Origin of the sequence: Nocardioides sp. Root1257 (genome assembly GCF_001425175.1) — a bacterium.
In the GTDB taxonomy this organism is placed as follows: Bacteria; Actinomycetota; Actinomycetes; order Propionibacteriales; family Nocardioidaceae; genus Nocardioides.
This window is the reverse complement of record NZ_LMDV01000002.1, coordinates 1-56,729: the sequence shown is the minus strand read 5'-3', so window position 1 is coordinate 56,729 and position 56,729 is coordinate 1. Positions and strand designations below refer to the sequence as shown.

The 56,729-nt window shown below is 71.9% G+C and carries 51 protein-coding genes, 2 tRNA genes, 1 rRNA gene and 1 pseudogene (1 of these 55 running past the window's edge); 32 read left to right on the top strand and 23 right to left on the bottom strand.

Annotated elements, in window-relative coordinates; all coding sequences use genetic code 11:
• The 5 genes in view from ASC77_RS06250 to ASC77_RS27120 are tightly spaced (at most 50 nt apart) and all read right to left on the bottom strand, a layout consistent with a single transcriptional unit that may run on beyond the window.
• A protein-coding gene (locus ASC77_RS06250; RefSeq protein ID WP_235547510.1) for a septum formation family protein crosses the window boundary here: on the bottom strand, positions 1-448 show its 5' portion. The gene continues 395 nt to the left of window position 1, outside the view; the window shows 448 of its 843 coding nt (coding positions 1-448); its start codon is at positions 446-448; its stop codon lies off the left edge, out of view.
• On the bottom strand, positions 445-1,218 hold the full coding sequence (locus tag ASC77_RS06245; protein WP_235547508.1) for a septum formation family protein: 774 nt from the start codon (positions 1,216-1,218) through the stop codon (positions 445-447). The genes ASC77_RS06250 and ASC77_RS06245 overlap by 4 nt, the downstream gene beginning before the upstream one ends.
• Before the next feature lie 50 nt (positions 1,219-1,268).
• Positions 1,269-1,751 carry a flavodoxin family protein gene (locus ASC77_RS06240; protein ID WP_056150140.1) on the bottom strand — a complete coding sequence of 161 codons (483 nt, stop codon included), beginning with the start codon at positions 1,749-1,751 and terminating at the stop codon, positions 1,269-1,271.
• Between the two features lie 24 nt (positions 1,752-1,775).
• Positions 1,776-2,657, bottom strand: a complete 882-nt coding sequence (locus ASC77_RS27125) for an RNA polymerase sigma-70 factor (protein ID WP_056150136.1) — start codon at positions 2,655-2,657, stop codon at positions 1,776-1,778.
• Entirely contained in the window at positions 2,654-3,259 is a 606-nt protein-coding gene (locus tag ASC77_RS27120) for a carboxymuconolactone decarboxylase family protein (protein WP_056150434.1), read from the bottom strand. Before ASC77_RS27120 ends, ASC77_RS27125 begins: the two co-directional genes overlap by 4 nt.
• A gap of 2,259 nt (positions 3,260-5,518) precedes the next feature.
• On the opposite strand from ASC77_RS27120, the gene leuA reads away from it, so the two are divergent.
• Positions 5,519-7,252 carry a 2-isopropylmalate synthase gene (leuA, locus tag ASC77_RS06215; protein ID WP_056150126.1) on the top strand — a complete coding sequence of 578 codons (1,734 nt, stop codon included), beginning with the start codon at positions 5,519-5,521 and terminating at the stop codon, positions 7,250-7,252.
• A gap of 9 nt (positions 7,253-7,261) precedes the next feature.
• Here the strand turns inward: leuA and ASC77_RS06210 are convergent, their stop codons facing one another.
• From ASC77_RS06210 to ASC77_RS06195, 4 genes are all read right to left on the bottom strand, one after another.
• The gene (locus tag ASC77_RS06210) at positions 7,262-8,029 is read right to left on the bottom strand and encodes a hypothetical protein (protein WP_056150123.1); all 768 of its coding nucleotides are present in this window, start codon (positions 8,027-8,029) and stop codon (positions 7,262-7,264) included.
• Positions 8,026-10,332, bottom strand: a complete 2,307-nt coding sequence (locus ASC77_RS06205; RefSeq protein ID WP_156390953.1) for a MinD/ParA family protein — start codon at positions 10,330-10,332, stop codon at positions 8,026-8,028. Before ASC77_RS06205 ends, ASC77_RS06210 begins: the two co-directional genes overlap by 4 nt.
• Before the next feature lie 90 nt (positions 10,333-10,422).
• A complete protein-coding gene (locus ASC77_RS06200) occupies positions 10,423-10,632 on the bottom strand; it encodes a hypothetical protein (protein WP_157560343.1) in 210 nt (69 codons plus the stop codon).
• 79 nt (positions 10,633-10,711) lie between these two features.
• Complete coding sequence (locus ASC77_RS06195; protein ID WP_056150113.1) at positions 10,712-10,909, bottom strand: hypothetical protein; 198 nt, start codon at positions 10,907-10,909, stop codon at positions 10,712-10,714.
• A gap of 251 nt (positions 10,910-11,160) precedes the next feature.
• Between ASC77_RS06195 and ASC77_RS06190 the strand changes: the two genes are divergently transcribed.
• Both ASC77_RS06190 and ASC77_RS06185 read left to right on the top strand, forming a co-directional pair.
• Positions 11,161-12,681 carry an AfsR/SARP family transcriptional regulator gene (locus tag ASC77_RS06190; protein WP_056150109.1) on the top strand — a complete coding sequence of 507 codons (1,521 nt, stop codon included), beginning with the start codon at positions 11,161-11,163 and terminating at the stop codon, positions 12,679-12,681.
• Between the two features lie 10 nt (positions 12,682-12,691).
• A complete protein-coding gene (locus ASC77_RS06185; protein WP_056150106.1) occupies positions 12,692-14,227 on the top strand; it encodes an Ig-like domain-containing protein in 1,536 nt (511 codons plus the stop codon).
• Between the two features lie 18 nt (positions 14,228-14,245).
• Here the strand turns inward: ASC77_RS06185 and ASC77_RS06180 are convergent, their stop codons facing one another.
• Entirely contained in the window at positions 14,246-16,642 is a 2,397-nt protein-coding gene (locus ASC77_RS06180) for an ATP-binding protein (protein ID WP_056150103.1), read from the bottom strand.
• Between the two features lie 66 nt (positions 16,643-16,708).
• On the opposite strand from ASC77_RS06180, the gene ASC77_RS06175 reads away from it, so the two are divergent.
• Both ASC77_RS06175 and recO read left to right on the top strand, forming a co-directional pair.
• On the top strand, positions 16,709-17,566 hold the full coding sequence (locus ASC77_RS06175; RefSeq protein ID WP_056150100.1) for an alpha/beta fold hydrolase: 858 nt from the start codon (positions 16,709-16,711) through the stop codon (positions 17,564-17,566).
• Between the two features lie 23 nt (positions 17,567-17,589).
• Positions 17,590-18,330 (top strand): DNA repair protein RecO, encoded by a 741-nt coding sequence (recO, locus tag ASC77_RS06170; RefSeq protein WP_056150095.1) that lies wholly within the window; start codon positions 17,590-17,592, stop codon positions 18,328-18,330.
• Here recO and ASC77_RS06165 read toward each other — a convergent pair.
• On the bottom strand, positions 18,302-19,261 hold the full coding sequence (locus tag ASC77_RS06165; protein WP_162249799.1) for a lysylphosphatidylglycerol synthase domain-containing protein: 960 nt from the start codon (positions 19,259-19,261) through the stop codon (positions 18,302-18,304). The two genes, recO and ASC77_RS06165, sit on opposite strands and share 29 nt — an antisense overlap.
• Before the next feature lie 40 nt (positions 19,262-19,301).
• Here ASC77_RS06165 and ASC77_RS06160 point away from each other — a divergent pair, with 40 nt between their 5' ends.
• Both ASC77_RS06160 and ASC77_RS06155 read left to right on the top strand, forming a co-directional pair.
• Positions 19,302-20,414 carry a glycosyltransferase family 4 protein gene (locus tag ASC77_RS06160; RefSeq protein WP_056150430.1) on the top strand — a complete coding sequence of 371 codons (1,113 nt, stop codon included), beginning with the start codon at positions 19,302-19,304 and terminating at the stop codon, positions 20,412-20,414.
• Entirely contained in the window at positions 20,411-21,157 is a 747-nt protein-coding gene (locus tag ASC77_RS06155; RefSeq protein WP_056150092.1) for a class I SAM-dependent methyltransferase, read from the top strand. Before ASC77_RS06160 ends, ASC77_RS06155 begins: the two co-directional genes overlap by 4 nt.
• On the opposite strand, the gene ASC77_RS06150 is transcribed toward ASC77_RS06155, so the two are convergent.
• Both ASC77_RS06150 and ASC77_RS06145 read right to left on the bottom strand, forming a co-directional pair.
• On the bottom strand, positions 21,154-22,041 hold the full coding sequence (locus ASC77_RS06150) for a glycosyltransferase family 2 protein (RefSeq protein WP_056150089.1): 888 nt from the start codon (positions 22,039-22,041) through the stop codon (positions 21,154-21,156). The two genes, ASC77_RS06155 and ASC77_RS06150, sit on opposite strands and share 4 nt — an antisense overlap.
• A 37-nt stretch (positions 22,042-22,078) precedes the next feature.
• Positions 22,079-23,563, bottom strand: a complete 1,485-nt coding sequence (locus tag ASC77_RS06145) for an ArnT family glycosyltransferase (RefSeq protein WP_056150084.1) — start codon at positions 23,561-23,563, stop codon at positions 22,079-22,081.
• Between the two features lie 119 nt (positions 23,564-23,682).
• Here ASC77_RS06145 and ASC77_RS06140 point away from each other — a divergent pair, with 119 nt between their 5' ends.
• Genes ASC77_RS06140 through ASC77_RS06125 form a run of 4 tightly spaced genes read left to right on the top strand, consistent with a single transcriptional unit; the run spans position 23,683 to position 29,344 of the window.
• Positions 23,683-25,305, top strand: a complete 1,623-nt coding sequence (locus ASC77_RS06140; RefSeq protein WP_162249798.1) for a sensor histidine kinase — start codon at positions 23,683-23,685, stop codon at positions 25,303-25,305.
• Positions 25,302-26,972, top strand: coding sequence for an ATP-binding protein (locus ASC77_RS06135; RefSeq protein WP_056150078.1), 1,671 nt, complete (start codon positions 25,302-25,304; stop codon positions 26,970-26,972). Before ASC77_RS06140 ends, ASC77_RS06135 begins: the two co-directional genes overlap by 4 nt.
• Positions 26,973-26,987: 15 nt before the next feature.
• Positions 26,988-27,776: an isoprenyl transferase gene (locus tag ASC77_RS06130; protein WP_414813161.1), complete on the top strand. Its 789-nt coding sequence runs from the start codon at positions 26,988-26,990 to the stop codon at positions 27,774-27,776.
• Positions 27,773-29,344 (top strand): sensor histidine kinase, encoded by a 1,572-nt coding sequence (locus ASC77_RS06125; RefSeq protein ID WP_056150072.1) that lies wholly within the window; start codon positions 27,773-27,775, stop codon positions 29,342-29,344. Before ASC77_RS06130 ends, ASC77_RS06125 begins: the two co-directional genes overlap by 4 nt.
• A gap of 85 nt (positions 29,345-29,429) precedes the next feature.
• Here the strand turns inward: ASC77_RS06125 and ASC77_RS26920 are convergent, their stop codons facing one another.
• Positions 29,430-29,963 carry a hypothetical protein gene (locus tag ASC77_RS26920; protein WP_056150070.1) on the bottom strand — a complete coding sequence of 178 codons (534 nt, stop codon included), beginning with the start codon at positions 29,961-29,963 and terminating at the stop codon, positions 29,430-29,432.
• 103 nt (positions 29,964-30,066) lie between these two features.
• Here ASC77_RS26920 and ASC77_RS26915 point away from each other — a divergent pair, with 103 nt between their 5' ends.
• Together ASC77_RS26915 and ASC77_RS06110 are read left to right on the top strand one after the other, a co-directional pair.
• A complete protein-coding gene (locus ASC77_RS26915; RefSeq protein ID WP_056150067.1) occupies positions 30,067-30,657 on the top strand; it encodes an RNA polymerase sigma factor in 591 nt (196 codons plus the stop codon).
• 29 nt (positions 30,658-30,686) lie between these two features.
• Positions 30,687-31,298, top strand: a complete 612-nt coding sequence (locus ASC77_RS06110; RefSeq protein ID WP_056150065.1) for a hypothetical protein — start codon at positions 30,687-30,689, stop codon at positions 31,296-31,298.
• A gap of 14 nt (positions 31,299-31,312) precedes the next feature.
• Here the strand turns inward: ASC77_RS06110 and ASC77_RS06105 are convergent, their stop codons facing one another.
• Genes ASC77_RS06105 through ASC77_RS06090 form a run of 4 tightly spaced genes read right to left on the bottom strand, consistent with a single transcriptional unit; the run spans position 31,313 to position 34,406 of the window.
• On the bottom strand, positions 31,313-31,726 hold the full coding sequence (locus ASC77_RS06105; protein WP_056150062.1) for a Fur family transcriptional regulator: 414 nt from the start codon (positions 31,724-31,726) through the stop codon (positions 31,313-31,315).
• Positions 31,713-32,717 (bottom strand): metal ABC transporter permease, encoded by a 1,005-nt coding sequence (locus tag ASC77_RS06100; protein WP_082574515.1) that lies wholly within the window; start codon positions 32,715-32,717, stop codon positions 31,713-31,715. The genes ASC77_RS06105 and ASC77_RS06100 overlap by 14 nt, the downstream gene beginning before the upstream one ends.
• Entirely contained in the window at positions 32,710-33,504 is a 795-nt protein-coding gene (locus ASC77_RS06095) for a metal ABC transporter ATP-binding protein (RefSeq protein WP_082574514.1), read from the bottom strand. Before ASC77_RS06095 ends, ASC77_RS06100 begins: the two co-directional genes overlap by 8 nt.
• Complete coding sequence (locus ASC77_RS06090; protein ID WP_056150054.1) at positions 33,501-34,406, bottom strand: metal ABC transporter substrate-binding protein; 906 nt, start codon at positions 34,404-34,406, stop codon at positions 33,501-33,503. Before ASC77_RS06090 ends, ASC77_RS06095 begins: the two co-directional genes overlap by 4 nt.
• Before the next feature lie 151 nt (positions 34,407-34,557).
• On the opposite strand from ASC77_RS06090, the gene ASC77_RS06085 reads away from it, so the two are divergent.
• From ASC77_RS06085 to ASC77_RS06050, 8 genes are all read left to right on the top strand, one after another.
• Positions 34,558-34,779, top strand: coding sequence for a DUF2188 domain-containing protein (locus ASC77_RS06085; RefSeq protein WP_162249797.1), 222 nt, complete (start codon positions 34,558-34,560; stop codon positions 34,777-34,779).
• Complete coding sequence (locus ASC77_RS06080) at positions 34,776-35,408, top strand: helix-turn-helix transcriptional regulator (RefSeq protein WP_056150049.1); 633 nt, start codon at positions 34,776-34,778, stop codon at positions 35,406-35,408. Before ASC77_RS06085 ends, ASC77_RS06080 begins: the two co-directional genes overlap by 4 nt.
• A complete protein-coding gene (locus ASC77_RS06075) occupies positions 35,396-35,716 on the top strand; it encodes an antibiotic biosynthesis monooxygenase family protein (RefSeq protein ID WP_056150046.1) in 321 nt (106 codons plus the stop codon). Before ASC77_RS06080 ends, ASC77_RS06075 begins: the two co-directional genes overlap by 13 nt.
• A gap of 58 nt (positions 35,717-35,774) precedes the next feature.
• Positions 35,775-37,175 carry a glycine--tRNA ligase gene (locus ASC77_RS06070; RefSeq protein WP_056150044.1) on the top strand — a complete coding sequence of 467 codons (1,401 nt, stop codon included), beginning with the start codon at positions 35,775-35,777 and terminating at the stop codon, positions 37,173-37,175.
• Positions 37,176-37,201: 26 nt separating this feature from the next.
• Entirely contained in the window at positions 37,202-37,897 is a 696-nt protein-coding gene (locus ASC77_RS06065; protein ID WP_156390950.1) for a hypothetical protein, read from the top strand.
• 196 nt (positions 37,898-38,093) lie between these two features.
• Positions 38,094-39,233, top strand: coding sequence for a tRNA dihydrouridine synthase DusB (dusB, locus tag ASC77_RS06060; protein ID WP_056150042.1), 1,140 nt, complete (start codon positions 38,094-38,096; stop codon positions 39,231-39,233).
• Between the two features lie 156 nt (positions 39,234-39,389).
• A complete protein-coding gene (locus tag ASC77_RS06055; protein WP_056150040.1) occupies positions 39,390-40,253 on the top strand; it encodes a hypothetical protein in 864 nt (287 codons plus the stop codon).
• Between the two features lie 32 nt (positions 40,254-40,285).
• Positions 40,286-41,521 (top strand): deoxyguanosinetriphosphate triphosphohydrolase, encoded by a 1,236-nt coding sequence (locus ASC77_RS06050; protein WP_056150039.1) that lies wholly within the window; start codon positions 40,286-40,288, stop codon positions 41,519-41,521.
• Here the strand turns inward: ASC77_RS06050 and ASC77_RS06045 are convergent.
• Positions 41,508-42,377 (bottom strand): S41 family peptidase, encoded by an 870-nt coding sequence (locus ASC77_RS06045; protein WP_268788403.1) that lies wholly within the window; start codon positions 42,375-42,377, stop codon positions 41,508-41,510. The genes ASC77_RS06050 and ASC77_RS06045 overlap by 14 nt on opposite strands.
• Positions 42,378-42,406: 29 nt before the next feature.
• Here ASC77_RS06045 and ASC77_RS06040 point away from each other — a divergent pair, with 29 nt between their 5' ends.
• The 8 genes and pseudogenes from ASC77_RS06040 (at position 42,407) to ASC77_RS06005 (ending at position 48,400) form a co-directional block, all read left to right on the top strand.
• Positions 42,407-42,895, top strand: coding sequence for a winged helix-turn-helix domain-containing protein (locus ASC77_RS06040; protein ID WP_082574512.1), 489 nt, complete (start codon positions 42,407-42,409; stop codon positions 42,893-42,895).
• A 22-nt stretch (positions 42,896-42,917) separates the two neighbouring features.
• Positions 42,918-43,832 (top strand): 2-hydroxyacid dehydrogenase, encoded by a 915-nt coding sequence (locus tag ASC77_RS06035; protein WP_056150033.1) that lies wholly within the window; start codon positions 42,918-42,920, stop codon positions 43,830-43,832.
• A 21-nt stretch (positions 43,833-43,853) separates the two neighbouring features.
• On the top strand, positions 43,854-45,722 hold the full coding sequence (gene dnaG, locus ASC77_RS06030; RefSeq protein WP_056150030.1) for a DNA primase: 1,869 nt from the start codon (positions 43,854-43,856) through the stop codon (positions 45,720-45,722).
• 10 nt (positions 45,723-45,732) lie between these two features.
• Entirely contained in the window at positions 45,733-46,236 is a 504-nt protein-coding gene (locus ASC77_RS06025; RefSeq protein WP_056150027.1) for a hypothetical protein, read from the top strand.
• Positions 46,237-46,402: 166 nt separating this feature from the next.
• Positions 46,403-46,478, top strand: a tRNA-Asn gene (locus ASC77_RS06020).
• Positions 46,479-46,568: 90 nt separating this feature from the next.
• Positions 46,569-46,940, top strand: a complete 372-nt coding sequence (locus tag ASC77_RS06015) for a hypothetical protein (protein WP_056150024.1) — start codon at positions 46,569-46,571, stop codon at positions 46,938-46,940.
• Between the two features lie 44 nt (positions 46,941-46,984).
• A tRNA-Ile gene (locus ASC77_RS06010) sits at positions 46,985-47,058 on the top strand.
• Positions 47,059-47,171: 113 nt separating this feature from the next.
• A pseudogene (locus ASC77_RS06005) lies at positions 47,172-48,400 on the top strand (IS481 family transposase).
• Between the two features lie 226 nt (positions 48,401-48,626).
• Here the strand turns inward: ASC77_RS06005 and ASC77_RS06000 are convergent.
• The gene (locus ASC77_RS06000; RefSeq protein ID WP_056150020.1) at positions 48,627-49,598 is read right to left on the bottom strand and encodes an aldo/keto reductase; all 972 of its coding nucleotides are present in this window, start codon (positions 49,596-49,598) and stop codon (positions 48,627-48,629) included.
• A 49-nt stretch (positions 49,599-49,647) separates the two neighbouring features.
• Between ASC77_RS06000 and ASC77_RS05995 the strand changes: the two genes are divergently transcribed.
• Positions 49,648-49,866, top strand: a complete 219-nt coding sequence (locus ASC77_RS05995; RefSeq protein ID WP_056150017.1) for a DUF3099 domain-containing protein — start codon at positions 49,648-49,650, stop codon at positions 49,864-49,866.
• Between the two features lie 3 nt (positions 49,867-49,869).
• On the opposite strand, the gene ASC77_RS05990 is transcribed toward ASC77_RS05995, so the two are convergent.
• Genes ASC77_RS05990 through ASC77_RS05980 form a run of 3 tightly spaced genes read right to left on the bottom strand, consistent with a single transcriptional unit; the run spans position 49,870 to position 54,750 of the window.
• Entirely contained in the window at positions 49,870-50,079 is a 210-nt protein-coding gene (locus tag ASC77_RS05990) for a hypothetical protein (protein WP_056150014.1), read from the bottom strand.
• Positions 50,080-50,127: 48 nt separating this feature from the next.
• On the bottom strand, positions 50,128-53,337 hold the full coding sequence (locus ASC77_RS05985; protein WP_056150011.1) for a response regulator: 3,210 nt from the start codon (positions 53,335-53,337) through the stop codon (positions 50,128-50,130).
• 36 nt (positions 53,338-53,373) lie between these two features.
• Entirely contained in the window at positions 53,374-54,750 is a 1,377-nt protein-coding gene (locus ASC77_RS05980) for a serine/threonine-protein kinase (protein ID WP_156390949.1), read from the bottom strand.
• A gap of 107 nt (positions 54,751-54,857) precedes the next feature.
• On the opposite strand from ASC77_RS05980, the gene tyrS reads away from it, so the two are divergent.
• Together tyrS and ASC77_RS05970 are read left to right on the top strand one after the other, a co-directional pair.
• Positions 54,858-56,129 (top strand): tyrosine--tRNA ligase, encoded by a 1,272-nt coding sequence (tyrS, locus tag ASC77_RS05975; RefSeq protein ID WP_235547504.1) that lies wholly within the window; start codon positions 54,858-54,860, stop codon positions 56,127-56,129.
• A 508-nt stretch (positions 56,130-56,637) separates the two neighbouring features.
• Positions 56,638-56,729, top strand: a 16S ribosomal RNA gene (locus tag ASC77_RS05970); the annotation flags it as partial.

Here is a 56,729-nt window from a genome sequence, read left to right as displayed (position 1 = left end):
ACTCGTCGACGGTCGGGGTGAACCACACCGGGCGCAGCATGCTCAGCCGCCGGTCCTCCGTGGTGCCGCCGACGAACGCCGCGAACCGCTCGGGGCACGTCGCGGCGACCTGGGTGCGCACCCGCGCGGAGTCGACGGCCAGCAGGTGTCCGTCGACGACCGTGTCGAGCTGCCCGACGGCGTACGTCATCGAGGTGTGCGGCCGCTCGCAGGAGACCGGGGCAGCGTCGACGGTCGGCGCGACGGCCTCGGTGTAGTCGAGCCGGTAGCAGGCCCGGTCCCGTGGCGGCTGCGGTCGCGTGGCCGCGGCTGACGGGGAGGACGACGCGGTCGCCGAGGTCGGTGCAGACGTCGACGGCTCGCTGGGGGAGTCGTCGCCGCTGCATCCGGCGAGCACGGCCCCGCTCATGATCACGGCGCTCGCGAGGGCGACGGCGAGGGGCTTCACTGGTCGGTCTTGGCCCAGCAGACCGAGCGCCGGTTGCCGGCGTCCCACTCGGCCTGGTGGAACCAGGTGTAGCCGAAGTCGTAGTCGACGGGGTAGTTGAGCCAGGCGCCGACCGACTTCGAGCAGAAGTCGCGGGTCGTGACCTCGGCGAGCCGGTCGCCGGGGTAGTCGTCCTTCGCGTCGCCGAGCGAGATCGTGGTGACCGCTCGCCAGTTGTGCGTGTCGGTGCACGGGACCTTCACCGAGCCGGAGACGGTGTCGCCGTCGGCGCAGACCATCCAGTCGTCCTTCGGGCGGCCCAGGAGCAGGCCCTTGGAGCTGGTCGGCAGGTCGACGTAGTCCTTGCTCTGCTCGCCGCCGCCGACCACGTCGCAGCGGTACCAGCGGGCGTCGGCGTCCCACGCGGCCTCGGTGGGGCGGAACCACGCCCAGCTGACGACCGTGCGCATCACGAGGCTGTCGTCGGCGCCGAGGAAGTCCTTGAACTGCTTCGAGCAGGTCCGGTAGGCCCACGCGCCGAGGTCCGGGTCGTCGTAGTCCGCGTCGTCGAACTCCTTGGGGAGGTCACCCACGGCGTAGGTCTCGGCGGTGTGCTTCTCGGCGCACTCGACGACGTCGCTCGAGTTGGCCGGCTTCTCGACGTCGTCGGGCGTGAGGACCCGGCAGGCGCCGAGCGCCGGCGCCTGCTTGTCGGCGGCGGGCGCGGCGGTGCCGTCGCCGCAGGCCGAGAGCGAGAGCGCCGCCACGAGCGCGAGCACGACGAGGCGCACGCGGTCTCCTCTCGGGGGGATGGGTGCCGGACCGCGCGATCGTATCCCGCTCAGCTCAGCAGGGCCGCGAGAGTCCCACCGAGGTCGTACGCCGCCTCCTGCTGCTCCGCTCCGACGTCGCCGAGCACCTCGAGCACCTCGGCCGCCTGCGTCCACGGCAACGCCCCGACGATCGAGAGCACCGAGCGGACCGCGCCGGTCGTGTCGTAGCGGCCGTGGACCCACAGTCCGTACGGCTTCTTGCCGCCGCTCGCGCCCGACGCCGACCCGTCCTCGGAGAGCGAGCCGCCTGCCTCCAGGAAGATCGTGTCGAAGAAGTGCTTGAGCGCGCCGCTCATGTAGCCGAAGTTCGCGGTCGTCCCCAGCAGGTAGCCGTCGGCCGCCAGCACGTCGTCGGCGCTCGCCTCCAGCGCTCGCCGTACGACCACCTCCACGCCCTCGATCGCGTCGTCGTGCGCGCCCGCCAGCACCGCGTCGGTCAACGACTGTGCCGTCGGTGTGGGGGAGTGGTGGACGACCAGCAGGCGAGCCATGGGCCCACCCTGCCACCCCGGCCGTCAGCGGCTGAACGTCGCCTCGACGTCGATCCCACCGAGCTTGGCCGGGTTGCGGACCGCGAAGATCCGGGTGATCCGGCCGCCCTCGACGGCGAAGCTGATCGCGGTGTCGAAGCCGTCGTCGACGCCGACCACCCTGACGCCCGGCGACCCGTTGAGCAGGACCGGCACGAAGGTCGCGCCCGCCCCGAACTTCGGGAAGGTGCGCAGCAGGTTGGCAACCTTCTTCGCGCCGACGACCGGGGCCGTGATGGCCTGGGCGATCCCGCCGCCGTCGGCCACCAGCACCACGTCGGGGGCGAGCGCGTCCAGCAGGCCCTGCAGGTCGCCGCCGGTCACCGCAGCGAGGAACCGCTCGACGACCTCCTGCTGCTCGTGAGGGCTGACGTCCATCCGCGGCCGACGCGCCGCGACGTGCTCGCGGGCCCGGTGCCCGATCTGACGAACGGCGGCCGGCGACTTGTCCACCGCCTCCGCGATCTCGGCGTACGCCAGGTCGAAGACCTCGCGCAGCACGAAGACCGCCCTCTCGGTCGGCGTGAGCGTCTCGAGCACGGTGAGCATCGCGAACGACACGCTCTCGGCGAGCTCGACGTCGTCCGCGACATCCGGTGCCGTGAGCACCGGCTCGGGCAGCCATTCACCTACGTACTGCTCGCGACGTCGCGCGTTCGCCCGCTGCCGGTCGAGCGCCTTGCGAGCGACCATCCGCACCAGGAACGCCCGGGGAGCCCGGACCTCGCTCCGGGCCGCCTCGTCCAGGGCGTCCCAGCGGATCCACGTCTCCTGCACGACGTCCTCGGCGTCGGCAGCCGACCCGAGCATCTCGTAGGCGACGGTGAAGAGCAGTCCGCGGTGGGCGACGAACGGGTCCTCGGTCACGCTCCCGACCCTACGGCCGCGCGCGGCCCCTCGCGTTCGGCCATCGGCCGGAGGCCGCACGCGGCCGCGAACCCGTCGGACTCGATGCCGAGCGCGACGTTCGCGCGGGTCGTGAAGTTGGCGAACGCGATCACGGCGGTCAGCTCGATCACGGCCGCGTCGCCGAGCGCCTCGCGCAGCGACGCGACCATCTCGTCGGTCACCGTCGGCTCGACCTCCGTCATTGCCTCGGCGTACGCGAGCACCTCGCGCTCCACCGGCGAGAACACCTCGGACTCGCGCCAGCGCGGGATCTCCCGTGCCTTCACCATGTCGAGGTCGTTGTTGTGGGCCTCGAAGTAGTTGAAGTCCAGGCACCACGTGCAGCCGACGCGCGAGGCGACCGCCATGTGCGCGAACGACTTGAGCTGCTCGTCGCACTCGTCCCACTTCTTGACCTTGCCGCCGACCGCGGCCATGTCCATGAGCACCTTCTGGTGGTGCCAGTAGACGCCGATCGAGCTCGGCACCTGGCCACCCAGCGATTTCTTGGCGAAGCGCTTGATCAGCATGCCCTTGACGCCGGTGATCTCTGCCGGCGGGATGCGGGTCGTTCCGGTCATGTCGTCCTCCTCGTGGTGTCGGTACGGCATGAAGACGCCGCCCGGCCCGCACGTGTGACATCCCCGTCTGGTTAGGCGTCAGGAGCGCCGCGGTGCGTCGTGGTTGCTGCTGGTGACGCGACTACCGGGATACGTGGTCACCGTGGTCAGTGGTTGCGGGGGCGATTTCCAGCGGCCGGTCGGCCTGGCGGGCCGCTCGGGTCGACCGTCGTGGCCCGGGCCGCAGAAGAAACACGGTCCGGGCATGGGAATGGCCCCGCCGACGGTGCCGGCGGGGTGGGGGTCAGCGGGTTCGTCGTCGGTGTTCGTCGGTGACGTCGGTGAGGTCGACGGGGTGGACCCGGCCCTTGGGGCTGGTCCANCGTGGTCACCGTGGTCGGTGGTTGCGGGGGCGATTTCCAGTAGCTGGTCGGGCTGCGGGTTCGCTCGGGTCGACCGTGGTGGCCCGGGCCGTCGAAGAAACACGGTCCGGACATGGCAATGGCCCCGCCGGCGGTGCCGGCGGGGTGGGGGTCAGCGGGTTCGTCGTCGGTGTTCGTCGGTGACGTCGGTGAGGTCGACGGGGTGGACCCGGCCCTTGGGGCTGGTCCAGATGAAGCTGGTGCGGCTGGTGCGGCGGTAGGTCCAGGTGCTGAAGGTCTTGACCCGGTGGTGGAACCGGCACAACGGCGCGAGATTCCACGACGTTGTCTTCCCGCCCTGGCTGTAGGCGGTGATGTGGTCGAGGTCGCAGCCCCGGGCATCCTTGCTGCAGTGCGGGAACACACACGTCGGGGTCAGCAGGATCGCCTGCTCCCGCTGCCGGGCAGTCGGTGCGTACCGGTCGACGGTGATCTCCTCGGAGAGGTCCAGGACGGGCCGGATCGACACCTTCGTGCCCCGGGTGGTGCACCACTCGACCAGTTGGTCGATGGTGGCGTACGGGACGTGGCCGCCCTCCACGGTGACGATGCCGTGGGCCTCGTCGGGCTGGTGGTGGGCGTAGATGACGACCTCACGCGGCGCAGCGGCATCGCCGCCGAGCTGTCCGGCAGCCATGGCGCGTCGGGTGTCGAGGTCGAGCTCGGGGTGGTCAACGAGGAGGGCGTGGGCGCCGGCCTTGATCTGTGCCTCGAGGGCGAGGGCGTCGGTGTACTCCAGCAGCCCGGTGATGGGCACGAGGCCCCGGTTGAGGCGGCCGTCGGTCAACGCGATGTCGAGGTGTGCCTGGGCGGAGCAGTCGAGGCGTTCGCCTTCGGCGTGCTCGGGGTCGGCCACGGCGGCGGCGGTCTCGACCTNCGTCGGTCAACGCGATGTCGAGGTGTGCCTGGGCGGAGCAGTCGAGGCGTTCGCCTTCGGCGTGCTCGGGGTCGGCCACGGCGGCGGCGGTCTCGACCTCCGACTCGACCTTCGCCCACGAGCAGGTCGCCAGGACGGGTGCCAGCTGCCGGTCCACGTGGGCGGCGGCGGTGGGGTTGAGGCGGTGGGTGCGGTCGGTGACCCGGCGGACCTTCCACACCGGGATCTCACCCGACATGGTCTTGGCCCAGATCTTCGGGAGGCGGTACTTGGCCTCGAGGGCGGCGCCGAGGAAGTTGCGGCCCTGGTAGGCGGACATCCCGCAGGCGGCGGTGAACTCCGCGACCGCGAACTCGCTCATCCCGGGCGCGCCTTCGCCGGCCAGGGTGATGGGCTGGTCGCCGAACATGACCAGGTCACCGAGCTCGTCGACCACCGCGTCCTCGACCGGCGCCGGGTGGGCCTCGGCCCAGAGTGCGGCGAGCTCGAACTTCCGGGCTGCGGCCAGTCGCTCGGCGAGGTCGGCTTCAGACGCGCTCGTCAGTAGATCCCGCAGCCGCGGGTCCTGGGTGGGGGTGCGTCGAGCCATGCTCGATCCTACCATGATTCGAACAGGTGTTCTAGTCATTCATGAGGTTGGTTCGAACTATTTCGAGCAGACCCGGAGGCCGGGCGGCGGACCGCAACCCACCGCCGACGTCACCCGCTGTAACTAGCCTGTCGGCGGCCGACCCGAGCGGACCCGCGGGCCGCGCACATCGCCCTGCTCGGCTTTCCGGGGTTTCGAGACAGGCGCCAGCGCGCCTTCCTCAACCAGCGAGACGCGTCGCCGTGCGGCGAGGCCGTGGGCTAGGGTGAGAGTTGTCATGATGATGCGCCAGCTTCTCCTTCGCTGCCGCAGCGAGGTCTGAGCCACAGCCGGACCCCCTCGCTGCGGAGTGAGAGCGTGCGCCGGCCCCGCAACTCAGAAGCGAGGACCCCATGACTTCCCAGGACATTCGGCAGAACCAGAAGCCCAGCGGCATGCCCTACGAGCGGTACCGCCCGTTCCCCCCGATCGACCTGCCCGACCGCACCTGGCCGTCGAAGGTCATCACCGAGGCGCCGCGGTGGCTCTCCACCGACCTGCGCGACGGCAACCAGGCGCTCATCGACCCGATGAGCCCGGCGCGCAAGATGTCGATGTTCGAGCTCCTCGTGAAGATGGGCTACAAGGAGATCGAGGTCGGCTTCCCCAGTGCGAGCGAGACCGACTTCGCGTTCGTCCGCCAGCTCATCGAGGGCGAGCACATCCCCGACGACGTCACGATCTCCGTCCTCACCCAGGCGCGCGAGGACCTGATCGAGCGCAGCGTCCAGTCACTGGTCGGCGTACCCCGGGCCAACATCCACCTCTACAACGCCGTGGCACCGCTGTTCCGCCGTGTCGTCTTCCGGGCCAGCAAGGACGAGATCAAGGACATCGCGACCCGCGGCACCGAGCTCGTGATGAAGAACGTCGAGAACTACCTCGACACCACGGTGATCGGCTACGAGTACAGCCCCGAGATCTTCACCAGCACCGAGCTGCCGTTCTCGCTCGAGGTCTGCGAGGCCGTCAGCGACGTGTGGCAGCCCGAGGACGGCCGCGAGATCATCCTCAACCTGCCGGCGACCGTCGAGTCCGCGACGCCCAACGTGTACGCCGACCAGATCGAGTGGTTCGGCCGCCAGCTCACCCGGCGCGAGAACACCGTCATCTCGCTGCACCCCCACAACGACCGGGGTACGGCGGTGGCCGCGACCGAGCTCGCGATGATGGCCGGCGCCGACCGCGTCGAGGGCTGCCTGTTCGGTCACGGCGAGCGCACCGGCAACGTCGACCTGGTGACGCTCGGCATGAACCTCTTCAGCCAGGGCATCGACCCGATGATCGACTTCTCCGACATCGACGAGATCCGCCGCACGGTCGAGTACTGCACCCAGCTGCCGGTCCACCCGCGGCACCCGTACGCCGGGGACCTCGTCTACACCGCCTTCTCCGGGTCCCACCAGGACGCCATCAAGAAGGGGCTCGAGGACCTCGACCGCCAGGCCGCCGAGCAGGGCGTCCCGGTCGGCACGCTGCCGTGGGAGGCGCCGTACCTGCCGATCGACCCGAAGGACGTCGGCCGCACCTACGAGGCCGTGATCCGCGTCAACAGCCAGTCCGGCAAGGGCGGCGTCGCCTACATCCTCAAGGCCGAGCACAAGCTCGACCTGCCGCGCCGCGCGCAGATCGAGTTCAGCCGCGTCATCCAGGAGCGCACCGACACCGAGGGCGGCGAGATGACGCCCGAGGCGATCTGGGACGTGTTCTCCTCGGAGTACCTCACCCGCGAGACCCCGCTCAAGCTCAACTCCGTGCACACCTCCTCGGCTGCCGGCCAGAAGGACGCGCTCGACGTCAACGTGTACGTCGACGGTGAGCTCCGGTCGCTGCACGGCGAGGGCAACGGCCCGATCGCGGCGTTCGTCAGCGCGATCAACGAGCTCTCCGCCGAGCCCGGGGGCAACGAGTGGGACGTGCGTGTCCTCGACTACGCCGAGCACGCGCTCTCGGCCGGCGGCGACGCCCTTGCTGCGGCGTACGTCGAGTGCCTCGTGCTCGACCAGGTCTACTGGGGCGTCGGGGTGGACGCCAACATCGTCACCGCGTCGCTCAAGGCGGTCATCAGCGCGGTCAACCGCGCCTGAGGACCGCGCTCAGCGGCGGAGCTCCACGTCGGCGGCGACGGTCACGGCGTTCAGGTCGTCGGTCACCAGGTCCTCGAGCGTCCCGAGCGCGGAGTTCGCGATCCGCTTGGCCCGCCGGTCGGACTGCCTCTTGCTCAGCCGGGGGGTGGGCTCCTCGGGGGCGGCGGTCTCGTCCGTCGGCGTCGCGAGCTGGGCGCGCAGCGTTGCCGCCTGCTCGTCGACCCACGTGCGGAGGGCGTCGAGGGCGTCGTCGGAGAGTCGGCCCGCACGGCGGGAGGACACGACCAGCTGGAACGCCACGCCGGACACCCGGCACGACTCACACGCCGCCGTGACGGCGAGGGCGCGGTTGTTGGGCTCGACCGACGGCACGCCCCGGAGGACGACGACCTGCACCGAGAGCGCCGTCGCGATGCAGTCGGTGCACGACTGGGCCCAGGCGACCGCGGTGTTGTCCAGGCCGGCCCGGCGGGCGTGGCTGACGTAGAGGACCTCCAGAGCCGTGCTCGACGCGTCGCAGCCGTCGCAGATCGCCGAGCCGGTCGCGGTGACGTCCGACTTCGCGGCGCGGGCGAACGACACGACGTCGTCGTCGAACGCGTCGTCGGACACGACCGGGTCGGCCGCGGAGGGGTTGGCGCTGGCCGCCAGGTCGAGGTCGCGGCTCATCCGGTCGGGATGGGCCGCAGGCGCCGATGCGCTCCCGAGTGCGACGACCACGAGGCCGGCGAGCACGGCCGAGGTCACGGTCCGTCGGCGCGTCGTCCCCGCGCTCACGGCTGGTCGTCCATCCGGGCGAAGTTGTCGGCCACGGCGGCAGCGATGCCGACGAGGCTGTCCCGGGTCTTGCGGTGAAGTGAGGACATGTCGGTCACGGCTCCTTGCTCGAGGGCGCCGTCCCAGGGGACGGTCACCACGTGGGCACATCGTTTTTCGAAGTGGCGCCGCATCAGGTCCGGCGGGGCGGAGCCACTGTGCTGCGCGTTGACCACGACCACGGCCCGGGACACGAGGTCCTCGAAGCCGTGCTCGTCCATCCAGTCGAGGGTGAGCGCGCCGGCGCGGCCCCCGTCGATGCCCGGGCGCACCACGAGCACGATCTGGTCGGCCTCGGTGAGCAGGCCCTGGTTGGCGCTGTCCAGGATCCCGGTCCCGGTGTCGAGCACGATCAGGTTGTAGAACCGGTCGAGGAGATCGATGAGGCGGTGGTAGTCGTTGCGGTCCAGCGCCGTCCAGATCCGCGGGTCGTCGTCCGACGCGAGCACCTCGAGCCGGGACTCCTCGGCCTGCGCGGTGTACGAACGCAGGGTGGCGTAGGAGGTGATCGACTCGAGGTCGCGGAGCACGTCGGTGATGGTGCGCTCCTGCGGTGGGGCCACGCGGTGCGCGAGGTTGCCCGCGTCGGGGTTGGCGTCGACCGCGATGACCCGGTCTCCGCGCAGCATCGCGAAGGTGCTGCCGAGGGCCAGGGAGATGGTCGTCTTGCCGACGCCGCCCTTGCGGCTCATCACCACGACCCGGCGCGAGCCGGTGATGGGCGTGCGCAGGCGCCGCTCGAGCTCGCGCCGGCGCTGCTCCACCGCGCTGGGTCCCGGGTTGACCAGGTGCCCGCTGCCGTCGTAGACGGCGCGCCGCCATCCGCGTCCCGGGGCGGGCGGTCGTGAGCGGTACATGATCGAGTCGGTGAAGTCGGCCGCGGACAGCACCGCGGGCGGCGGGTCGGTGAACGCGATGCCGCGGACGTCGAGACCGGGAAGCGTCCGGTCCTCCCAGGCCGCGGCGCGGGCCGCCATCCGGGTGCGCACGAAACCGACCAGCGACGCGGCGAGGCGCCACAGCAGGACCGCGACGCCGACGAGTGGGAGCAGGATCAGCGCGATCGAGATGACCGCCAGCACCATGGCCGGCCAGTCGCGGATCTCCCAGGCCAGGTCGAACACCGTCTGCTGGAGCCGGATGCCCTCGCGGGCCCGGGCGGTGAACTCGGGCAGGTGCCACACCGTCCAGCCCACGGCGAACGCCAGCACCGGTACGACGACCAGCACCCACCCGGCCACGAACCGGCGTGCGTACGGGCGCAGCTCGGTCACCCGCGGGTCGGCCGGGTGGCCCGGCCGCAGGCTGCGGAGCACCGGTCCGACCCGCGCGAAGAGGTCCGGGACCCCGGCCACGTCGGTCACGACGTAGTAGCCGTCGAAGCGGACCACCGGGATGAGCTGCTGGAGCATCTGCACCTGCAGCACGAGCGCGCAGAGGAGCAGCAGCCCGTTGTCGGTGGTGACGTAGGCGACCGTCAGCACCAGCACGGTCAGCACGTTGAAGTAGAGCCCGCCGAGGTCGGTGCGCACCCGCCCGGCACGGCCCAGCCGGTAGGAGTCGGTGACATCGGTGTAGAACGCCGGGAAGACGATGTAGATCCCGACGCCGACGTCGCCCGGGTCGGCCCCGCCGTAGTGGCAGGCGGCCGCGTGGCCGAGCTCGTGGACCACCGCGGCCGCGGTGAGCACGGCGTAGATCACCAGCACCAGGGTCGGCGACGCGAACACCTCGGCGACGGCCGGCCAGAAGCCGTCGCCGGTCAGCAGCACGAAGTCGGCCACGACCAGGCCCGCGAGGGCGGCGACCACGAAGGGCGGCCACAGCGTGGGGCTGAGCAGCGCTGCCACGCGCCGCGTCCAGCGGGCCGGCAGCAGGGTGCCTTTCACCGTCAGCGCCAGGATGGGGCTGGCGCGCATCGGCCGGGCCATCTCCGTGGCGGCCTCGGGCAGCACCAGGCCGAGGGGCTGGAGCCGCGTCGTCACGAGGTGCTCGAGGCCCTCGACCGTGAGGGTGCGTCCGTACGACGCGCTCACGGCGGCCGCGACCTCGATCGCGGAGCGGGGTGGCTCCACGTGCACGACGACCAGGTGGAGCAGCTCGGAGAGCTGCACGACCTGGTCGTCGCTCCGGCGTACCAGGTAGGCCACGTCACGCAGCCCGGATCCCTGGACCGGCCCGAGGAGCTGCAGGCCGAGCGCGCGACGCCACCGCCGCTCCGTGGCGGGCGGCGGGTCGGCAAGGTCTGCAGTCGTTGGGTTCATCGCTCTGGTGTGCTCTGGGGTGGAGAGGGGTGAGGACGGCGGGTGCGCCAGAGCAACACACCCACCGCCTGATCGGAGTCAGGCGCCGGATCAGGACACGTGGACGGAGGCGAGGTACTGCATGGCGAGTGCGTTCGCCTGCGAGTTGATGGTGGCGGCGTTGATCGCGATCGCGAGGTTGACGCCGATCACGTTGCTGACGTTGACGCACGCGAACTGGCAGCTCAGCGTCTCGCGACGGGGGAGCGGCACCGCTACCTCTGCGTCGAGCTCTGCGATGGCCATCTCTGGACGGGACATCTCGTTCACCTCCTTCCCGCGGTGTGGGGGACCGGTGCCGGCGTGACCTCCCGACGAGCGGGAGGCCACGCGTGGTGCGTCAGCCCTGGCTGACGGTGATCGTCTGGACTGCCGCACTGTTGGCGGCGGAGTACAGCGACGCCGCGTTGAGTGCCAGTGACGAGTTGGACGCCATGACCGACGCCCAGTTGGTGTTGCCGAAGAAGAGCGTCTCCCGGGGCGGAAGCAGCTCGGTGTGCTCGCTCTCGAGCTCTGCGATGGACAGTTCCCTGCGCATTGGTGTTCACCTCCCCACGTGGCGCGGTGGAATGAGGCGGACATGAGAGCGAGCCCCGCGTGACACCAGCGTGACGAGGGCGTGACCGCGGTTCCTTACGTCGCCGGCGTCGTGATGTCTGCCCCAAAGTTGGGTATATCCGCGCGATATCGGCCGCGGGCGAACCGTTCTTGCCAGACTGAAGGATTCGTTCGCGCGGGGCCGTGAGGGGGCGCGGCGCCGCGGCGAGGTCTCCAGGTCGAGGAGGCGGGATGCCGCAGGACACCAGGGCAGCACAGCAGCGCTTCTCCCTGCGCCTGCTGGGCCGGTGGCAGCTCGTCGTCGACGGCGCGGAGGTCGAGCTGGGGCACCGCGAGGAGCGGCTCGCCGCGCTTCTCGGCCTGACCGGGCGGAGCAGTCGCCTGCACGTCGCCGGCACCCTGTGGCCGGAGAGCACCGACGAGCGGGCGCTCGCCAGCCTGCGCCGCGCCGTCCTCCAGACCCAGCAGCGCAGCCCCGGGCTGCTCCAGGCCGACCGGCTCACCATCGGGCTGGGCGACGACGTCGAGGTCGACGTGGACGACGTACGGCGGGCCGCCGCCGCGGCCGAGGCCCCGCTCGCCGACGGCGCGGTCGCGGACCTGCCGTCGCGGCTGGCGGTGCCGGGCCTGCTCCCCGACTGGTACGACGACTGGGTGCTCCAGCAGCGCGAGGCCCTCGAGCGGCTGCGCGTGAAGGGGCTCGAACGAGTCGCGCGCCACGGCCTCGACGTGCACGACCTGGCCCTCACCGCCGCCGCCGCGGACGCCGCCAGCGACATCGACCCCCTCCTGGAGTGGGCGAGCGAGCTCGCGATCCGCGCCCACCTCGAGTGCGGCGACCTCGGCAGCGCACGCCGGGAGTTCGACCGCTATCGCACGGCGATGCGGTCCGAGCTCGACGCCCCTCCGTCGCGCACGATCCTCGACCTGGTCGAGCCGGCCCTCGCCACCGCACCCCCCGTACCGCCCGTACCGCCCGAGCCGACCGAGCCGCTCCCTGCCCACGACCAGGTCCGGGTCGCTCCGCCCCCGGTCCGGACCAGGCCGGTGATCGCGATCCCCGAACCGGTGCCCGGGCCGGCACGGCCCGTCGAGGCCCGGCGCGCCCTCCTCCGGCTCCTCGGTGTCGCGGCGCTGGTCCTGGCCGTCGCTCTGGCGGTGGCGGGCATCGGGCACCGCGACGGCGTCGGCGGCGCGGGCGACCCACCCGGGTCGACCGGGTCGCCGATGCGCGTGCTCCCGGCCGGGGCTGCGATCCAGGCCGGGCAGATGGTGGTGCGGCCGGTCGGTGCGGCGGTCGGCTCCGCCGTCTTCCTGGTGCGCTCCACCCTCCGGCCGGCCGTCGTCCGCCTCGAGGTCCAGGGCCGCACGGGCGCGGGCGTCGTACGCACGGTGCTGGTGCGCAGCGCACACGGTCGGGTCCTCGAGCTGGCCGGCCTCGATCCGGGCGTCTACCGCTGGCTGGCGACGTCGTCGGTGGCGTCCACCGTGAGCGGACGACTGCGGGTCCCCGGCCCGCCGGCCACGGCGGACACGGCGGACACGGGGGGCGTGCTCGAGGCGGCGGCACCGGCGTCGTCGGGGACGACGTCGGTGGAGCCGGCGGCGGCGACACCGACCGCCTCGGCGTCGTCCACCGCGAGTCCCGACCGCCCGTCGGACGAGGGGACACCCTCCGGCGCCGCTCCCGCAGCCAGACCCGCGAGCCGACCGGTCGACCCCGGCACCGCACCCCCGAACCCCGTCGGCTGAGGAGGCAGTCATGTCCGACAACACCAGCGTCCGAGGACGTCGTACCGCCCTGGCCCTCGCACTCGTGGTGGGTGTCTCACCGCTCCTCGTGGTGCCCACCGTCGCCGCCGGGCCGACGGTGCGCGGCGCGGACCGACCCGAGCGGTGGGCCGGCTACGAGATCCCCCCGGACGGCAGTGCCGACGGGGGCTGGATCGGCGGGTACCTGGTCGATGGCAAGCCGGTCTTCGTGACGACGCCGACCAAGGATCCGAACCGCCGCGGGTACCGGAGCGCGCGCGTCGTCGGCGACCTCGGCGGTCGCCGGGGCCCGACCCACGGCGAGACCGAGCGGGTGGCCTGGATCCTGTCCAAGTACGGCGGCTACCGCGACGCGGCCCAGGCCGCCGCCGTCGACGTCAGCGTCTACGACCTCCTCGTCGGTGGCCGCTGGGGCACGAGCGGCGACCGGGGCGAGCGGCGCATCACCGAGGCGCAGGATCCGGGGATCGTGCGACGGTTCGCGCGGATCATGCTCGACCAGTCGCGCCGGCACGCGGGGGAGTACCGGGCCCGGCTGACGGCGACGGGCACGGACGTCGGCGGCACGGTCGCCGCCGTGGTCACCGTCACCGACGGCCACGGCCACCCTGCTCCCGGACTGCCCGTGACCCTGTCCGCCACCGGCGCCGAGGCGATCCAGGCCGTCACCGGCGACGACGGCCGGGCGGTAGCCCGCTTCTCCCAGTCCCACGCGGGATGGCAGCGCGTGACCGCCACCGTCCGGCAGGTCCCCGAGCACCGGCTCCGTCTGCGGATGCCGGTCCGCCAGGGGGAGGCCGCAGCAGCCGAGGGCGGCGCCCGGAGGACGATCGTCGCCAGGACGCGGGCCGCCGTACGAGGTCCGCAGACGCTGGCCCTGCGCGCCAGCCCCGCCACCGTCTCGGCCGGGTCTCCGGCACGGGTCACCGCCACCGTCGCCGGCGACGGCATGGCACGGGACGCGACCGGAACGCTGCACGGACCCTTCCCCTCGGCGTCCGCCGCCCAGTGCGACGGTGCGGCGCTGGGGGCCGGGAGCGCGACGGTCAGCGTCGACGGGGACTACACCCTGCCGTCGCAGGTGCCCGGCGCGCCCGGCTACTACATCTGGGAGGTGGCGGTCGACGGCACGCCCACGGCGCTGCCGGTCCGAGGCTGCGGCGCGGTCACCACGGTCAAGGCCGTGCCGACGGTGTCCCTGAACGCGCAGAACCCGGAGATGCAGGCCGGCAACGCGGAGGTCCGCATCGGCCTCTCCGGGTTGCCCCGCTACCCGGCGGTCGGGGTGACCCTGAGCGTGCTCGGTCCCTACTCCTCGCAGCAGCAGCTCAGCGCGACCGGCTGCTCGGGGGCCATCGCGACCTCCATCGGCCAGACCATGAACGGCGACGCCACCGTGACGCTCTATCCCTACGTCGACCAGGCCGGGTGGTACGCCCTGCAGGCGACGGTCGCACCGGCCGAGCTCCGCGAGGGCGCCCAGTCCACGTGCCTGGCTCTCGGCACGGTGCTGCACGTCTCCTGAGCGCTCACTGTCCGGCTGTCACCGGGCGAGAGGCAGCCGGATCGTGAACGTGGTGCCCTCCAGGTGCGCGGACCGTACGTCGATCTCGCCGCCGTGCGTGGCCACGATCGCGGCCACGATCGACAGCCCCAGCCCGGTGCCCTGGATCGCGCGCTCCTGGGCCGAGGAGGACCGGAAGAACCGCTGGAAGAGGCCGGCCTGCTCGTCGACGGGCACGCCGATGCCGGTGTCGCTCACGGTCAGCCAGGCCTCGCCCTCGTGGACCTTGGCGGACACCTCGATCCGGCCGCCGTCCTCGGTGAACTTGATCGCGTTGCTCAGCAGGTTGGTCAGCGCCCGCTCGAGCTGGACCCGGTCGCCGAGCACCGGGATCGGACCGTCGGTCGACATCACCACGACGTCCAGGTCGCGCCCGGCGAGCTGCGCGCGCAGGGCGTCCTCGGCGCCGACCAGGATCGCGGAGAGGTCGACGGCGTTGCGCTCCCACCGGGCCGCGCCGGAGTCGATGCCGCTCAGCGTCAGCAGGTCGTCGCAGAGCAGGATCAGCCGCTGGCCGTTGCGCGCGATGCTCTGCAGCAGCGGCCGCTGCTCCGGCGCCGGAGCGACGAGCGAGCCGTCCTCGAGCATCTCGGTGTAGCCCACGATGCTGGTCACCGGCGTGCGCAGCTCGTGGCTCACCGTCGAGACGAACTCGTTCTTCGCCTCGTCGAGGTCCTTCATCCGCTGGACCGCCAGGCGCTCCTTCTCGAGGGCGGCGATCAGCATCTCCTGGCTGGCCCGCGCCTCGGTGACGTCGCGTCCGACGCACAGGTAGCCGATCCGCGCTGCGAAGGTGTCGGCCGCGATGCTCAGCGTCATCGACACGGTGTGCCGGCGCCCGTCGCTGCCGGTCCAGGTCCAGTCCCGCGGCGCCGTCTCGCCCGCGCTGCCGAGCCCGGCGACGAGGTGCTGGAAGGCGGCGTCGCCGGTCAGTCCCCGGCAGCGCTGCTGCACCTGGTCGGGGTCCAGCAGGTCGACGAAGGGCGTCTCGACGATGTCCTGGGCGTCGTAGCCGAGGAGGTTGACCGCGCCCGCGTTGAAGACCGTGATCCGCCCGCGCGGGTCGATGCCGATCATCGCGGTCGTCGCCGCGGCCTCGAGCAGGTGCTGGGTGAGACCGGCGGCGGTCCGCTCCGCGGTGAGGTCGGTGCCCGTGATCACGACGTACGTCGGCCGCTCGCGGTCGTCGCGCACGTAGCTGGTGTTCCACATGACCCGGCGCTTCTCGCCGCCCTGGGTCACGACGTCGGTCTCGCGGCTCGCCTGGGCGTCCGGCTCCGAGGGCAGCCCGGCCGGGTAGCCGGTCGATCCCGGAGGCGCGAACGGCATGTCCCAGATGTCCTTGCCGACCAGCTCGGACTCGGCGAAGCCGGTGAGCGCCGTCGTCGCGCCGTTGACCCGCAGCACCTCGCCGTACAGGTCGGTCACCAGGATCATCGCTGCCGTCGTGTCGAGGGTCGCGCTGGTCAGCTTCTCGCTGCTGCTCACCCGCGCCAGCAGTCGCCGGTTCTGCTCGATGCCGATGGCGAGCGGGAGCGCCATCAAGGCGCAGGCGAGCACGAAGGCCTGGAGCACGGCACCGAGGCCCAGCGCGCTCACCTGGCCGCGCTCGAAGTCGAAGCCGAACGGGCCATGGCCCGCGGAGCTCGTCAGGATCACGATGACCGAGAGAGCGGCGAGCTCCCAGGCGACGATCGCGAGGTCGAAGCGCAGGGCCGCCCAGATCAGCAGGGGCAGCGGGAGGAACTCCAGCGACCGCGTCTGGCCGGAGGCGAAGACCAGGACGGTGACGACGATCAGGGCCAGCAGCTGGACGGACAGCTCCCAGGCGAGCCCGCGACGTCGGCGGACCAGGGGGGCCATGACGATCGGCAGGACCACCAGCGTCGACGCGGCATGGGAGAGCGAGAGCGAGCGCAGCGACTGGAGGTACGGGTCGCCGAGGATGAGCGACAGCCCGATCCCGGCGATCGCGGCCATCGTGACGCCGCCGAGCACCGCGGCCACGAGCAGCCGCAGGAAGACCTCCAGGCTCGCGAGCTCGGGCAGCTCCCGGTCGCGGCCACACAGGAACGCGGCGGCGACGACGGCCTCGCTCGCGTTGGCGACGGCCAGCCAGAGCGCCAGGTCGAGGTCGCGGCCCTCGACGAGGTTCGCGGCGCAGGTGGCGACGACGATCCCCGGGACCAGCCACCACCACCAGCGGCGGGGGGTGAGCGCCAGCAGGGCGACGGAGATGCCGGCAGCCGGCCACCAGATCGCCGCCGGCGAGCCGTCCGGTGCGGACGCGATCGCGAGCACCCCGGCGCCGAAGACGACGCCGAGCACGAGCACGGCCGTGGGCAGGTTCAGCCGCCCGCGGCCCAGGATCCACATGGGTGCAGTCTCGACCCCCAGTGCCGTCCAGGGCGACTCCTCGCGCGGCGCGTCTACTGTGGGCCCATGCTGGTGTCGGAGCGGATCGGACAGCTCTTCGTCGAGACGGACACGGGACGCGACCGCCTGGAGTTCACCGAGTACGGCGCGGGCGACGCCTGGGTGGTGCTGCTGCCGGCCGAGCTGCTGCCGCGACGGATGCAGCAGCCGCTCGCCCGGGTCCTGGCCGCCGAGGGCCTGCACGTGGTCACCCTGGACCCGCTCGGCCACGGCCGCTCCGACCGGCCGGCCGACCCGCAGGCCTACTCGGTGACCGCGTTCGCGGAGCAGGTGGTGGCACTGCTCGACCACCTCGGCGCACCCCAGGCCGTGATCGGGGGGATCTCGCTCGGTGCCAACACCGCGCTCGAGACGGCGGCGATCGCACCGGCCCGGGTGCGCGGGCTGATCCTGGAGGCGCCGATCCTCGACAACGGGGTGGAGGCCGGGGTCCTCACCTTCGGACCGCTGCTCCTCACCGCGCGGTTCGCACCGTTCGTGATCTCGGCGCTGCGCCGGGCGACCCGGCCGGTGCCCCGCGGCATCGTGCCGTTCTGGGCCGGGATCGCCCTCGACACCTGCGACCAGCGCCCCGGCGCCGTGGCGGCCCTGGTGCACGGGCTTTTCTTCGGCCGCGCCGCACCCTCGGTGCGCGAGCGGCGCCGGATGGACGTGCCCGCCCTGGTCGTCGGCCACACGCTCGACCCGATGCGCCCGCTGGCCGACGCGGAGATGCTGGCGGCCGAGCTGCCGCGCGCCCGCTACCTCACGGCTCGCACACCGCTGGAGTGGCGGCTGCGGCCGGCGCGGCTCGATCAGGCCGCCGTCGAGCTCGCCCACAGCTGCTGGCGCACGCCACGCCGCCGCCGTCGTACCGGTTCCTGAGGCCGCCCCGGCACAATGGGCAGGTGCTCTACCGAGACGAGGCGATAGTGCTGCGCACCCACAAGCTGGGTGAGGCCGACCGCATCGTCACGCTCCTGACCCGCCAGCACGGCCGGGTCCGCGCGGTCGCCAAGGGGGTCCGTCGTACGACGTCGCGCTTCGGGTCGCGCCTGGAGCCGTTCACCCACGTCGACCTCCAGCTCGCCGAGGGGCGCAACCTCGACACGATCACCCAGGCCGAGACGATCACGCCGTACGCGAAGGGGCTCGGTCTCGACTACGACCGCTACACCGCCGGCACGGTGATGCTCGAGACCGCCGACCGACTGGTCACCGAGGAGCGCGAGCCGTCGGTCCAGCAGTTCCTGCTGCTCGTCGGCGGCCTGCGGGCGATGACGGCGGGGGAGCACGGTCCGAGCCAGGTCCTCGACTCCTACCTGTTGCGCTCGCTCGCGGTCGCGGGCTACGCGCCGTCGTTCGAGCACTGCGCGCGCTGCGGGACCGTGCCCAACCCCGGGTCCGGGCCGCACCGCTGGTTCAACCCGTCGATGGGCGGCGTGCTGTGCGCGACCTGCCGGGTTCCCGGCTCCGCCAACCCGTCACCCGACACGGTCGAGCTGCTGGCCGCGCTGCTGAGCGGGGACTGGGCCGTCGTCGACGCCGCCCACCCGCGTCAGCTCAAGGAGGCGAGCAGCCTGGTGGCGGCGTACCTCGCCTGGCACCTCGAGCGGGCGCTCAAGTCGCTCGCGTACGTCGAGCGCTGACGCGGCCCACCAGGTAGAAGGTCAGCGCCAGCAGCAGGTCGGTGACGGTCATCAGCAGGCGCGAGATGAGGGCCACGACCAGGGCGGCCGGCGTCGTCAGGGGCGGCGTGAGCACGGCGACCAGGGTCACCTCGCGTACGCCGAGGCCAGCAGGCGCGATCACCAGCAGCGGGCCGAGCGCCCAGGCGACGGCGAACCCCCCGACGGCTCCGGCGGCCAGCGCCGAGGCCGACGCGCCCAGGTCGACGCCGAGCACGAGCACGTGCAGGCCGAAGAACACCCACTGCACGAGCAGCGCGACCAGCGCCGTCGCGGAGGTCGCCAGGGTGATCGGCCGCTCCAACGGCTCGCCGCGGGTGATCTTGAGCAGGAGGTCGACGATCGGGTTGAGCAGCCGGGGGTGGAAGGCCGCCCAGAAGACCGGGGTCAGCAGCGCGAGCCACGCCAGCCGGCCGTCGGCGCCGTCGGCGAAGGGCAGCAGCAGGCAGGCTGTGCCGAGTGCGCTGGCGAGGTTGAGCGCCGTCAGCAGGACGAACACCGTGGCCGAGCGGCGACGCGGGACGCCGTAGTCGCGACCGAGCTCCATCTGCGCGATCATCGGCCAGACCGAGCCGGGCAGGTACTTGCCCAGCTGGCCGACGAAGAGGACCTTGCCGGCTACCCGCCACGGCAACGGCGACCCGAGGCCCGCCATCAGCGTCCGCCAGGCCGCGAGTGCCGCCATCATGCCCGCGAGCAGGGCGAGCAGCGCGCCGAGGACCGCGAGCGGGTCGAGGTCGGTCAGCGCGCTCTTGATGTGCGGCCACTCCACGACGATCGCCCGGGTCGCGATGCCCAGGACGAGCACGACGAACACCACGCGCGCCGGCCGGCTCGACAGCACGCCGTACGCCGCACGCAGGAAGGCGATCAGGCGAGGGGGCACGGGCACGACGAGCAGGCTACCGGGGGCTCCACTAGTGTTCTGCGTCGTGCGGGTCATCGCGTTCGGGACGTACGACGTCGAGTCCCATCCCCGCGTCGGTGTGCTCGTCGACGGGCTCCGCGAGAGCGGGTTCGAGGTGGTCGAGTGCAACGCGCCGTTGGGCCTCGGCACGGCGGCCCGGGTCCGGATCCTGCAGCGGCCGTGGCTGCTGCCGCAGCTCGGCGTACGCCTGCTGCAGCGGTGGACGACGCTGGCTCGCGCGGCCCGGAGGCTGCGCCGGGAGAGCCCGCCGGACGCGGTCCTGGTCGGCTACCTCGGCCACTTCGACGTGCTCCTGGCCCGACGGCTGTTCCGGGACGTGCCGATCGTCCTCGACCACCTCATCGGGGCCGCCGACACCGCGCGGGACCGCGGTGAGACGAGCCGGCTCAAGCAGGGCGCGCTGGCCCGCCTGGACCGAGCCGCGCTCGGCGCTGCCGACATCGTCCTCGTCGACACCGAGGAGCAGCGCGGGACGCTCTCCACCGAGGCCGCCGCCAAGGCGGTCGTGGTGCCGGTGGGCGCCCGACGCACCTGGTTCGCGGCGCCACGACCGGCGCACGACGGCCCGCTGCGCGTCGTCTTCTTCGGCCTCTACACCCCGCTCCAGGGCACCCGCGTGATCGGCGCGGCTCTCGCGCGCCTGGCCGACGGCCCGACACCCGTCGAGGTGACCATGATCGGCACCGGGCAGGAGTACGACGAGGTCCGCGCGCTCGTCGGCGACCGGCCCCGCGTCAGCTGGCTCGACTGGGTCGCGGCCGCCGACCTCCCGGCGCTGGTCGCCGCCCACGACGTGTGCCTCGGCATCTTCGGTACCAACCCCAAGGCGCTGCGCGTGGTACCCAACAAGGTCTACCAGGGGGCGGCCGCCGGGTGCGCCGTCGTCACCGCCGACACCGTCCCGCAACGGCGAGTGCTGGGGGACGGCGCCGTGCTGGTCCCCCCGGGTGACGCCGAGGCGCTGACCGACGCCCTGGTCCGGCTGGCCGAGGACCGCGACGAGCTGGCCCGAGCCGCCGCCGCGGCGTACGACACCGCCTGCCGCGACTTCGCGCCCCGCGAAGCCGTGGCCCCGCTCGCTACGCTGCTGCGAGCCCGACGACAGGAGCCTGCGTGACGTCCACCGAGCCCCCGCTCAGCCCCGCCGCCTGGATGCGGTGGGGAGCGGTGCAGTCCGCGCTGCCCCGCACCGCCATCGACGTGCTCGAGGTCGGGTGCGGGCAGGGCGGCTTCGGCGTGCGCCTGGCGCGGCGCTACCCGGCGTACGTCGGCGTCGAGCCGGACCGGCAGGCGTTCGAGGTCGCCCACCACCGCCTGGAGGCCGACGGTGGCAGCGGCGAGGCACGCAACGGGGGAGTCGAGGTGCTCGACGCCGAGCGCAGGTTCGACCTGGTCTGCGCGTTCGAGGTGCTGGAGCACATCGAGGACGACCGTGCGGCGCTCGAGAGCTGGGTGGCGCGGCTGCGCCCGGGCGGCACGATCCTGATGAGCGTGCCCGGCTTCTCGCGTCGGTTCGCGGCGGCCGACGTGATGGCCGGGCACTTCCGGCGCTACGACCCCCCGGTGCTCGAGGAGCTGATGCGCTCCGTCGGGCTCGTGGACGTGGAGGTCCGTCAGTTCAGCGGGCCGCTCGGCTACGTGCTCGAGACGGCGCGCAACCAGCTCGGGCGCCGGCGCCTGGCCAAGCGCGGCGACGAGTCCATCGAGGACCGCACCGCCGGCAGCGGCCGGCTCTTCCAGCCCACGTCCTCACCGCACGCGGCGCTGGCGCAGCACGGCACCGCGCCGTTCCGCTGGCTGCAGGACAAGGGCGTGGGCGGTGGGCCGGGCCTGCTGGCCCGTGCCCGGACCGCAGGCTAGTCCGCGCGCGAGCGCACGATCAGGTCGGCCAGCAGGGCCAGCGACCCGATGATCATGCCCGCGAGCAGCATGAAGACGGTGTTGTTGGCGATCCGCACCGGGTGGGCGACGACGTCGTACACGACCTTCGCGAGGCCGAGCAGCAGCAGCCAGAGCGCCGGCGGCATCAGGACCTTCAGCGGGTTGAAGTACATGACCATCCGCACGACCTGGAGGATGTAGCGGTAGGCGTCCCGCACGAAGTGGAACTTCGACGTGCCGGCCCGCGTCGCGTAGTCGATGGGCTCGTAGCGGATGTCGTGCTGGTTGTGCAGGAACGACATCGTCAGCGTCGTCACGCAGGAGAAGCCGGGGGGCAGCAGCCGCAGGTAGGGGAGGGACACCTCGCGGCGGAAGGCCCGCAGACCCGAGTTGAGGTCGGGGATCTTGGTGCCGCTGAGCCACTCGGCGATGCGGCGGATGAGCCACTTCGCGGGCACCCGGAGGGCCTTGTAGGTCCCCTTCTCAGCGGTGCGGGCGCCGACGACCTGGTCGATCGTGGGGTCGTCGAGCAGCATCCGCACGAGCTCGGGGATGCGCTCGTTGGGGTAGGTCATGTCGGCGTCGGTCCAGACGACGATCTCGCCGCGCGCCTCGCGGGTGCCGATCCGACGAGCGGTACCCGACCCGCCGTTGCGGTGGAACGGGAGGATCCGCATCGCGGGGTACGTCGCCGCGACGGACTGCACGACCTCGAGGGTCCGGTCGGTGGAGGCGTCGTCGATCACCAGGAGCTCGTAGGACAGGCCGCTGGCGTCCATCGCGCGGCTGATCCTCTCGATCTCCTGGAGGACGTGGCCCTCCTCGTTGTAGCAGGGGAGGACGACGGTCGCAGTGAGGCTCATGGCGGGAGCGACTCTCTCACACAATCTGCGGCGACCGTCAGTCCGTGCGGGGTGGCCGGTCCTTCGGGGCGAGCACCGCACGCCGTACGTCCTCGGCGCGCACCAGGTAGTAGTGACCCTGCCGCGCGATGGGGTGGCGGAGCACGGACGGGGAGAGCCAGCGGGGCAGGTCGGAGCCGTCGACGAAGACCTGGTCGTCGGGCGGGATCGTGCGCAGCAGGGCCGGGTCCACGGCCTCCGGCGGCAGGTCCCAGTAGTACGCGAGCCACCGGCCGGGGAGCGTGCCGACCTCCCATGCCCGCTCCTGTCCCGGGGGCGGCGGGTGCGCCTCGGCCAGGGTGCCGCCGTCGAGCGGGTCGGAGACGTAGCTGGTGCCGGTGTGCCCGAACGCCATGATCGGGAAGGACAGGGCGATGCCCGCGCCGGCGACCCCCGCGGCGATGCCCCGCCAGCGCGGCAGCGCCTGCCAGACCATGTCGAGCAGGATGCCGACGCCGACCACGAACGGCACGAGGAGCGAGAACATCCAGTAGTCGTGCACGGTCGAGCCCTGCCGCAGGAGCAGCACCCAGCCCAGGGCGATCAGGGTCAGGACGCCCATGAGCGAGCGGGTGTCGCGGCGTACCAGCCCGGCGACGACGCCGGCGGGGAGCAGCACCAGACTCCACCACGGGAAGAGGTCGTGCAGCCGGCCGCCCTCGAGGCGCAGGTACTCACCGAAGGTCAGGCCGCCGTTGCCGGTGCGCGTGGTGGTCTGTGCGCCGAGCTCGGCCGCCCCGGCGATGCCGACCACGAAGAGCAGGATGATCGCGACGCCCAGCACCATCGAGGCGCCGATCCAGATCGTGACGCGGCTCAGCCGGCGCTGGAGCAGGAGCCACAGACCGAGCCCGGCCGCGAACGCGACGCAGAGCCAGCCGGTCGTGACCGCGAAGACGCAGAGCAGGCCGGCCACGGTGAGCCGGCGTCGGGACGGATCCGGACGCCGCGCGACCCCCACGATCGCGGCGGTCATCGCCAGCGCCGGACCGAGGTCCCACACGATGCGTCCGTAGACCCAGTAGAGGCCGCAGCTCGCCAGCAGCCCCACCGCGAGCAGCGTCGGCGCCCACCGCACGCTGAGCTCGCGGAGCAACCACGCGGCCGAGGGGAGTGCGAGCACGCCCAGGAGGTACGGCGCCAGCCGGACCTGCCACTCGGTCTCGCCCGGCAGGGCGCCGACCAGCTGGGAGAGCAGGTCGGCCATCGGCGGGTGGTGGGCATAGGCGTGCGAGGCGTACGGCACCCAGCTGGTGCCGAAGTCGGACCCCCGGATGCCCAGCTCGTGCAGGTTGCGCACCTGCAGGGCCAGCCGGGCGAAGACCCGCCCCTCGTGGTTGTTGCCCCAGGACGCGTCGAGCACGGGGAGCCAGCTGAGGCCGACGATCGCCGTGATGATCCCGACGCCCAGCCACCCGAGGCGGTCGAGGCGGCGGTCGGTGCTGTCGGTCGACGGGGCCTCAGGAGCAGCCGACGTCGTCATGGCGCGAAAAGTATCACCGCACCACACAGACCTCAGATCCGGCGGCGATGTGCCGATCGTCTCGCCGACAGGTGGGTAGGGAGGGCCAGGTGCGGGGCTGGACTCAACGGTGCAGGTGGGTGATCACCCATCTGCTCTGGAACGCAGGGGAGCCCGATCCACGGGTGCTCCAGTCGTCGTTCACGCTCATCCTGCTCGCCGCACTCGGGCTCCGGGTGCGCGGCGAGGGGCCGGTCGCCCTGCTGTCGTGGCCGGTCGCCGGGGTCGCCCTGTCCGTGGTCGGCGCCGCGGTCGTGCTGGCCGTGCCCGCCTCCCGGGTGACGACGCTCGCCCGGGGACTCGCGGTCGTGCACATCGGCGCGCTCGGCGCGTTGGCCCAGGGCTCCGACTTCGACGCGGCCTCCCCGCTGGTCGTGCTCCCCGCGATCTGGCTCGGGCTCGAGCTGGGCCTGCGAGGTGCGGCTCTCGCGACGGCGTCGACGGTCGCCTTCATCACCGTCCCGGGCGTCCTCTCGCACGGCGCCGACATCGTCACGGTCGAGCGTCTGCTCGTGCTCCCGGCCCTGGCGGGGTTCGGGGCCTTCGCGACCAACGCGGCCCTCACCGCTGCCAACGCCGCCCAGGTCCGGGCCGAGGCGCGGGAGACCGAGCTCGAGGCCGCGCTGGAGGTCATCGAGCGCAACCGCCGCTCGGCGTACGCCATCTTCGAGGCCGTCGACGTCGGCCTGGCGCTGCTCGACCGCAACGGCCAGCCGCTGCTGCTCAACCACCGGCTGGCGGAGTTCTCCGACCTGGCCTACCCCGCGGGCGACCTCAGCGACCCGCAGGTCTACGACGAGTGCGGTACGACGCAGCTCCTGATCGACGACGTCCCGACGGCCCGCGCCCGCAGGGGCGAGGAGTTCGACGACGTCCGGGTCTGGATCGGCGCCGACGAGCAGTCGCGCCGCGCGATGTCGATCTCCGCCCGCCGGGTCGAGGACCCGAACGGCGAGCTCGTCGGTGCTGCGGTCTCCTACACGGACGTCACGGACTTCATGCGCGCGCTCCAGGTGAAGGACGACTTCATCGCCCTGGTCTCGCACGAGCTGCGCACGCCGCTGACCTCGATCGTCGGCTACGTCTCGGTCGCGCTCGAGCGCACCGACCTCGACCCGTTGCTGCGCAAGCACCTCGAGGCCGTCGCCCGCAACGGCCAGCGCCTCGAGCGGCTGGTCGGCGACCTGCTCGAGGAGGTCCAGCACTCCGGCCGGCCGGTGCCGCTGCAGGAGCAGGGGACGGACCTCGCCGTGATCGTGCGGGAGTCCGTGGTCGCCGCGCGGCCGAGCGCCACCCGCGCCGGCGTCCACCTCGACGTGGACGCCCCCGACACGATCGCCTTCACCGGCGACCCGCAGCGCCTGGGGCAGGTCGTCGACAACCTGGTCTCGAACGCGATCAAGTACACCGGCCCCGGCGGTCACGCGCACGTGCACGCGGCCGTCGACGGGGCCTGCGCCGTCATCCGGGTGCGCGACACCGGCATCGGGATCAAGCGCGAGGACCAGGGCCAGCTGTTCACCCGCTTCTTCCGGACCCGGGAGGCGACGCTGAGCGCCATCCAGGGGGTCGGTCTCGGGCTCTCGATCAGCAAGTCGATCGTGGAGAGCCACGGCGGCCTGATCGAGGTGGACAGCGAGCTGGGCCAGGGCAGCGAGTTCCGGATCGTGCTGCCGCTGCCGGCCGAGCGGATGGCGTCGTGAAGGCGTTCGGGTCGGGCATGTCCCGGGCCGCGGCTGCCGCCGTGTGGCGGCTGGTGTGGCTCCGTGGCGAGCCCGACCCGCGCATCCTCCAGCTGGGGTTCACGGTCCTGCTCGCCGCAGAGGCGGGCCTGCGGGTCGTCGGCGGGATCGCGCTCTCCTGGGAGAGCTGGGTGGTGCGGGCCGTCGTGCTCTCGGCGCTGCTGACGGTCCTCTCGTGGTGCGTCCCGGGCGCCCGGCGCCGTACGTCGATCTCGGTGATCGCGATCCTCGACATCGGCGTGGTCGGGGTGGCCCTGCTCAGCAACGAGGACGGCGGGCTGGGCCTGCTGGTCGTGCTGCCGGCGCTCTGGCTGGGTCGCCGGTACGGCGAGTGGGGCGCCCTGGTCGCGGTCGTCGCCTCGCTGGTGCTGGTCACCGTCCCGGGCCTGACCTACCACGGGCCGCGCGGCGCCGGACTGACCTACCTCGTGATGATCCCGCTGATCGCCGGCGTCAGCTCGCTCGCGATCTCCGCAGGGCTCGAGGTCGCGCGCTCGGCGCAGGCCCGCGCCGAGCGCGGCGAGTCCGAGCTGGCCCGCGCGCTCGAGACGATCAAGGCCCACCAGCACACGTCGCAGGCGATCTTCGACGCCGCCGGCGTCGGGCTGATGCTGCTCGACCGCGACGGCGAGCTCCTGGCCATGAACCACCGGTACGGCGAGTTCGTCTCGCTCAGCCTCCCGGACGGGACCGACCTGGAGTGGCCGGGCCACTGCTTCGCCGCCGACGGGGTGACCCCACTGAGCGCCGACGAGGTCCCCAGCTCGCGCGCGGCCCGTGGGGAGGAGTTCGACGACTTCCTGATGTGGTCGGGCAACGATCCGCGCACCCGGCGGGCCGTGTCGGTCTCCGCCCGGCACGCCGAGGGCGAGGCCGGTGACTTCATCGGCGCGGCCCTCGCCGGCACGGACGTCACCGACCTGATGCGTGCGCTGGCGGTGAAGGACGAGTTCATCGGGCTGGTCTCGCACGAGCTGCGGACCCCGCTGACCTCGATCTACGGCTACGTCAGCATGCTCCACGAGCGTGAGGACCTGCCCGAGATCGCCCTCAAGCAGATCGGCGTCGTGGCCCGCAGCGCCGACCGCCTGCGGATCCTGGTCGACGACCTGCTGGAGGCCGCCCAGGTCACGAGCAACGGGCTCAGCCTCGATCCCGGACCGGTCGACCTCGCGAGCATCGTCGCCGAGTCGATCGCGTCCGCCCGCCCGCACGCGGCCGATGCGGGGATCGTGCTGGAGGCGGACCTGCCGACGCAGGCGGGCCTGGTCGGTGACCAGGTGCGGCTCGCCCAGGTCGTCGACAACCTCGTCTCCAACGCGATCAAGTACACGCCGCGCGGCGGCTCGGTCCACGTCACGCTCGACGAGCGCACGGACGCGGTGGAGCTGCTGGTGCGCGACACCGGGATGGGCATCGCGCCCGACGACCTCGACCAGGTCTTCAACCGGTTCTTCCGGACCCAGCAGGCCGCGGACCAGGCCATCCGCGGCGTCGGGCTGGGGCTCGCGATCACGAAGCAGATCATCGAGGGGCACGGCGGCGTGATCGAGGTCGACAGCGAGCTGGGTCGGGGCAGCGAGTTCCGCGTCGTGCTTCCCCTGCAGGTCATCCGTCTCGCTTCCTGATCTCCACCGGACGGCGTGACTAGGCTCCACCCCGTGAAGCGCTCCGTCCGCCAGCCCACTCCACATCCCTCGGGCGCTCGGCCCCCGGCGATCCCGAAGGACCTGGTCCCGCGGCACGTCGCCGTGGTCATGGACGGCAACGGTCGCTGGGCCAAGGAGCGCGGCCTGCCCCGCACCAAAGGTCACGAGCAGGGGGAGCACTCCCTCTTCGACGTCGTCGAGGGTGCCATCGAGATCGGCGTCAAGGCGATCTCGGCGTACGCGTTCTCGACCGAGAACTGGACCCGCTCGCCGGACGAGGTGAAGTTCCTCATGGGCTTCAACCGCGACGTGATCCGGCGGCGCCGCGACGAGATGCACGAGCTCGGCGTCCGGGTGCGCTGGGCCGGCCGGGCGCCGCGACTGTGGAAGTCGGTGATCCGCGAGCTCCAGGTCGCCGAGGAGCTGACGAAGAAGAACGACGTCCTGACGCTCACCATGTGCGTCAACTACGGCGGACGCGCCGAGCTCGCCGACACGGCCCGCAGCATCGCCCGCGAGGTCGCGGCCGGCCGGCTGGACCCGGAGAAGGTCGACGAGAAGACCTTCGCGCGACACCTGTACGTCCCGGAGCAGTCCGACGCCGACCTGATCTGGAGGACGTCGGGGGAGCAGCGCCTGTCCAACTTCATGCTTTGGCAGGCGGCCTACTCCGAGCTGGTGTTCACCGACGTGCTCTGGCCCGACGTCGACCGCCGGCACCTGTGGCAGGCCATCGACCTGTACGCGCGCCGCGACCGCAGGTACGGCGGAGCGGTCCAGTGAGCCGACGGGGCTGGTCGCTGGCCTGGATGGCCGACCCCGGCCGGTTCCAGGTCGTGTTCACCGTGCTCTACGGGATCGACGTCGCCTTCCGGGTGATCGCCGGCTCCCGGTTCGACGTGCTCTCGGGGCCCGGACTGGGACTGGTCGGTGCGGTGGTCCTCCTCGTGCTCGGCGTGCTGGTCCCGTGGGACCGGCTCGACCCGCGGCTGACGCTGGTCCTGCCGGTCGGCTCGATCGCCGTGGTCGGAGTGACCCGCCTGGCTCCCGAGGGCGGGAACGGCCTGCTCGCCGTCTTCCCCGCGCTGTGGCTCGGTCGGCAGTTCGGCCGGTTCGGCGCGGTCATCGCCGGTGTGGCGACCGTCCTCTTCCTGGTCGTCCCCGGGCTGATCTACAGCGAGGGCGACTCGGTCATGGTCCCGCGGGTCCTCTTCATCGCGCTCGTCGTCGTGGTCACGGCGCTTGCGATCGCCGACGGCATGGAGCAGGTCCGCGTCCACTCGGGCACCATCGAGCACCAGCGCCGGGTCAGCCAGGCGATCTTCGACACCGTCGACGTCGGTCTGCTCCTCCTCGACCGCGACGGGCACTACGTCGGCATGAACCGTCGCCACCAGGAGTTCATGGCCCTCGGCTACCCGCAGGGGCACTCCGGCCAGGCGGGACAGCTGGGCGAGGTCTTCGACGTCGATGCCCGGACCCTGATGGCCTCGGACCGGATGCCGGCCCATCGCGCCAGCCTGGGCGAGGAGTTCGACGACGTACGCATGTGGATCGGCGAGGACCCGGCGGCCCGTCGCGCCCTGTCGGTCTCGGCCCGGACCGTGCGCAGCGAGGACGGCGCCTTCGCCGGGGCCGCCCTCGCCTACACCGACGTCACCGACTTCATGCGGGCACTGCAGGTCAAGGACGAGTTCGTGGCGCTGGTCTCGCACGAGCTGCGTACGCCGTTGACCTCGATCGTCGGCTACGTGCAGCTGCTCGAGGAGGACAGCACGATGCCGCCGCACGCCGTCGAGCAGCTCCACGTCGTGCACCGCAACGCGGAACGACTCCGGCGCCTGATCGGCGACCTGCTCGACACCGCGCAGCGCGACGGCAGCCCGATGCCCATCACCCGCTCCCCGTCGGACCTCGCGGGCATCGTCCTCGACTCGGTCGAGGCGGCCCGCCCGGTCGCCGACAGCGCCGGCATCGAGCTGGTCCTGTCGGCACCGCCGCGCCTGCCCATGAGCATGGACGCGCAGCGGATCGCGCAGGTCGTCGACAACCTGGTCTCCAACGCCATCAAGTACACCGAGCCCGGCGGCCGCGTCACCGTCCAGCTCGGCACCGACGGCGACTGGGTCGAGGTCCAGGTCGCCGACACCGGCATCGGCATCGCCCCCGACGACTGTGAGCGCCTCTTCACCCGCTTCTTCCGCACCAAGGACGCCGCCCGCCGCGCCGTCGCCGGCGCCGGTCTCGGCCTCAGCATCACGAAGGACATCGTCGAGAGCCACGGCGGCCGCATCGACGTCGTCAGCGCCGTCGGCCAGGGCAGCGTCTTCCGGGTCCGGATGCCGCGCTAGCTCGAGGCGGTGGTTGAGGAAGGCGCGCTAGCGCCTGTCTCGAAACCCCGGACGGGTGGCCGCGAGCCGCGATCGGCGCGACGACTCAGCCGACGCCGACGACGGGGAGCGAGTCGGTCGGCAGCGGCGGCAGCGTCGCCGAACCCGAGAGAGGCAGTGAGGGCACGGTCGGGAGGGCGGTCGGGCTGGTCCCGCGCGCCGACGGGGAGGGCGACGGCGTCCTCGTCGGCGCCGGGGCGCTCGTCGTCGGGCTCGGCGGCGTGCTGCGTGGGGTCGGCGTCTCGGTCGGCTCACTGGGCGACGGGGTGAGCGGCGTGCTCGGAGACTCGGCCGGCTGTGAGGGCGGCGGGGTGGGCGGCGAGGTCGGTGCGGGATCGTCGGGGGACCAGGGCGCCCAGGAGGCATCGGTGGCGGCGGCGATGCCGAGCGTCGCGAGGACCACCACGACCACGGAGGCGACCGCGATCGCCACCCTCGGCCGCCGTGCGGCCGACGGCGTGGGCTCGGACTCCGCGGCCTCGGCGGCGAGGCGCGCAGTGACCTCGGGGTCCGTACGGCGCCGGGAGGTGTCCGCGCGGAGGTCGCGGCGGAGCTGCCGACGAGACCGGGGACGGGCCATGACCCGACGATGTCACGGAACTCCGCTGCCCGGGGCACGGGTGACTCGCGTCCCGGGTGGGCACAGTCCGGAGCGGGGGGCCTGCTCGGGAGGCTGGCAGCTGATGGTGCGCGTTGAGGGAGACGAGCTGGTCGCGCGCGCTCGCACGGGCGACGAGGCGGCCTGGGCGGAGCTGTACGGCGACCACGCCGAGCGCCTCGTGATCTGGCTGCGGCACGTGCACCACCCCGATCCGTCGGCCGACGCCGAGGACATCGCGGCCGAGGCGTGGCTGATCGCGGCCCGGCGGGTGGCCGACTTCGAGGGCGACCGCCACGACTTCGCCGGGTGGCTCTTCGGGATCGCCCGCAACGTCTCCCGCCACAGCCATCGCGCGTCCCGCACCCGTCGTACGACGGCGCTCGGGCCCGAGCTGCTGGAGGTCTCAGGCAGCGGATCCACCGACCCGGCGCCCCGGGTCGCAGGCGACGACCTGGCTCGCCGCCTGGTGCGCACGCTTCCCGAGCGCGAGGCCCAGGTGGTCGCGTGCATCGACGTCGTCGGCCTCGACGTCGCCACGACGAGCCGCGCCCTGGGCATCAGCACGACGGCCGTCCGGGTCGCACACCACCGCGGGCTGCGCCGGCTGCGGCAACGGTTGGCGGCGGGTGCGTCGGCGGGCGATGTAACGCCTCGGAGCGCAGAAGGCATGTGAGGGAAAGACACGCTCTCGGGAGGAAACCCATGTCCAAGCTCTTCGCTTCACCCACCGGCCGGCTCACCGCCGTCGTCCTCGCCCTCGCGCTCTGCCTGGTCGGCTTCCAGGCCGCCGACGCGTCGAACGCCCGGTCGTCGGCTCCGGCCGCGAAGGCACCCGTCGCCCAGACGGCTGCCGGCAAGCTCACCTCGCGGCTGGTCGGCCAGACCAGCAGCGGCCGCCCGGTGACCGGCTCGTTCGTCCCGCTCCGGTTCACCCGTCACGACGGCAAGGTGTTCGTCCGCGGCCTGGTCCAGGGCGTCGTGCACGAGCGCAACGGATCGACCAGCAGGTTCGCCCAGCTGAAGACGGTGCGCGTGAAGTCGATCAACGGCGCGCCGGCACGGGCCGGTGACCGCGCCGCCGCCCGGGCGACCTGCAGCATCCTCAACCTGGTGCTCGCGCCGCTCGACCTGGACCTGCTCGGGCTCCGGGTACACCTCGACCGGGTCGTGCTCACCATCCTCGCGGCCACCGGGGCCGGCAACCTCCTCGGCAACCTGCTCTGCGCGGTGACCGGGCTGCTCGACGGGCTCGGCGCGCTCGGCCAGCTGGTCGCCGTGCTCAACCGGATCCTGGAGGTGCTCCGGCTCGGCTGAGCCGTACGCCGGCGTCAGCGGCAGCGCGGGCAGGTCCCGAAGATCTCCAGCGCGTGGCTGACGTCGGCGTACCCGTGCTCGGCGGCGATGCTGCTGGTCCAGCGCTCGACGGTCGGTCCCTCGACCTCGACCGTCGCGCCGCAGGAGCGGCACACCAGGTGGTGGTGATGGCTGTCGGAGCACCGGCGGTAGATCGCCTCGCCGTCCTCGGTGCGCAGCACGTCGACCTCGCCGGCGTCGGCCAGCCGCTGCAGCGTGCGGTAGACGGTGGCGAGCCCGACCTGCTCACCACGCTCGCCGAGCAGCTCGTGGATGTCCTGCGCGGAGCGGAAGTCGCCGAAGGACGCCATCGCCTCCATCACGGCGAGCCGCTGCCGCGTGGGTCGCAGGCTCGACTTCTCGGCGTTCGCCTTCTCAGTGCTCGTCATAGTGCTCACCGTGTACGGCGTGCCGGTGCCCGCCGTGGACGTAGTCGACGTGGTCTCCGTGGGGGACGGCGACGTGGCCGCAGTCCTTGCCGTGGTCGTGCGGGTGCTCGTCGATCACCTCGTGCGGCGAGACCTGCACGACCGGGAAGGGCTGACGCATCCGGCGGCGTGCCCGCAGGAGCACGCCGACCGGCCACGCGACGACGAAGAAGGCAAGGGCCAGCAGCACGATGGTCGCGCCCGGCGCCACGCGTACCTCGGTGGGGTACGCCGAGATCAGCAGCCCGCCGACCGACGCCAGCGGACCGATCAGCATCGCGGCGCCCAGCGTGGTCCGGAACGTCCGGGTCAGCTGCTGCGACGTCGCGACTGGCACGACCATGAGCGCGGAGACCAGCAGCAGCCCGACCGTGCGCATCGCGACGGTCACGCTGACGGCGGCCAGCACGGCGACCAGGATGTTGTAGAAGCGGATGTTGAGGCCCGCGACCCGGGCGAACTCCTCGTCGTGCGACACCGCGAACAGCTGCGGCGAGAGCCCGACGCAGATCACGATGACCACCGCGGCCAGGATCATCGTGACGATGACGTCGCTGACCGAGATCGTGGTGATCGAGCCGAAGAGGAAGGTCTGCAGGCGGGAGCCGCTCTGCCCGGCGATGCCGGTGATCAGCACGCCGCCCGCGAGACCCCCGTAGAAGAGCAGGGCGAGCGCGACGTCGCCGTTGGCGTGGCCGCGCTCCCGGATCAGCTCGATCACGACCGCGCCGATCACGGCGACCACGACCGCGGTCCAGGTGGGGGTCGTGCCCGTGAGCAGGCCGAGGGCGACACCGGTGACGGCGACGTGGCCGATCCCGTCGCCCATCAGCGCGAGCCGCCGCTGCACCAGGTAGGTGCCGATCGCCGGGGCCGCGATTCCGGTGAAGACCGCCGCCAGGATCGCGCGCTGCATGAACGGCAGCCCGAGCAGGTGCAGGTAGTCACTCATGGGCCATCCCCTCACGCGAGTCCAGCGGCGAGGAGACGTGCGGTGCGTGGTCGTGCCGCACGTGGACGGCGTGGTGGTGGCCGTGGTCGGTCTCGTAGACCTCGTGGCTGGTGAGCGGCGGCCCGTCGTACGCCACCCGTCCGTCGCGCATCACCACCGCACGGTCGATGAGCGGAGCCATCGGGCCGAGCTCGTGGGCGACCAGCACGATGGTCGAGCCGCGCTCCGAGAGCGTCTCGAGGGAGTCGGCGAGGACCTGCTGGTTGGGCAGGTCGACGCCCGCGGTCGGCTCGTCGAGGAAGAACAGCTCGGGCTCGCCGGCCAGCGCCCGCGCGATCAGCACCCGCTGCTGCTGCCCGCCGGAGAGCGTCGAGACGCCCTCCCGGGCGCGGTGCGCGAGACCGACGACCTCGAGGGCCTCGGAGATCGCCGCACGGTCGCGGCGGCCGAGCGGTCGCATCAGCCGCCGGTGGGTGAGGCGGCCGGACGCCACGACCTCCCACACCGACGCCGGTACGCCGGACCCAGCGCCCCCGCGCTGCGGGACGAACCCGATCCGCCGCCAGTCGTGGAAGTCGGCGAGCGGCGTGCCGAAGAGGCTGAGCGACCCGGAGGCCAGCGGGCGCAGACCGGTGAGGGCCCGGACCAGCGTGGACTTGCCGGAGCCGTTGGCGCCCATCAGGGCGACGAACTCCCCGGACCGCACGGTGAGGTCGATGCCGCGCAGGATCGGGCGGCCGGTGATCGCGACCGCACCGTTGCTGAGTTCCACCACGGACGAGCTCAACAGCCGTTCGCCTCCTCGAGGGCGGACAGGTTGGAGCGCATGAGGGAAAGGTAGTCCTGGTCCTCGGTCCGGTCGCTCAGGCCCTCGATCGGGTCGAGCACCTCGCTCTTCACGCCCATGTCGTCGGCGAGGGTCTCCGCGGTCTTGGGGCTCGCGAGCGTCTCGCTGAAGACCGTGGTGATCCCTGCGGTCCGGATCAGGTCCTGCAGCCGGGCCAGGTCGGCCGGCGTCGGCTCGGAATCGGGGGAGAGGCCGAGGATCGCCTCCATCGTCACGCCGTAGCGCTGCAGGTAGCCGAAGGCGTCGTGGCTGACCACGATGGTGTCGCGCTCGCAGCCGGTCAGCCCGTCGGCGTACTCCTGGTCGACCTTCTCCAGGTCGGCACGGAGGGCCGCGGCGTTCGCCTCGTAGTCGTCGGCGTTGTCCGGGTCGACCTTGCTGAGCTGGTCGGCGACCGCGTCGCCGACGTCGGCCAGCAGCAGCGGGTCCTGCCAGAAGTGCGGGTCGAGCTCGTCGGAGTCGACGCCGTGGTCGCGGAACGGCACCAGGTCGACGACCTTCGCGACGTCGAGCACATCGCCGGCGGCGTTCTCGTCGACCGCTCCGTCGACGGACGGCTGGAAGCCGCGCTGGTAGACGACGAGGTCGGCCTGCGCGACCCGCGCGGTCTCGGCGACCGTGAGCTCCAGGTCGTGCGGCTCGCCGCCCGGTGCCGTGAGGTTCTCGACGTCGGCGTGGTCGCCGGCGACCCGGCCCGCGACGTACTGGAGGGGGTAGAACGCCGCCGCGACCTGCAGGCCGTTGTCGAGCCCGACCGAGTCATCGGTGAACGCCGAGCACCCGCCCAGGACGACCGGGCTGAGCAGGGTGACGACGGAGGCCGCGACGGCGAGTCTGTTCATGAGAACGATTCTCAGATGAAGTGAGAATGATTGTCAACTCCGACGGGCTGTAACGAAGGCGGGGCGTCGCGACAGGTACGAGCTAGGAGACCTCGGGGGCGCGCGGGAGGGTGCGGCGCCGGGACAGACCTTCCTGGGAGGGAACGGGATGATGGGTGAACCTGTCGAGACGTCCTGCGTGGACGGGGTGTGGCGCAACTCGGTCGGAGGTTCCGGCCTGCTGCCCGGTGAGCACGTGAGCAGGGAGGCGGCCGTGCAGGTAGGCCGCGACCTGGCGCGTGTGCGTGGCGTCATGCACGTGATCCGAGCGCTCGACGGCAGCGTGCACCAGCGCAACCTCTACCCGCGGCGGTCCGAGGAGCTTCCCGGTTGATCTCGCGCCGCATCGCGACCGCGGTGAGCAGCCCCGAGGCCATGGTGGTCCTGGGCCTCACCGCCATGCTGGGTCGTCACCCCGACCTGGTCGCCGTGGTCGGCGCCACCGGGGAGTCCGTGCCGGACGTGGTGCTGTACGACGTCCTGAGCCTCGAGCGCGACCGCGGGGTCGGGCTCGATCACTGGATCCGCCAGGCCGAGACGGCCGTGATCGCCATCGGGCGCGACAGCCGCCCGGATCTCCATGATCGTGCCCAGTCGGCCGGCGTGGACGGCTGCATCCCGCTCAGCATCGACGGGCCCGCTCTGCTCGCGGTCCTCGCGGCTGCGGTCGCAGGGTTGCCGTCGGCGCTCATCTGTGACTGCCGCTCCGAACGGCGCCAGAGGCTCGGCGCCGCCGTCGGCCTCAACGCCCGCGAGGCCGCGATCCTCCTGTGGCTCGCGCAGGGGCTCAGCAACGGGGAGATCGCCGAGCGCGAGTCGCTGAGCATCAACACCATCAAGAGCTACCTGCGCAGCGCGTACGCGAAGATCGGGGCGCACAGTCGCAGCCAGGCCGTTCTCTGGGTGCTGACCGAGAGGCCTCGGGCGAGCGCACCGAGTACGGTCACCCCGTGCTGGTCGTGAGCAGGTTCCGCGTGCCCCTCGCCGACGGGGAGACCTTCCGCTCCGACCTCGCGACGGCGCACGAGGCGCTCGCCGCGTGCGTCGGGTACGCCGGCGGCGAGATCGGCCGCAACGTGGACGACCCCGAGCTGTGGGTGCTCAGCACCCGCTGGGAGAACGTCGGCAGCTACCGCCGCGCGCTCTCGTCGTACGACGTCAAGCTGCGGGCCGTGATGGTGCTGAGCCGGGCGATCGAGGAGCCGTCGGCGTACGAGCTGGTCGGCCCGGACACCACCCTCAATATCGAGTCGCCCCGGTCGTTAGGCTGAACGCTCGCACGTTCCCCTGACCGGCAGCCAGCCGGCCGTGACCCGCAGGAGCTCCATCGTGGCCAAGCCGCCCCCGTCCACCGTCGACCACGTCGTCTCGCTCGCGAAGCGGAGGGGCTTCGTCTACCCGTGCGGTGAGATCTACGGCGGCACCCGGTCGGCCTGGGACTACGGCCCGCTCGGGGTCGAGCTCAAGGAGAACATCAAGCGCCAGTGGTGGAAGTCCATGGTCACCATGCGCGACGACATGGTCGGCCTCGACTCGAGCATCATCCTGCCGCGCCAGGTCTGGGAGGCGAGCGGCCACGTCGAGACGTTCTCGGACCCGCTGACCGAGTGCCAGTCCTGCCACAAGCGCTACCGCTACGACCACCTGCAGGAGGAGGTCGCGGAGAAGAAGGGGCTCGACAACCCCGACGACGTCGACCTCTCGACGGTCGCCTGCCCCAACTGCGGCACCCGCGGCGCCTGGACCGAGCCGCGCCAGTTCTCCGGCCTGCTGAAGACCTACCTCGGGGTCACCGAGGACGAGAACGGCCTGGCCTACCTCCGCCCGGAGACCGCGCAGGGCATCTTCATCAACTTCGCCAACGTGGTGACCTCGAGCCGGCAGAAGCCGCCGTTCGGCATCGCGCAGATCGGCAAGAGCTTCCGCAACGAGATCACGCCCGGCAACTTCATCTTCCGCACGCGTGAGTTCGAGCAGATGGAGATGGAGTTCTTCGTCAAGCCCGGCGAGGACGAGGAGTGGCACCAGTACTGGATCGACCAGCGCACCGCCTGGTACGTCGACCTCGGCATCGACCCTGACAACCTGCGCCACTACGAGCACGCGCAGGAGAAGCTCAGCCACTACAGCAAGCGGACCGTCGACATCGAGTACCGCTTCAAGTTCGCCGGCTCCGAGTGGGGCGAGCTCGAGGGCATCGCCAACCGCACCGACTTCGACCTGACGACGCACGCGAAGCACTCCGGCCAGGACCTGTCGTACTTCGACCAGGCCAACAACGAGCGCTACACGCCGTACGTCATCGAGCCGGCGGCCGGCCTCTCGCGCAGCCTGATGACCTTCCTGGTCGACGCCTACACCGAGGACGAGGCCCCCAACACCAAGGGCGGCGTCGACAAGCGCGTCGTGCTCAAGCTTGACCCGCGCCTCGCGCCGGTCAAGGTCGCCGTGCTGCCGCTGTCGCGCAACGCCGACCTGTCGCCCAAGGCCAAGGACCTCGCGATGCAGCTGCGCAGCGCCGGGTGGAACGTCGACTTCGACGACTCGGGCGCGATCGGCCGCCGCTACCGCCGCCAGGACGAGATCGGTACGCCGTACTGCGTGACCATCGACTTCGAGACCCTCGAGGACGACGCGGTCACGGTGCGCGAGCGGGACACGATGGCGCAGGAGCGGATCAGCCTCGATCGAGCAGTTGCGTACTTCGCCGAGCGTTTCGTCGGCTGCTGACGCCCGTGCGTAGGCAGAATGTGCCCATGTCTTCGGTAGGAGTGACCACGCGTCTGCTCGGGCCGTCACTCGCCGTCCTCCTGTCGGCGAGCCTGCTCGCGGGCTGCTCCGGCAGCGACGCGGGCTCCGACTCCTCCAGCGACAAGACCGGCGCCTCGAGCGCCTCGGCGAGCGAGACGCCGTACCTCCCGGTGCCGGACGGGGTCACCCTGACGCCCCAGGGCACCCACCTGGAGGTCGGCGACCAGGGCATCGTCGCCTACGAGCCGCGCCAGGACGAGGTCGGCGTGCTCGACCTGACGGTCACCAAGCTGGAGCAGACGACGACGAAGAAGACGCTGGCGGCCTGGCAGCTCACCGACGCGCAGCAGAAGTCGACGCCGTACTTCGTGCACGTCAGCGTCAAGAACGTCGGCGAGTCCGACCTCGGCGGTCGCCGGGTGCCGCTGTACGTCGTCAACGAGGCCAACCTGCTGCTCGAGTCGACCCCCTTCGCGAGCTCCTTCCAGGCGTGCCCGAGCACGGCGCTGCCGAAGCCGTTCGGCCCGGGCGCGACCGCGGACGTCTGCCTGGTCTACCTCGCGCCGAACCACGGCCAGCTCGAGGCGGTCAGCTTCCGCCCCGAGGAGACCTTCGACCCGATCATCTGGACGGGCGAGATCACCAAGTACGTCGCGCCGAAGCCCGCGAAGAAGAAAAAGAAGAAGAGCAAGGGGAACTGAGCGGCGCAGCGTGTCTGCGGGTTTCACCGGCTGACCGCCGAAACCCGCACACCTGTCAGCCAGGACCCGCACGACACGCGGGTACGGATCGGAGTGTCGCGCGGGTTTCACCGGCTGACCGCCGAAACCCGCGTCGCCGCTCACCCGCCACCACCCAGATTTGGGCCACCCCCACGGCTCCGCCGACAATGACCCCATGCCCGCCCTGCCGACCTCGCTCACCCTCGGCTCGCTGACGGTCGACGTGCCGGTGGTGCTCGCGCCGATGGCCGGCATCACCAACGCCGCCTACCGGCGGCTGTGCGCCGAGCAGGGCGCGGGCCTCTACGTCTGCGAGATGATCACCAGCCGCGGCCTGGTCGAGGGCGACCAGCACACCCGCGACATGCTCGTCTTCGACGAGCTGGAGACCACCCGCTCGGTGCAGCTCTACGGCACCGACCCGGTCTACGTCGGCAAGGCGGCCGAGATCCTCTGCGCGGAGTACGGCGTCGCGCACATCGACCTCAACTTCGGCTGCCCGGTGCCCAAGGTGACCCGCAAGGGCGGCGGCGGCGCGCTGCCCTGGAAGCGCGGGCTGCTCGCCGAGATCCTCGAGCACGCCGTCGCCGCGGCCACGCCGTACGACGTGCCGGTGACGATGAAGACTCGCAAGGGCATCGACGAGGACCACCTGACCTACCTCGACGCCGGCCGGATCGCGCAGGAGAGCGGCGTCGCCGCGATCGCCCTGCACGGCCGCACCGTCGCCCAGGCCTACTCCGGCACCGCCGACTGGGAGGCCATCGGCGAGCTCGCGGCGAGCGTCGACATCCCGGTGCTCGGCAACGGCGACATCTGGGAGGCGGCCGACGCCCTCCGCATGGTCGAGGAGACCGGCGCTGCTGGCGTGGTGGTCGGCCGCGGCTGCCTGGGACGTCCCTGGATCTTCCGCGACCTGGCTGCCGCGTTCTCGGGCGAGCAGGTCGCGACCCTCCCGACCCTGGGCGAGGTGACCGCGATGATGCGGCGCCACGCGGAGCTGCTCTGCCAGCACATGGGGGAGGAGCGGGGCTGCAAGGAGTTCCGCAAGCACGTCACGTGGTACCTCAAGGGCTTCGCCGCAGGCGGCGAGATGCGCCGCTCGCTGGGCCTGGTCAACACGCTCGTCGACCTGGACCGCCTGCTCGCCGAGCTGGACCCCGCCGAGCCGTTCCCGGTGTCCGAGCTGGGTGCTCCGCGGGGCCGCCAGGGCTCTCCGCGCGACCGTGTCGTCGTCCCCGAGGGCTGGTACGACGACACCGACGGCGCCGGCTCGCACCTCCACGAGGACGCGAACGAGACCACCGGCGGGTGACCTGAAATACCCCAGATGAACCGTTTGAAGATTCCACGACGTCGGTAAGCCTGTGGTTGACTCGACCGTCGTTGCCGTTTCGTGACCTTCCCCCGGCGGTCCGGCACCGAGTTCGACCGACATGCCCTTGATGGACAACAGCTAAGGATCAGCGCTGTGGCAGAGCATCGCCACAAGCGGGACACCGATGCCCGCCGCAAGCCCCGCGCCGCCACCGTGGCCGCACCCATCGCCCTCCTGGCGACGGCCTCCGCGGTGACCCTCGGCGTGCTGGCCAGCAACCCCGCCTCGACGGGCAGCCTGCTGGCCAAGGACTCGGCCGACATCTCCAGCGTGACGACGTCGCGCGACACCGTCTCCCGCGCCGACGCCCGCCTCGAGCGGGTGCAGCTGCAGAAGGCGAGCGAGCGCAACAAGCGCCTCGTGGCGACCCGGGCCGCCGTACGCACGGCGGACACCCGGCTGTGGACGACCGCCGACCTCAACCTCTGGTCGAGCTCCGGCAAGGACGCGAAGCAGGACGGCGAGATCGAGTCCGGCAAGCGGGTCCTGGTCACGGGTCGCAAGGCCGACGGCCGCGTCGAGGTCGTCCTGGACGGCCAGGCCCGCTGGGTCACCGACGGCTACCTCTCCGACGAGAAGCCGGTCGCCGCGGCCGCCGGGCTCTCGATGGCGCCCTGCCCCGACACGAGCGTCGAGAACGGCCTGACCAGCAACGCCGTCTACGTCTACCGCTCCGTGTGCCACGCCTTCCCGCAGATCACGTCGTACGGCGGCTGGGACGCGCACGGCGAGCACTCCTCGGGCAAGGCGCTGGACATCATGACCAGCGACGTGACCCTCGGCAACGCGATCGCCGACTTCCTCAAGTCGCACGCGTCCGAGCTCAAGCTCTACGACATCCTCTGGCGCCAGCAGATCTGGACCCCGGTCCGCGCCGGCGAGGGCTGGCGGACCTTCCCGTCGCGTGGTTCGGCCACGGCCAACCACTACGACCACGTGCACGTCTCGACGTACTGACGCTCGCGCCGTACCTCTAGGCTCGGCCTGCGATGACTGACCACGACGGGTACGACGACGCCGCGCGCGAGCGGATCGTCGAGGAGCCGCCCAAGCGGGTGGACGCCCCGGTCCGCACGGCCTTCGAGCGCGACCGGGCCCGGGTCGTGCACGCCGCTGCGTCGCGTCGGCTGGCCGCCAAGACCCAGGTGGTCGGGCCGCAGAGCGACGACTTCGTGCGCAACCGGCTCACCCACAGCCTGGAGGTCGCGCAGGTGGCGCGCGACCTGTCCCGCGCGCTGGGCAGCCAGCCCGACATCGCGGAGACCGCTGCCCTCGCGCACGACCTCGGGCACCCACCGTTCGGCCACAACGGCGAGCGCGTGCTCGCCGAGGTCGCGGCGTCGTGCGGCGGGTTCGAGGGCAACGCGCAGACCCTGCGGCTGCTCACGCGCCTGGAGGCCAAGACCTTCGACGCCGGGGGTGCCTCGGTCGGCCTCAACCTGACCCGGGCGACGCTCGACGCCTGCGCGAAGTACCCGTGGGGGCATGCCGAGGCCGGTCCCGACGGCAAGTTCGGCGTGTACGCCGACGACCGCCCGGTCTTCGACTGGATCCGGCGCGGTGCCGTCGAGGGCCGCACGTGCATCGAGGCGCAGATCATGGACCTGGCCGACGACGTCGCCTACTCCGTCCACGACGTCGAGGACGGCGTGGTGGCCGGCCGGGTCGACCTGACCGCGATCGACGGGGCGGCCGTCTGGGAGACCGTCCGCGGCTGGTACCTCCCCGACGTCGACGACGCGCGCCTGGCCTCCGCCCTCGCCGACCTCAGCGCGGTGGGCAGCTGGCCGAGCGCGCCGTACGACGGGAGCCGGCGCTCGCTCGCCGCGCTCAAGAACCTCACGAGCGACCTGATCGGCCGCTTCTGCGGCGCCGTGCAACACGCGACCTTCGCCGCCGGCGACGGGCCGTTCGTGCGCTACGGCACGGACCTCGTCGTCCCCGAGGACACCCGCGTGGAGATCGCGGTGCTCAAGGGCATCGCGGCGCACTACGTCATGCAGGCCGACGACCGGGTCGCGCTGATGGTGCGCCAGCGCGAGCTGCTCGCCGAGCTGGTCGCGGTGCTGGCGGAGCGCGGGCCGGACGCCCTGGACCGGCAGTACGCCGACGACTGGCGTGCCGCCGCCGACGACGCTGCCCGGCTGCGCGTGGTGCTCGACCAGGTCGCGTCGCTGACCGACCAGAGCGCCGTCGCCCGCCACGCGGCCCTCACCGGCGGCTGAGCGCGACCTCGAGCGCGTCGTCGGCCGGGCACGCCACGTCGGGGACGACGCCGACGCCCTCCCAGTTGGTCCCCGTCACGGCGTTGACCGACCGGGCGATCGGCACGTGCAGCTGCAGGTGCGACGTCAGGTCGAACGCCTCGCGCGGGTGCGCCCCGCCACCGGTGGTCTCGCCGACGACCCGGGCCCGGCCGAGCGCCTGCAGGTCGTAGGCGACCTCCTCGCCGCCGCTGAAGGTCCGCGTGCTCGTCAGCACGGTGATCGGCACGTCGGCGGGGACCTTGGGGGAGACCGACGGCGTGGTCCAGGACGACGTGACGGCGCCGTCGCGGTGCAGCAGGTCCTGCAGGTGGACCGGCTCGTCGCCGACGAGGTGGCTGACCAGCAGGGCCACGGACTCCGGCACGCCGCCGACGCACCCGCGGAGGTCGAGCACCAGCCGCGCCGCTCCCAGCAGCAGGGTGAAGGCGGCGGCCGCGGCCGGGCCGAGGTGCTCCGGCGACAGGATGACCGGGCCGACGACCACCAGGCCGGTGTTGTCCTCGAGGCGGCGGACCTCGGCGATCCCGGGCCCCTGCGCGAGGGCCAGCCCGGCGAGCCAGGCCTGGACGTCGGCCTCGTCCCGGTCGGGCGGGACGCCCTCGGGGAAGTGTCGCACCCGCAGGTGCCGGTCACCGTTGACCGACTGGAGGGCGGCCGTGAGGGTCGCCGCGTCGGTCTCCGGGTCGTCGGCGAGCTCCACGGCGGCGACCGCGCCGGTGATGGCGTCGGTGAGCTCGGGGAAGACGTAGTGGGTCCGGACCAGGTCCTGTACTTCGGTGATCATCATGGGAGCAGTCCAGCGGGCTCTTGACACAAGCGTCCACTGCTCTTGACGCTTGATTCGTGACCCAGCCGACGATCGAGCCCGTTCCCGTCGCCACCCCCGCCCAGGTCCGCGCCTTCGACCACCCGATGCGACACCGCATCTGGCGCGAGGTCGGCACCGGCGAGGCGACCGTCAGCCAGCTGACCCACCGCCTCGGCACCAACAAGGGCAACGTCGCCCACCACGTGAAGGTCCTGGTCGCCGCCGGGCTGCTCGAGCCGAGCCGCACCCGCACGGTGCGCGGCGGGACGGAGCAGTACTACGTCACCGCTGTGCCCCGACTGCGCCTGCCCGACGGCACCGACGCCACCCGGGCGATGTTCGCGACCATCGCGGAGGAGGTCGACGCGGCCCGGGAGCCGCTCGTCAACCACCGCACCGTCCGGCTCACCCGGCAGCAGGCGGAGGCGCTCACCCGGCACCTCGAGCGGGTCGTCCAGGACCTCGAGCAGGCGGGGGAGCGGGAGGCGTCGTACGGCGTGCTGGTCAGCGTCTACCGCCGCTGAACCCGACCCGTAGGCTCCGAGCGTGACCGATCGCCTCGTGTGGCTGCCGTTCGAACCGTCCCTGCTCGGCGACCCGCCGACGGGGCTGCGCTACCAGGTCGTCGACCCGACCCGCGAGGTGCCGGACAGCGTCGGCGACGTGCGCTTCTACGTGCCGCCGTACATGGTCGGCCCACGGGTCGCCGAGGTGCTGGCGCGGATGACCAGCCTGGAGGTCGTGCAGACCCTGACCGCAGGCGTCGACAACCTGCGCTCGTCCGTCCCGGCCGGCGTCACCCTCTGCAACGGCCGCGGCATCCACGACACGTCCACCGCGGAGCTGGCGCTCACCCTGGTCCTGGCGAGTCTCCGCGGCATCCCGGACTGGGTCCGCGCCCAGGACCGCCACGAGTGGAAGCCGGGCTGGCGCCCGGCGCTCGCCGACAAGCGCGTGCTGCTGGTCGGGTACGGCGCCATCGGCGAGGCGATCGAACGGCGTCTGGAGCCCTTCGAGGTGGAGATCACCCGGGTCGCGCGCCGGGCCCGCGACGGCGTCCACGCGATCACCGAGCTGCCGAGGCTCCTCCCCGATGCGGACGTCGTGGTGCTCGTCGTACCCCTCACCGACGAGACCCGGGGCCTGGTCGACGCGGCCTTCCTCGCCGCCATGCCGGACGGCGCCCTGCTGGTCAACGTCGCCCGCGGGCCCGTCGTCGACAACGACGCGCTGCTCGCCGAGCTGAGCGCCCACCGCCTCCGCGCCGCTGTCGATGTCGTCGATCCGGAGCCGGTGCCCGCGGACCACCCGCTGTGGGACGCGCCCGGTCTGCTCATCTCGCCACACGTCGGGGGCGCGAGCAGTGCGATGTGGCCACGGGCGCACCGTCTGGTGCGCGACCAGCTGCACCGCTACGCCGGCGGTGACGAGCTTGTGAACGTCATGTCCGGCGACTACTGACGCCCGCATAGACTCCGCCACGTGGCAGGCCGGATCCGCGAGGATGACATCGCCGAGGTGCGCGAGAAGGCGCGCATCGACGACGTCGTCTCGCAGTACGTCACGCTCAAGAACGCCGGGGGCGGCTCCCAGAAGGGGCTCTGCCCCTTCCACGACGAGAAGTCCCCGTCGTTCCACGTCACCCCGGCCCGCGGCTTCTACCACTGCTTCGGCTGCAACGAGAGCGGCGACGTCATCAGCTTCCTGATGAAGATCGACGGCCTCACGTTCACCGAGACCGTCGAGCGCCTGGCCGACAAGTACGGCGTGCAGCTGCGGCGCGAAGAGGGCGACGCCCGCGAGGAGCAGCGCCCCAAGGGTCCGCCGCGGCAGCGCCTGATCGAGGCCAACAAGGTCGCCCAGGAGTTCTACGCCGAGCAGCTCGCGACCCCGGACGCGCTGGTGGCGCGGCAGTTCCTCGCCGAGCGCGGCTTCGACCAGGAGGCCGCAGCGACCTTCGGCATCGGCTTCGCCCCGCGCGAGGGCGAGGCGCTCTTCAAGCACCTGCGGGGCCGCGGCTTCACGCAGGAGGAGACGGTCGAGGCGGGCCTGGTGGCGATCGGGCGCTCGGCGTACGACCGCTTCCGCGGGCGGCTGCTGTGGCCGATCCGCGACGCCCCCGGCGACACCATCGGCTTCGGCGCGCGGCGGATCTTCGACGACGACCGCATCGAGGCGAAGTACCTCAACACCCCCGAGACCCGGATCTACAAGAAGAGCCAGGTGCTCTACGGGCTCGACCTCGCCCGGCGCGAGATCGCCCGGTCCTCGCAGGCCGTGATCGTCGAGGGCTACACCGACGTGATGGCCTGCCACCTGTCCGGGGTCGGTACGGCGATCGCCACCTGCGGCACCGCGTTCGGCGACGACCACGCCCGCGTGCTCCGGCGCTTCCTCAACGACCACGAGGAGTTCCGCGGCGAGGTGATCTTCACCTTCGACGGTGACGCTGCCGGCCAGAAGGCCGCGATCCGGGCCTTCAGCGGCGACCAGAACTTCGTCTCGCAGACGTACGTCGCCGTCGAGCCCGACGGCCTCGACCCGTGCGACGTACGCATCAAGAAGGGCGACGCGGCGGTCCGCGAGCTGGTCGCCCGGCGGGTGCCGCTCTACCGCTTCGTGCTCTCCAACATCGTGAGCAAGTACGACCTGGACCGCGCCGACGGCCGGGTCGACGCGCTGCGCGAGAGCGCCCGGCTGGTGTCGAGCATCCGCGACAAGTCGAAGGTCGACGCGTTCGCCCGTGAGATCGCCGGGATGATCGGCATCGACATCGACGAGGCCCGCGTCGAGGTCCGTCGTGCCGCCCACCGGCGTCCCGGCCAGGAGCCCGCGGCCGCGACCGCCACCCCGCCGCCGCGCAGCAACGTGCCCGACCTGCGCGACCCGCGGTTCTCCCTCGAGCGGGAGACCCTCAAGCTCGTGGTCCAGCACCCGATGACCATCGGTCGCTCCACCTCGGAGATCGGCCCCAACGACTTCACGCACCCGACGTACCGCGCGGTCTGGGAGCTGGTCGCCGCCGCCGGTGGTCCGGGCGCCGGCGCCGGCGACCCCGGGTGGGGCACCAAGCTGCGCGACGCCGCCACCGATCCGGAGGTCTCCTCGACGATCGGCGCGCTGGCCGTCGAGCCGCTCAAGAAGGAGCCGGACGCGGCGTACGTCGCGGAGCACGTGATCCGCCTGATGGAGCTCACCACGGCCCGCCGGATCGGCGCGATCAAGTCGAAGCTCCAGCGCACCAACCCGGTCGAGCAGCCGGAGGAGTTCAACAAGATGTTCGGCGAGCTGGCGGCGCTCGAGGCGCACCGCCGGGCGCTCCGCGACCGGCTCGCCGGGCCGCCGTCGTGAGGTCGCCGTCGTGAAGTGGAAGCCCGCCGTCCGCGTCGAGCGGGGCGAGAAGCTGCTCGCGCACGCCACGGCCGCGGAGGGACGCGTCGGCGGCACCCGTGACGCGCTCTACGTCGTCCGTCCGCTGGGCGCGGGCGGCCTCGAGGAGACCGTCCGCATCCCGTGGGAGGACGTGCAGTCGGCCGACTGGGACCAGGACTCCTCGACCCTCCACGTGGTCGAGGTCGGCTCGTGGGGGGAGGCCAGGCCCGAGCACCTGCTCACGCTCGACGAGCCCGGGCTGCTGCTCCAGCTCGTGCGCGAGCGCGTCACCGCCAGCATCATCCTGCAGCGCCACGTGCCCGTCTCGGGCCGTCGCGGCGTCCGCGTGATCGCCCGCCGCGCCCCCAACGGCCAGCACCCCGTGCAGTGGATCTACGAGTACGACGAGGGCGTCGACCCCGCCGACCCCGCGGTCCAGGCGGCCGCGACCGAGGCTCTGGAGGCGGCCCGCGCCGACGTCGGGCTCGAGTGACCACCTGGTTTCGAGACGGCTCGCTGCGTCTCGCGCTGGCGCGCAAGCCCCAGCCGAGCCTCCTCAACCGAGGCGGCTTACGTTCGTCCCTCGCAGGCTCGGTCCGAACTGCCACCTCAATTTTTCACGACGCCGCCCGATTGCTAACCTGTGCGGGCTGCACCGATCCCCTGTAGCTCAACTGGCAGAGCATTCGGCTGTTAACCGGAGGGTTGTTGGTTCGAGTCCAACCGGGGGAGCCAGCAGCGAAGGGCCCGTCTCATCACGAGACGGGCCCTTCGTCGTTCTCCCGGCCCGAGCGTGAGTCGGGCGTGTGCGGGTACCGGTCGCCCATGAGCTACCCGCTGAGCCGTGTCCTGTCCGTCGCCACCGCCGCGTACGGCGGCTACGCCCTCGCCCAGCCCGGCCACCTCTGGCAGGCGCTCCAGGCCGACCGGGAGCACCAGAAGGGTCTCGAGCTGCTCGCGCGCACGTACGGCGTCCGCGACTCGGCGATCGGCGCCCTCGGCATCCTCGGCCGCTCCGACCGGACCGTCCAGGCGGCCATGGTGCTGCGGATCGCGATGGACCTCGGCGACGCCGCTGTCCTCTCCACCAGCACCGACGACCCCGCCATCCGCCGCAAGATCCTCGGCGTCACGCTCGGCTGGGCCGGTCTCAACGCCCTGGCCCTCGCGATCGACACCCGGCGCGCCCGGCCGTAGGTCGCCGTGGGCGATGGTCCAACGGCTAGGCTGCGGCGGCGCGAGGGGCGGTAGCTCAGTCGGTTAGAGCAGAGGACTCATAATCCTTGGGTCGTGGGTTCGAGCCCCACCCGCCCCACCTGTGGTCTGTATGACTTCGCCTGATGGGTGACGTTCGGGCTTCGGTTGATGCGTTACGCATCTTCGGGTGATGGGTGACGGCTACTTCGGTTGATTGGTGACACTCCCCAGATGAGGGAGTTGAGCGTGTCCGAGCAGCGGTATCAGGCCGTGCTGGCCGTGATCAGCGATGGCGAGACGGTTTCGAGTGTGGCGGCCCGGTTCGGGGTGCATCGCAAGACGGTGCATGGCTGGTTGGCCAGGTACGAGGCGGAGGGCCTGGACGGGCTGGCGGATCGGTCGCATCGGCCGCGGTCGTGTCCGCACCAGACCGGCGCGCAGGTCGAGGCGGCGATCGCGTCGATGCGCTCGTCGCATCCCGGGTGGGGTCCACGCCGGCTGGTCCATGAGCTGGACCGGGCCGGTGTCGACCCGGTGCCCTCGGAGTCGGCGGTCTACCGGGCACTGGTCCGGTTGAACCTGATCGACCCGTCTGGGCGCCGGCGGCGGGACCGGAGGTGGAAGCGGTGGGAACGCGGCACTGCGATGGAACTGTGGCAGATGGACGTGGTGGGTGGGTTCGTGCTCGCTGACGGGCGACGGGCCAAGGCGTTGACTGGGGTCGATGACCACTCGAGGTTCTGCATCAGCGCCTACTTGATGCTGCGCGAGACCTCACCGAACGTGTGCGAGGGCCTCGCGTTGGCGTTGCGGACCTACGGGGTGCCGGGGCAGATCCTGACCGACAACGGGAAGGTCTTCACCGGCCGGTTCAACGCCCCGCCGGTCGAGGTGCTCTTCGACCGGGTCTGCCGGAGAACGGGATCGAGCACCTGCTGACCCAGCCACGTTCGCCGACCACGACCGGGAAGATCGAGCGGTTCCACCGTGCGTTGCGTGCGGAGTTCCGCACCGACCGGGTCTTCGACGACCTGGCCACCGCCCAGGCAGAGCTGGACGACTGGGTCCAGGGCTACAACCACGACCGCCCCCACCAGGCATTGGACATGGCCGTTCCTGCCGCCCGGTTCCTCACCGCCCCGGCACCCGTGCGACCGATCCGTGCCGTGGCCGCCACCGGGCGTCCCGGCGACGACCGCTCCGACGGGACCTGGGTGACCCGACGAGCCAGCGCGGTCGGCGTGGTGTGCGTGAGCTGGCAGCAGGTCTGCCTCGGCGTGGCGGCCGCCGGCCGGCCCATCGACGTGTGGGTCACCGACCACGTCCTGCAGTTCTACGACGGCGACCAGCTCCTGCGGACCCAGAAACGCGACAGCACCGGGGAGGTGAGAGTCAAGCGATCCCAAGCGCCCCAACGGCGTTCTACAGTCAAGACGAGTGTCACCGATCAACCGAAGTAGATCTGTCACCCATCAACCGAAGTACTTCAGCCCCACCTGTGGTCTGCATGACGTCGCCTGATGGGTGACGGCTGCTCCCGGAGTCCGCCGGGCAGGGTCCGGGCCGCGGCGAAGCATCACGAGTGCGACGGCCACCCGAGGCAAGGTGCTGCGCGTGACCGCCGACCGATCGCGCTCGGACGGGGGTGGCCGCGCGCGATCATCGACACCGTACTACGTCGCCGGCTCAGGCGTGCCCCGAGACGGGGTGTGGCCGGTAGCCCGCGCCGAGCTCGGCGAGCTCGTCGGCGGACAGCTCGAGGTCGACCGCCGCGACCGCGTCGGCGAGGTGCTGCGGCTTGGTGACGCCGACGATCGGCGCGGTCACCGCGGGCTGGTGCAGCAGCCAGGCAAGGCCGACCTGTGCGCGGGAGACACCGCGCTGCTCGGCCACCCGCCCGACGGTCTCCACGATCGCCCGGTCCTCGTCGACGTACAGGCTCGCCCCGAACTCGTCGGTCTCCGAGCGCGCCGTCTCGGCGTCCCAGTCGCGGGTGATGCGGCCGCGGGCCAGCGGGCTCCACGGGATCACCCCGACGCCCTGGTCGGCGCACAGCGGGAGCATCTCCCGCTCCTCCTCGCGGTAGATCAGGTTGTAGTGGTTCTGCATCGACACGAACGGCGTCCAGCCGTTCGCGGCCGCGACGTGCTGGGCCGTGGCGAGCTGCCACGCCCACATCGACGATGCGCCGAGGTAGCGCACCTTGCCCGCGCGTACGACGTCGTGCAGCGCCTCCATCGTCTCCTCGATCGGCACCTCGGGGTCCCAGCGGTGGATCTGGTAGAGGTCGACGTAGTCGGTGCCGAGCCGCTGCAGCGACGCGTCGATCTCGTGCAGGATCGCCTTGCGGGACAGGCCGGCGCCGTACGGCCCGGGCCGCATCCGCCCGTGGACCTTGGTCGCGATGACCACGTCCTCGCGCCGGGCGAAGTCGCGCAGCGCGCGGCCGGTGAACTCCTCGCTGCTGCCGCCGGCGTACACGTTCGCGGTGTCGAAGGTCGTGATGCCGGCCTCGAGCGCCTGGCGGATGATCGTGCGGGCGGCGTCCTCGTCCAGGATCCAGGGGTGCCAGCCACGGCTGGCGTCGCCCCAGCTCATGCAGCCGAGGATGACCCGGGAGACGTCGAGACCGGTGCTGCCGAGCTTCGCGTAGCGCATGGGTCCACCTTGGCACCGCCGACGACCGCGGGCGGGCTAGCGTCGAGGGATGGAACGCCGACGACGGCACCGCGCCTACTTCTGGCTGATGGGCACCTGCATCGTGCTCATCCTGCTCGCGTGGAACGTCGTCCGGCTGTGGTCCACGACCGCCGCGATCGTGATGAGCGTGGTCGCGGCGCTGATCCCGCCCGTCGCCGCGTTCGTGGGCAACCAGGGTGCGCTCGACGGGTCGGCACCCGCGGCAGGCGATGAGCAGGAGCGCTGAGCGCTACTCCGAGGGCTGCGGGACGTTCACCTTGCAGTCGACCTTCGGGTTCACGCCGAAGTAGTTCAGCGGTCCGGCGACGATCGTCAGGACCGTGTCGCCGGTCGACTTGCAGCTGACGTCCCGGTCATCGCCAAAGTAGCCACGCTGGTAGGCAGCGAGCGCGCCGATGACGAGCCACGCGAGGACGACGAGCCCGATGATGGTCTTCATGACCCACCCGTACCCGGCGTGGGCCGGGTCGAACCTCCGGACCCTGGGTCAGGGCGTCGTGGAGTACGTCGCCTGGTAGGCGAGCAGCGCCGCGCGACCCGTCTCGAGGTCACGCTCGAGCTGGTCGGTGAGCTCGTCGGCTCCCTCGGTGGTGCCGGTGTCCGCGAGCAGCTCGATCTGCTGGGCGGTGCGACCGGCGGCGGTCACGCCGAGGTTCAGGGCACCGCCGGCGAGCTTGTGCGACACCTGCTTGAGCACGGCCGCGTCCGCGTCGCCGATCGCCCGCCGGATCGACTCCAGCGTGGTCGGGGTGTTGCGCACGAAGTTGCCGATGGCCCGGTCGAGGTACGCCGTGTTGTCCGGGTCCAGGTCGCGCAGCTCGTCGAGCCGGTCGGTCGCCAGACCGTCGATCGGGGAGGACGAGGTGGCACCGTTCTCAGACACGCTCCGCAGCGTACGACGTGGAGCGACGCTCTCGCTTCCCAGCCATCGCTCGAGGACGCCGGCCAGCGCGCTCGGGTCCACGGGCTTGGTCAGGAAGTCGTCCATCCCGGCCGCCAGGCAGCGCTCGCGCTCACCCTCGACGGCCGCCGCGGTCATCGCGATCACGGGCACGTGGACGGTCTGCTCGTCACGGATGGCGCGGGTCGCGGCGTACCCGTCCATCCGCGGCATCTGCACGTCCATCAGCACCGCGTCGTAGCCGCCGGCCCGCATCTCCTGCACCGCCACGAGCCCGTCGTCGGCCGTCGTCGCGGCGTACCCGAGCGCCCGCAGCAGGCCGACCGCGACCATCTGGTTGACGGGGTTGTCCTCGACGACGAGGACCCGGTGGGTGATGCTCGGCTCCGCCGTCGGACGCAGTACGCCGTCCGGCCGCGGCTCGCGCTGGGCGATCTCGCGCAGCATGGTCGTCCGCAGGTCGCCGGCCAGGGTCGGCTTCGTCAGGCACGCCACGATGCCCGCCTCGGCCAGCTCCTCGGGGGCGGGCGCGCCCGACGAGGTGAGCATGATGAGCCGGACGCCTGCGTTGGCGGGATCGGCGTGCAGCGCACGCGCCAGGTCGAGCCCGTCGCGCCCCGGCATCGACATGTCCAGGAGCACCGCATCGACCGGGTCGCCCGCCGCCCGGGCGGCGGCGACGACCGTCTCGGCCGCGTCGGCGTCGGCGACGCTGGACGAGCGCACCAGCCATCGCGCCAGCTGCTCGACGAGGATCAGCCGGTTGTTGTCGTTGTCGTCGACGACGAGCACGTGCCGGCCGGCGAGCCAGCTGCGGCCGTACTCGTCGTCGGGGTCGATGCCGTCCCCGAGCGGTGCCGCGAATTCCGCGGTGAACCAGAAGACGGTGCCGCCCCCCGGGTTCGGCCGCAGCCCGATCTCGCCGCCGAGCGCCTGGACGATCTCGCGTGAGATCGCCAGCCCGAGCCCGGTGCCGCCGAAGCGCCGCGTCGTGGACGCGTCGGCCTGCGTGAACGCCTCGAAGAGCGTCTCGACGTCGCCGTCCACGATCCCGACGCCGGTGTCGGTGACGCTCACCTGGAGCAGCGTCCCGCCGTCGTCCGCGGGCGCGGCGGTCGCGCGGATGAAGACCTCGCCCTGCTCGGTGAACTTCACGGCGTTGGAGCCGAGGTTCGTCAGCACCTGGGCCAGGCGCGTCGGGTCGCCGCACAGCACCTCGGGGACGTCGGGGTGGCACGCGACGATCAGCTCGAGACCCTTGGCCCGCGCGGCCTCGCCGAGCATGCTCGCGACCCGGTCGAAGACCGCCCGCACCTCGAAGTCGAGGCGCTCGAGCTCCAGCTTGCCGGCCTCGATCTTCGAGAAGTCGAGGACGTCGTTGATGATCCCGAGCAGGGCACGGCTGGCGACCTGCACGCCCGAGGCGAGCCGCAGCTGATCGGCGTTGAGGTCGCCGCGCAGCAGCAGGTCGTTGAGCCCGATCACGCCGTTGAGGGGCGTGCGGATCTCGTGGCTCATCGTGGCCAGGAACTCCGACTTCTGCCGGGACGCCTCCATCGCCGCGTCCCGTGCGTCGGCGAGCGCCCGCTCGGCGCGCTCGCGCTCGGCGACCCGGCCGAGCTCGACGGCGACCTGCTCGACCATCGCCTGGATCATGTCGAAGCGGTAGAGCGGGGGAGCGGACGTGATCGACACGACCGCCGACACCTCGTCGGCCACGGAGACGGGCACGGCGAGGGTGAGGCGGGAGTTGCTCCACACCGACCGGCGCTCGCGGAACGCCTTGTTCGCGAGCTCGAGCTCCATCGCCGACTCGTCGGGGGTCGCGAGGTCGGCCGCGCGGTCCTCGTCGGTGAGGTGCAGGGGTACGACGCCCGCGCCGTCCTCGTCGGGCACGAACGCACGACCGCGCTCCCAGTCGTCGTGGAGGAGCACCAGGTGCTGCGCCTGGCCGAGCACCTCCGTCAGCGTCCGCGCCTCGTTGGCCGCGATCGCGACCGCTTGCATGAGTGCGTTCTGCCGCACCTGGTCCTCGAGGGCCAGGTCGGCCAGCTTGGTCTCGGTGATGTCCTGGTGGGTGCCGGACATCGCGACCACCCGCCCGGACTCGTCGGCCGTGGAGACGCCACGGCCGCGCGTCCAGACCCACCCGGCCTCGCCCTGCACGCGCACCACGAAGAGGAACTCGGAGGGGTGCTCGAGCGCGCCGTTCACGGCCTCGTCGACGCGGGCACGGTCGTCTGGGTGGACGATCTCGAGGAAGTCGGCGTACGCCGCGGGGAACGACGCCGGGTCGAGGCCGTAGAGCGCGCAGAGCTCCGCGGAGGCGTAGATCTCGTCGGCCGTGACGTCCCACTGCCAGCTGCCCAGCCGGGCGATCCGGTGCGCCTCGGCCAGCTGCTCACGGCTCTCCCGGAGCTCGTCCAGGGCGCGCCGGCGACCGCTGTAGTCGCTGATCCGGTGCGTGAAGCCGACGATCTCGCCGTCCGGCCCACGGAGCTCCCGCTCGCTGACGATCACCCAGAGGGAGGTCCCGTCCCGGCGCCAGAAGAGGACGTCGACGTCCTCCCCGTTGCCCCCGTCGCGCCGCAGGACCTCGAGGTGCTCGCTGAACTGCACCTGCCCCGCCTCGTCGAGCGAGTCGTAGACGGTGACGTCGGCCATCTCCTCGGCCGTGGCGCCGTAGAGGGCGCACATCGCCGCGTTGGCATAGATGGTCCGACCGTCGAGGTCGCACACCCAGAACGCATCTGGCGACCGCTCGACGATGTCCCGGTACAGCGCCGCCAGCTCCATCGAAACCCTCCCGCGTCCAACGATAGGGGGCAGGAGTCAGCTCTCGCCCGCGATCAGGAAGTTGCCGTCGGAGCCTTCGAGCCGGAGGGTCACGTCGTCACGGGACTTGGTGCCGTCCTCGTGCAGGTACTCGACCGTGTAGCTGATGCTCATCGTGTCGGGATCGGGCTGGGCGGAGATCAGGTCGGCGGTCTGGAAGCCGCTCCAGAACTTCTTGTACTGCCCGAAGCCGCCGCTCTCCTTCTGGAAGTCCGGGGTGAGCATCGCCCAGGAGCTCTTCGGGTCGGTCGTCACCGTGGCCAGGTAGTCCTCGATGAAGTTCTCCATGCCGTCGGCGGTCACCTCGTTCGTCGTCGTCGGCGGTGCTGACGACGAGGGGGCGGAGGAGCTCGGCGTCCTGGGGCTGTCGGCCTCGGAGCCGGGATCGTCGCCGGACCCGAGGACCCAGGCGAGGACGACGACGAGCACGCCGACCACGGCCAGCACCAGCAGCGGGACCACGGCGCTGCGCTGGCGACGCGGTCGCGACGGTGCCGGAGGGACCGGCATCACCGGTGCGGTCATCACCTGGGTCGAGCTGTGGTCCACGGCCGCTGCGGCCGGTACGCCGACGGGGACGGCACGGGGGAGCGGCGCCGGCAGCGGCGCGGACGGGCCGCCGGCGAGGAAGTCGCGCACGTCGGCCATCGACCAGCGGTCCTCGCTCTCCTGGGCCATCGTCGCGAGCAGCATCGGAGCGAGCCAGCCGGCCGCCGGGCCGAGCCGGGGCGGCTCCTCGTGCACGATCCGGTAGAGCGCGCCGAGCAGGTTCTCCCCGACGTCGTACGGCGGGCGCCCGGCGAGCGCGTGGAACGCCGTGGCGCCGAGCGACCACACGTCGCTCGCCGCCGACGCCTGCTGTCCGGACGCGACCTCGGGAGCCAGGTACGCCGGCGACCCGGTGACGAGGCCGGTCTGGGTGAGCGAGGCGTCCGCCTGGGCACGGGCGATGCCGAAGTCGGACAGCTTCACCTGGCCGTCCGGCGTGACGAGGATGTTCGACGGCTTCACGTCGCGGTGCACGATGCCCGCGGCGTGGGCGGCGGCGAGCGCGTCGGCCGCCTGCCGCAGCAGGGGGGCCGCCTGGTCCGGGCTCAGTGCCCCGTCCCGCTTGACCAGCTCGGCCAGGGTCGTCCCGGCGACGTGCTCCATGACCAGCCAGCGGTCGGCACCCTCGGTGACCAGGTCGTAGACGGCGACGACGTGGGGGTGGTTGAGGCGGGCCGCGAGCCGGGCCTCCCGCTCGGCGCGGTCGAGGTCCAGGTCGTTGCCGCCCGGGCCGAAGCCCACGCGCTTGAGCGCGACCTCGCGGCCGAGGACCTCGTCCTGGCCGAGCCAGACGGCGCCCATCCCTCCGCGCCCGATCTCGCGCACGAGCGTGTACCTACCAGCGATCAACGATCTCCCCTTCCAACCCACGAGCGTAGTCAGATGCCCCCATGGCACGCTTGACCCGCACGTTCCGACCGGAAAGGTTCCCTGTGACCGTCGATTCCACCCTCCTCGACGACCTCGAGTGGCGCGGCCTGATCGCCCACTCGACGGACCTCGACGCGCTGCGCGAGGCCCTGTCCGCCGGGAGCGTGAAGTTCTACGTGGGCTTCGACCCCACCGCTCCGAGCCTGCACATGGGCAACCTCGTGCAGATCCTGACCGCGCGGCGCCTCCAGGAGGCCGGCCACACGCCGTACGCCCTCGTCGGCGGCGCGACGGGCATGATCGGCGATCCGCGCGACTCGGGGGAGCGCACCCTCAACACGCTCGACACCGTCAAGGACTGGGTGGAGCGGGTACGCCGCCAGATCGAGCCGTACCTGTCCTTCGAGGGTGACAACGCGGCCACGATGGTCAACAACTACGACTGGACCGCGAGCCTGTCGACGATCGACTTCCTTCGCGACGTCGGCAAGCACTTCCCGGTCAACCGGATGCTGGCCCGCGACGTCGTGAAGAGTCGGCTCGAGGCCGGCATCAGCTACACGGAGTTCAGCTACGTGCTGCTCCAGTCGATGGACTTCCTCAACCTCTACCGCGACCACGGCGTGACGCTCCAGTTCGGTGGCTCCGACCAGTGGGGCAACCTGACCGGCGGCGTGGAGCTGATCCGCCGCTCCGACGGCGGCAAGGCGCACGCGTTCGCGACGCCCCTGGTGACGAAGAGCGACGGGACCAAGTACGGCAAGACCGAGGGCGGCGCGCTGTGGCTCGACCCGGACATGATGTCGCCGTACGCCTTCTACCAGTTCTGGCTCAACGTCGAGGACGAGAAGGTGGGCGAGCTGCTGCGCATCTTCACCTTCCTCTCCCGGGCCGAGATCGAGGAGCTCGAGGCACAGCACGCCGAGAAGCCGTTCCTCCGCGCCGGCCAGCGGGCGCTGGCCGAGCAGGTCACCTCGGTCGTGCACGGGCCCGAGGAGACGGAGCGCATCAAGGAGGCGTCGGCCGCTCTGTTCGGTGGGGGAGACCTGTCGGGCCTGAGCACGGCGACGCTGGGCGCGGCGCTGCGCGAGGCGGGCTCGGCCACCCTGGACGGTGACCTGCCGATGCCGAGCGTGGTCGACCTCCTGGTCACCACGGGACTGGCGAAGAGCAAGGGCGAGGCCCGGCGGACCGTCTCCGAGGGCGGTGCGTACCTGAACAACGCCCGCGTCGAGGACCCCGACCAGGTGCCCGGCGGGGACGACCTCATCGGCGGGAGCTGGCTGGTGCTGCGCCGCGGCAAGAAGAACTTCGCCGGCGTCGAGGTCCGCTGAAAGCGCTCTGACCTGCGTAAACGCGGATGTGTGGGCCGTCACGTCGGTCCGATTTGTACTCCCGGCCGGAGTCCCCTAATGTTCTCCGAGTCGCCAGGGAGCGGCGGGAGGCAAGACCGGTCAGGTCGGGCCTCCGGCCCCGGCGGACATCTGCACCACTCACTCACCTTTCCGGTGGCGAAGCGAGCCTCACAGAGGCCCTCCAAAACTGGCGAGATTGTTGTGTGCGTGGACGCAGATGAGGCGGAAAAGCCCGGATTTGCACCGGGGGAAAACAATCCGCTAAGTTTAAACCACTGCCCCGGACGGGCCGGCCGAAAGGCCGAACTACCGGAATGCAACTGATGTTTGAGAACTCAACAGTGTGTCATAGTCGACGAATTAGTTTGTAACCCGTCTTCTGTGTCTTCGGTCCTTCGGGGCTGTGGATGTAGTGACGGATTTCTTTGATGAACGATGATTCTGACAACTTGTCAGTTTCGTTTTTTGTCGGGGTTACTTTTTGTTTTCAACGGAGAGTTTGATCCTGGCTCAGGACGAACGCTGGCGGCGTGCTTAACACATGCAAGTCGAGCGGAAAGGCCCTTCGGGGTACTCGAG

Excerpts from the sequence above, each read along its gene's own strand:
- ASC77_RS06240 (WP_056150140.1), bottom strand. The coding sequence starts at position 1,751 with ATGGCTCGCCTGCTGGTCGTCCACCACTCCCCCACACCGACGGCACAG.
- ASC77_RS27120 (WP_056150434.1), bottom strand. The coding sequence starts at position 3,259 with ATGACCGGAACGACCCGCATCCCGCCGGCAGAGATCACCGGCGTCAAG.
- leuA (WP_056150126.1), top strand. The coding sequence starts at position 5,519 with ATGACTTCCCAGGACATTCGGCAGAACCAGAAGCCCAGCGGCATGCCC.
- ASC77_RS06205 (WP_156390953.1), bottom strand. The coding sequence starts at position 10,332 with ATGAACCCAACGACTGCAGACCTTGCCGACCCGCCGCCCGCCACGGAG.
- ASC77_RS06200 (WP_157560343.1), bottom strand. The coding sequence starts at position 10,632 with ATGTCCCGTCCAGAGATGGCCATCGCAGAGCTCGACGCAGAGGTAGCG.
- ASC77_RS06195 (WP_056150113.1), bottom strand. The coding sequence starts at position 10,909 with ATGCGCAGGGAACTGTCCATCGCAGAGCTCGAGAGCGAGCACACCGAG.
- ASC77_RS06190 (WP_056150109.1), top strand. The coding sequence starts at position 11,161 with ATGCCGCAGGACACCAGGGCAGCACAGCAGCGCTTCTCCCTGCGCCTG.
- ASC77_RS06185 (WP_056150106.1), top strand. The coding sequence starts at position 12,692 with ATGTCCGACAACACCAGCGTCCGAGGACGTCGTACCGCCCTGGCCCTC.
- ASC77_RS06180 (WP_056150103.1), bottom strand. The coding sequence starts at position 16,642 with ATGTGGATCCTGGGCCGCGGGCGGCTGAACCTGCCCACGGCCGTGCTC.
- ASC77_RS06175 (WP_056150100.1), top strand. The coding sequence starts at position 16,709 with ATGCTGGTGTCGGAGCGGATCGGACAGCTCTTCGTCGAGACGGACACG.
- ASC77_RS06150 (WP_056150089.1), bottom strand. The coding sequence starts at position 22,041 with ATGAGCCTCACTGCGACCGTCGTCCTCCCCTGCTACAACGAGGAGGGC.
- ASC77_RS06145 (WP_056150084.1), bottom strand. The coding sequence starts at position 23,563 with ATGACGACGTCGGCTGCTCCTGAGGCCCCGTCGACCGACAGCACCGAC.
- ASC77_RS26920 (WP_056150070.1), bottom strand. The coding sequence starts at position 29,963 with ATGGCCCGTCCCCGGTCTCGTCGGCAGCTCCGCCGCGACCTCCGCGCG.
- ASC77_RS26915 (WP_056150067.1), top strand. The coding sequence starts at position 30,067 with ATGGTGCGCGTTGAGGGAGACGAGCTGGTCGCGCGCGCTCGCACGGGC.
- ASC77_RS06110 (WP_056150065.1), top strand. The coding sequence starts at position 30,687 with ATGTCCAAGCTCTTCGCTTCACCCACCGGCCGGCTCACCGCCGTCGTC.
- ASC77_RS06105 (WP_056150062.1), bottom strand. The coding sequence starts at position 31,726 with ATGACGAGCACTGAGAAGGCGAACGCCGAGAAGTCGAGCCTGCGACCC.
- ASC77_RS06100 (WP_082574515.1), bottom strand. The coding sequence starts at position 32,717 with ATGAGTGACTACCTGCACCTGCTCGGGCTGCCGTTCATGCAGCGCGCG.
- ASC77_RS06090 (WP_056150054.1), bottom strand. The coding sequence starts at position 34,406 with ATGAACAGACTCGCCGTCGCGGCCTCCGTCGTCACCCTGCTCAGCCCG.
- ASC77_RS06085 (WP_162249797.1), top strand. The coding sequence starts at position 34,558 with ATGGGTGAACCTGTCGAGACGTCCTGCGTGGACGGGGTGTGGCGCAAC.
- ASC77_RS06065 (WP_156390950.1), top strand. The coding sequence starts at position 37,202 with ATGTCTTCGGTAGGAGTGACCACGCGTCTGCTCGGGCCGTCACTCGCC.
- dusB (WP_056150042.1), top strand. The coding sequence starts at position 38,094 with ATGCCCGCCCTGCCGACCTCGCTCACCCTCGGCTCGCTGACGGTCGAC.
- ASC77_RS06050 (WP_056150039.1), top strand. The coding sequence starts at position 40,286 with ATGACTGACCACGACGGGTACGACGACGCCGCGCGCGAGCGGATCGTC.
- ASC77_RS06015 (WP_056150024.1), top strand. The coding sequence starts at position 46,569 with ATGAGCTACCCGCTGAGCCGTGTCCTGTCCGTCGCCACCGCCGCGTAC.
- ASC77_RS06000 (WP_056150020.1), bottom strand. The coding sequence starts at position 49,598 with ATGCGCTACGCGAAGCTCGGCAGCACCGGTCTCGACGTCTCCCGGGTC.
- ASC77_RS05995 (WP_056150017.1), top strand. The coding sequence starts at position 49,648 with ATGGAACGCCGACGACGGCACCGCGCCTACTTCTGGCTGATGGGCACC.
- ASC77_RS05990 (WP_056150014.1), bottom strand. The coding sequence starts at position 50,079 with ATGAAGACCATCATCGGGCTCGTCGTCCTCGCGTGGCTCGTCATCGGC.
- ASC77_RS05985 (WP_056150011.1), bottom strand. The coding sequence starts at position 53,337 with ATGGAGCTGGCGGCGCTGTACCGGGACATCGTCGAGCGGTCGCCAGAT.